Annotated in this window: 65 protein-coding genes (1 of these 65 only partly in view); 5 read left to right on the forward strand and 60 right to left on the reverse strand. The window is 72.3% G+C overall.

The features are described from left to right. Positions 1–139: 139 nt before the first annotated feature. From ACIRBX_RS24985 to ACIRBX_RS25030, 10 genes are all read right to left on the reverse strand, one after another. The gene (locus ACIRBX_RS24985; protein WP_402299602.1) at positions 140–553 is read right to left on the reverse strand and encodes a single-stranded DNA-binding protein; all 414 of its coding nucleotides are present in this window, start codon (positions 551–553) and stop codon (positions 140–142) included. Further along, positions 550–1110, reverse strand: a complete 561-nt coding sequence (locus ACIRBX_RS24990) for a hypothetical protein (RefSeq protein WP_402299604.1) — start codon at positions 1108–1110, stop codon at positions 550–552. The genes ACIRBX_RS24985 and ACIRBX_RS24990 overlap by 4 nt, the downstream gene beginning before the upstream one ends. Positions 1111–1223: 113 nt before the next feature. Continuing rightward, on the reverse strand, positions 1224–1583 hold the full coding sequence (locus ACIRBX_RS24995) for a hypothetical protein (protein ID WP_402299605.1): 360 nt from the start codon (positions 1581–1583) through the stop codon (positions 1224–1226). Positions 1584–1666: 83 nt separating this feature from the next. Then, positions 1667–2128: a hypothetical protein gene (locus tag ACIRBX_RS25000; RefSeq protein WP_402299607.1), complete on the reverse strand. Its 462-nt coding sequence runs from the start codon at positions 2126–2128 to the stop codon at positions 1667–1669. Beyond that, on the reverse strand, positions 2125–2490 hold the full coding sequence (locus tag ACIRBX_RS25005; protein ID WP_402299608.1) for an HU family DNA-binding protein: 366 nt from the start codon (positions 2488–2490) through the stop codon (positions 2125–2127). The genes ACIRBX_RS25000 and ACIRBX_RS25005 overlap by 4 nt, the downstream gene beginning before the upstream one ends. Before the next feature lie 83 nt (positions 2491–2573). After that, positions 2574–2801: a hypothetical protein gene (locus ACIRBX_RS25010; protein WP_402299609.1), complete on the reverse strand. Its 228-nt coding sequence runs from the start codon at positions 2799–2801 to the stop codon at positions 2574–2576. A gap of 64 nt (positions 2802–2865) precedes the next feature. Continuing rightward, positions 2866–3453 (reverse strand): hypothetical protein, encoded by a 588-nt coding sequence (locus ACIRBX_RS25015; protein WP_402299610.1) that lies wholly within the window; start codon positions 3451–3453, stop codon positions 2866–2868. A 399-nt stretch (positions 3454–3852) separates the two neighbouring features. Beyond that, positions 3853–4401 carry a hypothetical protein gene (locus tag ACIRBX_RS25020; protein WP_402299612.1) on the reverse strand — a complete coding sequence of 183 codons (549 nt, stop codon included), beginning with the start codon at positions 4399–4401 and terminating at the stop codon, positions 3853–3855. Between the two features lie 201 nt (positions 4402–4602). Continuing rightward, complete coding sequence (locus tag ACIRBX_RS25025; RefSeq protein ID WP_402299613.1) at positions 4603–5691, reverse strand: hypothetical protein; 1089 nt, start codon at positions 5689–5691, stop codon at positions 4603–4605. Positions 5692–5796: 105 nt separating this feature from the next. After that, positions 5797–6423, reverse strand: coding sequence for a hypothetical protein (locus ACIRBX_RS25030; protein WP_402299615.1), 627 nt, complete (start codon positions 6421–6423; stop codon positions 5797–5799). A 369-nt stretch (positions 6424–6792) separates the two neighbouring features. Between ACIRBX_RS25030 and ACIRBX_RS25035 the strand changes: the two genes are divergently transcribed. Both ACIRBX_RS25035 and ACIRBX_RS25040 read left to right on the forward strand, forming a co-directional pair. Continuing rightward, on the forward strand, positions 6793–7275 hold the full coding sequence (locus ACIRBX_RS25035) for a hypothetical protein (protein WP_402299616.1): 483 nt from the start codon (positions 6793–6795) through the stop codon (positions 7273–7275). Between the two features lie 77 nt (positions 7276–7352). Then, positions 7353–7751, forward strand: coding sequence for a hypothetical protein (locus ACIRBX_RS25040; protein WP_402299618.1), 399 nt, complete (start codon positions 7353–7355; stop codon positions 7749–7751). Between the two features lie 356 nt (positions 7752–8107). Here ACIRBX_RS25040 and ACIRBX_RS25045 read toward each other — a convergent pair whose 3' ends face one another. The 26 genes from ACIRBX_RS25045 to ACIRBX_RS25170 all read right to left on the reverse strand — a co-directional run bounded on the left by ACIRBX_RS25045 (position 8108) and on the right by ACIRBX_RS25170 (position 31291). After that, positions 8108–8578, reverse strand: a complete 471-nt coding sequence (locus tag ACIRBX_RS25045; RefSeq protein WP_402299620.1) for a hypothetical protein — start codon at positions 8576–8578, stop codon at positions 8108–8110. A 97-nt stretch (positions 8579–8675) separates the two neighbouring features. Beyond that, complete coding sequence (gene folE / locus ACIRBX_RS25050; RefSeq protein ID WP_402299622.1) at positions 8676–9281, reverse strand: GTP cyclohydrolase I; 606 nt, start codon at positions 9279–9281, stop codon at positions 8676–8678. Next, complete coding sequence (locus tag ACIRBX_RS25055; RefSeq protein WP_402299624.1) at positions 9278–10018, reverse strand: 7-carboxy-7-deazaguanine synthase QueE; 741 nt, start codon at positions 10016–10018, stop codon at positions 9278–9280. Before ACIRBX_RS25055 ends, folE (ACIRBX_RS25050) begins: the two co-directional genes overlap by 4 nt. Further along, on the reverse strand, positions 10015–10494 hold the full coding sequence (locus ACIRBX_RS25060; RefSeq protein ID WP_402299626.1) for a 6-pyruvoyl trahydropterin synthase family protein: 480 nt from the start codon (positions 10492–10494) through the stop codon (positions 10015–10017). Before ACIRBX_RS25060 ends, ACIRBX_RS25055 begins: the two co-directional genes overlap by 4 nt. Beyond that, positions 10491–10856: a hypothetical protein gene (locus ACIRBX_RS25065; RefSeq protein WP_402299628.1), complete on the reverse strand. Its 366-nt coding sequence runs from the start codon at positions 10854–10856 to the stop codon at positions 10491–10493. The genes ACIRBX_RS25060 and ACIRBX_RS25065 overlap by 4 nt, the downstream gene beginning before the upstream one ends. Beyond that, positions 10853–11776, reverse strand: coding sequence for a hypothetical protein (locus tag ACIRBX_RS25070; RefSeq protein WP_402299630.1), 924 nt, complete (start codon positions 11774–11776; stop codon positions 10853–10855). Before ACIRBX_RS25070 ends, ACIRBX_RS25065 begins: the two co-directional genes overlap by 4 nt. Continuing rightward, positions 11773–12675, reverse strand: coding sequence for a hypothetical protein (locus tag ACIRBX_RS25075; protein ID WP_402299632.1), 903 nt, complete (start codon positions 12673–12675; stop codon positions 11773–11775). Before ACIRBX_RS25075 ends, ACIRBX_RS25070 begins: the two co-directional genes overlap by 4 nt. Next, a complete protein-coding gene (locus ACIRBX_RS25080; protein ID WP_402299633.1) occupies positions 12672–13514 on the reverse strand; it encodes a hypothetical protein in 843 nt (280 codons plus the stop codon). Before ACIRBX_RS25080 ends, ACIRBX_RS25075 begins: the two co-directional genes overlap by 4 nt. A 96-nt stretch (positions 13515–13610) precedes the next feature. Continuing rightward, the gene (locus ACIRBX_RS25085) at positions 13611–13826 is read right to left on the reverse strand and encodes a hypothetical protein (RefSeq protein ID WP_402299635.1); all 216 of its coding nucleotides are present in this window, start codon (positions 13824–13826) and stop codon (positions 13611–13613) included. A 150-nt stretch (positions 13827–13976) separates the two neighbouring features. Further along, positions 13977–15245: a hypothetical protein gene (locus ACIRBX_RS25090; protein ID WP_402299638.1), complete on the reverse strand. Its 1269-nt coding sequence runs from the start codon at positions 15243–15245 to the stop codon at positions 13977–13979. Between the two features lie 70 nt (positions 15246–15315). After that, positions 15316–16479 (reverse strand): recombinase RecT, encoded by a 1164-nt coding sequence (locus ACIRBX_RS25095; protein ID WP_402299640.1) that lies wholly within the window; start codon positions 16477–16479, stop codon positions 15316–15318. A gap of 400 nt (positions 16480–16879) precedes the next feature. Continuing rightward, a complete protein-coding gene (locus tag ACIRBX_RS25100; RefSeq protein WP_402299642.1) occupies positions 16880–17188 on the reverse strand; it encodes a hypothetical protein in 309 nt (102 codons plus the stop codon). A 138-nt stretch (positions 17189–17326) separates the two neighbouring features. Next, on the reverse strand, positions 17327–17569 hold the full coding sequence (locus ACIRBX_RS25105; RefSeq protein WP_402299644.1) for a hypothetical protein: 243 nt from the start codon (positions 17567–17569) through the stop codon (positions 17327–17329). Between the two features lie 28 nt (positions 17570–17597). Further along, on the reverse strand, positions 17598–17819 hold the full coding sequence (locus ACIRBX_RS25110) for a hypothetical protein (RefSeq protein WP_402299645.1): 222 nt from the start codon (positions 17817–17819) through the stop codon (positions 17598–17600). Between the two features lie 9 nt (positions 17820–17828). Continuing rightward, complete coding sequence (locus tag ACIRBX_RS25115) at positions 17829–18074, reverse strand: hypothetical protein (protein WP_402299648.1); 246 nt, start codon at positions 18072–18074, stop codon at positions 17829–17831. After that, complete coding sequence (locus tag ACIRBX_RS25120) at positions 18071–18745, reverse strand: hypothetical protein (protein ID WP_402299650.1); 675 nt, start codon at positions 18743–18745, stop codon at positions 18071–18073. Before ACIRBX_RS25120 ends, ACIRBX_RS25115 begins: the two co-directional genes overlap by 4 nt. 17 nt (positions 18746–18762) lie before the next feature. Then, on the reverse strand, positions 18763–22173 hold the full coding sequence (locus tag ACIRBX_RS25125) for a hypothetical protein (RefSeq protein WP_402299652.1): 3411 nt from the start codon (positions 22171–22173) through the stop codon (positions 18763–18765). A 16-nt stretch (positions 22174–22189) separates the two neighbouring features. After that, complete coding sequence (locus ACIRBX_RS25130; RefSeq protein WP_402299653.1) at positions 22190–23017, reverse strand: hypothetical protein; 828 nt, start codon at positions 23015–23017, stop codon at positions 22190–22192. Beyond that, the gene (locus tag ACIRBX_RS25135; protein WP_402299655.1) at positions 23017–26715 is read right to left on the reverse strand and encodes a hypothetical protein; all 3699 of its coding nucleotides are present in this window, start codon (positions 26713–26715) and stop codon (positions 23017–23019) included. Before ACIRBX_RS25135 ends, ACIRBX_RS25130 begins: the two co-directional genes overlap by 1 nt. Next, the gene (locus ACIRBX_RS25140; protein WP_402299657.1) at positions 26705–26971 is read right to left on the reverse strand and encodes a hypothetical protein; all 267 of its coding nucleotides are present in this window, start codon (positions 26969–26971) and stop codon (positions 26705–26707) included. The genes ACIRBX_RS25135 and ACIRBX_RS25140 overlap by 11 nt, the downstream gene beginning before the upstream one ends. Positions 26972–26976: 5 nt before the next feature. Beyond that, the gene (locus ACIRBX_RS25145) at positions 26977–27570 is read right to left on the reverse strand and encodes a hypothetical protein (protein ID WP_402299658.1); all 594 of its coding nucleotides are present in this window, start codon (positions 27568–27570) and stop codon (positions 26977–26979) included. A 787-nt stretch (positions 27571–28357) separates the two neighbouring features. Next, positions 28358–28924, reverse strand: coding sequence for a hypothetical protein (locus ACIRBX_RS25150; RefSeq protein ID WP_402299660.1), 567 nt, complete (start codon positions 28922–28924; stop codon positions 28358–28360). 147 nt (positions 28925–29071) lie between these two features. Then, positions 29072–29500: a hypothetical protein gene (locus ACIRBX_RS25155; protein ID WP_402299661.1), complete on the reverse strand. Its 429-nt coding sequence runs from the start codon at positions 29498–29500 to the stop codon at positions 29072–29074. Continuing rightward, positions 29493–29738, reverse strand: a complete 246-nt coding sequence (locus ACIRBX_RS25160; protein WP_402299662.1) for a hypothetical protein — start codon at positions 29736–29738, stop codon at positions 29493–29495. The genes ACIRBX_RS25155 and ACIRBX_RS25160 overlap by 8 nt, the downstream gene beginning before the upstream one ends. 100 nt (positions 29739–29838) lie before the next feature. Continuing rightward, a complete protein-coding gene (locus ACIRBX_RS25165) occupies positions 29839–30306 on the reverse strand; it encodes a hypothetical protein (RefSeq protein WP_402299663.1) in 468 nt (155 codons plus the stop codon). A gap of 340 nt (positions 30307–30646) precedes the next feature. After that, the gene (locus tag ACIRBX_RS25170; protein WP_402299664.1) at positions 30647–31291 is read right to left on the reverse strand and encodes a hypothetical protein; all 645 of its coding nucleotides are present in this window, start codon (positions 31289–31291) and stop codon (positions 30647–30649) included. Between the two features lie 415 nt (positions 31292–31706). Here ACIRBX_RS25170 and ACIRBX_RS25175 point away from each other — a divergent pair, with 415 nt between their 5' ends. The 3 genes from ACIRBX_RS25175 (at position 31707) to ACIRBX_RS25185 (ending at position 33521) form a co-directional block, all read left to right on the forward strand. Further along, on the forward strand, positions 31707–31880 hold the full coding sequence (locus ACIRBX_RS25175) for a hypothetical protein (RefSeq protein ID WP_402299665.1): 174 nt from the start codon (positions 31707–31709) through the stop codon (positions 31878–31880). A gap of 178 nt (positions 31881–32058) precedes the next feature. Then, positions 32059–32505 carry a hypothetical protein gene (locus ACIRBX_RS25180; RefSeq protein WP_402299667.1) on the forward strand — a complete coding sequence of 149 codons (447 nt, stop codon included), beginning with the start codon at positions 32059–32061 and terminating at the stop codon, positions 32503–32505. Positions 32506–32708: 203 nt separating this feature from the next. Then, on the forward strand, positions 32709–33521 hold the full coding sequence (locus ACIRBX_RS25185) for an SAM-dependent methyltransferase (protein ID WP_402299669.1): 813 nt from the start codon (positions 32709–32711) through the stop codon (positions 33519–33521). Positions 33522–33546: 25 nt separating this feature from the next. Here ACIRBX_RS25185 and ACIRBX_RS25190 read toward each other — a convergent pair whose 3' ends face one another. The 24 genes from ACIRBX_RS25190 to ACIRBX_RS25305 all read right to left on the reverse strand — a co-directional run. After that, entirely contained in the window at positions 33547–34473 is a 927-nt protein-coding gene (locus tag ACIRBX_RS25190) for a helix-turn-helix transcriptional regulator (RefSeq protein WP_402299670.1), read from the reverse strand. 101 nt (positions 34474–34574) lie between these two features. Next, entirely contained in the window at positions 34575–34805 is a 231-nt protein-coding gene (locus ACIRBX_RS25195) for a DUF397 domain-containing protein (protein WP_402299891.1), read from the reverse strand. Between the two features lie 407 nt (positions 34806–35212). After that, on the reverse strand, positions 35213–35986 hold the full coding sequence (locus tag ACIRBX_RS25200) for an HAD family hydrolase (protein ID WP_402299671.1): 774 nt from the start codon (positions 35984–35986) through the stop codon (positions 35213–35215). 44 nt (positions 35987–36030) lie between these two features. Beyond that, positions 36031–37062: a serine hydrolase domain-containing protein gene (locus tag ACIRBX_RS25205; RefSeq protein ID WP_402299673.1), complete on the reverse strand. Its 1032-nt coding sequence runs from the start codon at positions 37060–37062 to the stop codon at positions 36031–36033. Next, positions 37059–37727, reverse strand: coding sequence for a hypothetical protein (locus ACIRBX_RS25210; protein ID WP_402299674.1), 669 nt, complete (start codon positions 37725–37727; stop codon positions 37059–37061). The genes ACIRBX_RS25205 and ACIRBX_RS25210 overlap by 4 nt, the downstream gene beginning before the upstream one ends. A gap of 50 nt (positions 37728–37777) precedes the next feature. Further along, positions 37778–38809, reverse strand: coding sequence for a phosphotransferase enzyme family protein (locus tag ACIRBX_RS25215; protein WP_402299676.1), 1032 nt, complete (start codon positions 38807–38809; stop codon positions 37778–37780). Next, entirely contained in the window at positions 38806–40284 is a 1479-nt protein-coding gene (locus ACIRBX_RS25220; RefSeq protein ID WP_402299677.1) for a Scr1 family TA system antitoxin-like transcriptional regulator, read from the reverse strand. Before ACIRBX_RS25220 ends, ACIRBX_RS25215 begins: the two co-directional genes overlap by 4 nt. Positions 40285–40327: 43 nt before the next feature. Then, the gene (locus tag ACIRBX_RS25225; protein WP_402299680.1) at positions 40328–41362 is read right to left on the reverse strand and encodes a phosphotransferase; all 1035 of its coding nucleotides are present in this window, start codon (positions 41360–41362) and stop codon (positions 40328–40330) included. Between the two features lie 87 nt (positions 41363–41449). Continuing rightward, positions 41450–42712 (reverse strand): tetratricopeptide repeat protein, encoded by a 1263-nt coding sequence (locus ACIRBX_RS25230; protein ID WP_402299681.1) that lies wholly within the window; start codon positions 42710–42712, stop codon positions 41450–41452. A gap of 41 nt (positions 42713–42753) precedes the next feature. Further along, positions 42754–43656 carry a hypothetical protein gene (locus ACIRBX_RS25235; protein WP_402299683.1) on the reverse strand — a complete coding sequence of 301 codons (903 nt, stop codon included), beginning with the start codon at positions 43654–43656 and terminating at the stop codon, positions 42754–42756. Between the two features lie 228 nt (positions 43657–43884). Further along, entirely contained in the window at positions 43885–44457 is a 573-nt protein-coding gene (gene folE / locus ACIRBX_RS25240) for a GTP cyclohydrolase I (RefSeq protein ID WP_402299686.1), read from the reverse strand. Positions 44458–44550: 93 nt separating this feature from the next. Further along, positions 44551–45165: a PIG-L deacetylase family protein gene (locus tag ACIRBX_RS25245; protein ID WP_402299687.1), complete on the reverse strand. Its 615-nt coding sequence runs from the start codon at positions 45163–45165 to the stop codon at positions 44551–44553. Next, a complete protein-coding gene (locus ACIRBX_RS25250; RefSeq protein ID WP_402299690.1) occupies positions 45162–46019 on the reverse strand; it encodes a 5'-3' exonuclease H3TH domain-containing protein in 858 nt (285 codons plus the stop codon). The genes ACIRBX_RS25245 and ACIRBX_RS25250 overlap by 4 nt, the downstream gene beginning before the upstream one ends. Continuing rightward, positions 46019–47176, reverse strand: a complete 1158-nt coding sequence (locus tag ACIRBX_RS25255; RefSeq protein WP_402299691.1) for a glycosyltransferase family 4 protein — start codon at positions 47174–47176, stop codon at positions 46019–46021. The genes ACIRBX_RS25250 and ACIRBX_RS25255 overlap by 1 nt, the downstream gene beginning before the upstream one ends. After that, complete coding sequence (locus tag ACIRBX_RS25260) at positions 47173–47730, reverse strand: phosphoribosyltransferase (RefSeq protein WP_402299692.1); 558 nt, start codon at positions 47728–47730, stop codon at positions 47173–47175. The genes ACIRBX_RS25255 and ACIRBX_RS25260 overlap by 4 nt, the downstream gene beginning before the upstream one ends. After that, entirely contained in the window at positions 47727–48674 is a 948-nt protein-coding gene (locus tag ACIRBX_RS25265) for a radical SAM protein (protein WP_402299695.1), read from the reverse strand. The genes ACIRBX_RS25260 and ACIRBX_RS25265 overlap by 4 nt, the downstream gene beginning before the upstream one ends. Further along, the gene (locus ACIRBX_RS25270; protein WP_402299697.1) at positions 48671–49705 is read right to left on the reverse strand and encodes a glycosyltransferase family 2 protein; all 1035 of its coding nucleotides are present in this window, start codon (positions 49703–49705) and stop codon (positions 48671–48673) included. The genes ACIRBX_RS25265 and ACIRBX_RS25270 overlap by 4 nt, the downstream gene beginning before the upstream one ends. Then, the gene (locus ACIRBX_RS25275) at positions 49702–50145 is read right to left on the reverse strand and encodes a hypothetical protein (protein ID WP_402299700.1); all 444 of its coding nucleotides are present in this window, start codon (positions 50143–50145) and stop codon (positions 49702–49704) included. The genes ACIRBX_RS25270 and ACIRBX_RS25275 overlap by 4 nt, the downstream gene beginning before the upstream one ends. Next, on the reverse strand, positions 50142–50720 hold the full coding sequence (locus ACIRBX_RS25280) for a formylglycine-generating enzyme family protein (protein WP_402299702.1): 579 nt from the start codon (positions 50718–50720) through the stop codon (positions 50142–50144). The genes ACIRBX_RS25275 and ACIRBX_RS25280 overlap by 4 nt, the downstream gene beginning before the upstream one ends. Beyond that, the gene (locus ACIRBX_RS25285; protein WP_402299704.1) at positions 50717–51499 is read right to left on the reverse strand and encodes a reverse transcriptase domain-containing protein; all 783 of its coding nucleotides are present in this window, start codon (positions 51497–51499) and stop codon (positions 50717–50719) included. Before ACIRBX_RS25285 ends, ACIRBX_RS25280 begins: the two co-directional genes overlap by 4 nt. Before the next feature lie 157 nt (positions 51500–51656). Beyond that, positions 51657–52367, reverse strand: a complete 711-nt coding sequence (locus tag ACIRBX_RS25290; RefSeq protein WP_402299706.1) for a 7-carboxy-7-deazaguanine synthase QueE — start codon at positions 52365–52367, stop codon at positions 51657–51659. Continuing rightward, positions 52364–52759, reverse strand: a complete 396-nt coding sequence (locus ACIRBX_RS25295; protein ID WP_402299708.1) for a 6-pyruvoyl trahydropterin synthase family protein — start codon at positions 52757–52759, stop codon at positions 52364–52366. Before ACIRBX_RS25295 ends, ACIRBX_RS25290 begins: the two co-directional genes overlap by 4 nt. Beyond that, on the reverse strand, positions 52756–53463 hold the full coding sequence (gene queC / locus ACIRBX_RS25300; protein ID WP_402299711.1) for a 7-cyano-7-deazaguanine synthase QueC: 708 nt from the start codon (positions 53461–53463) through the stop codon (positions 52756–52758). Before queC ends, ACIRBX_RS25295 begins: the two co-directional genes overlap by 4 nt. An 82-nt stretch (positions 53464–53545) precedes the next feature. Then, positions 53546–53836, reverse strand: the end of a protein-coding gene (locus ACIRBX_RS25305; protein WP_402299713.1) for a response regulator transcription factor. 375 nt of this gene lie beyond the right edge of the window; the window shows 291 of its 666 coding nt (coding positions 376–666); the start codon falls outside the window, past its right edge; the stop codon is at positions 53546–53548.

Here is a 53836-nt window from a genome sequence, read left to right on the forward strand (position 1 = left end):
CTGGGCCCTGCTGGGTGCCGCCCCGGCCCCCCACCCCCCCCGGGGGGGGGGGGGGCGGGGGGGGGGCGGGGGGGGGGGCCCGGGGGGGGGGTCGGGGGGGGGGGGGGGGGGGCCCCCCCCCCCCACGCCCACCCGGGCGTCAGGTGCCCTCGCCCTCGTCCCCTTCCCCACCGTCGGCCCGACCCCGGCCGCGCAGGGCGACGCCACTGTCGTCCGGGTCGAGCAGCACCCCGATGGACTCGACCTCCAGCTCGACGATGATCCGGGAGCTCTCGTTCCTCGGCGTGTAACGGCGCTGAGTGAGGACGCCGACGACGATGACCCGGCTGCCGGCGGTGAGGCTGGAGACAATCGTGCGGGCAAGCCCGCGCCAGGCGACACAGCGAAGGGCGATGCCGGACTGGGTCTGCCCGCGGGGGCGGCCCGCCTTCTGGATCGGCGGCTGCTGCTGAAGGGTGAAGGTCGCCTTCGCCATGGTGGTGCCCTCGGGCACGTACAGCTTCGGGGCCTGGAGCAACCGGCCGATGAGCATGGTGTGGCTGGTGGCGTTCACCGGACACCGCCTTCCACCCGGACGGCCTCCGGCACGCCGGCGACAGCGGCGATGTCCACGCGGTCGGCGAGGAGCCGGTAGTACTCGGCATCGTCCAGGGCGTGGTGCGGGCGTCCGCCGTGCGCGGGCCGGTCCTGTGCACCGAGGCCGAGGCGGAGCACCTCCTGCCGCAGGCTGGTGGTCCACTCCGGGAGGCCGGCGGGCCAGGCGTCGAACCGGCCCAGGAGGTGGTCGAGCAGCAGGTGCGGGCGGGCGGCGTCCCAGGACCACAGCTCGGGGTCGGGGGCGGCGGACAGGAACGCGGAGACCTCGGCGGCGATGCGACGCGGGTCCTTGACGTCCGCGTGCTGGTGATTGAGCCGGTCCGGGTGGGTCGGGCGCCACGGCAGGTGCGGGGCGACGGTGTCCCGCAGGCGGCGGTCCGCCCGCACGTTGGCGGCGGACAGGGCCTTGTTGACGGCGTAGTACATCTGGCCGTCGTCGCGGACGAGGCCGAGACTCACCAGGGACAGGCGGTCGCCGAAGTCCACGCAGGTGGCGCTGTAGAAGATCCTCACGGGGGATGCTCCAGGTCGACTTCAGGGTGCGGGCCGGGGCGGGCAGGCTGCCGGCCCCGTGGGCGGGCAGGGGAGGCGCGGCCGCCCGCCGGGGGACGGCCGCGCGGGGAGGACTACTCGAACGCCAGGACGTACGCGCCGATCGCGTTGCGCAGGGCGCTGGCGTGGACGGCGCGGGGCATCTCGAGGGCCCCCAGCCCGTACGGCAGTTGGATGCGGCCGCCGAACTCCTCGCCCAGGACGTCGTACTGGGCGAAGTCGAAGACGTTGCTGTCGAGTTCACCGCCCTCGTGGGTGACGATCTGAACTCGCACGCCGGTGACGGCGTCGGTGGTGCCGCCCTCCCACAGGGAGGCGATGACGACGGTCCGGCCGACGCGGGCGACCTGCTTCATCCCCGTGACGGTGCCCCCGAGGATCGGCTCGATGACGGTCAGGATGGTGGCGTGCAGGGAGCGGTTGTTCCAGGACATGGTCGGGCTCCTTGTGTCAGGGCCGGGGGTTCGCGGTCCCCGGCTGGCGGTACCAGCCTCCCACAAACCGTACCTCTGTACAGTTATTTGACCGGTGTTCTTTCAGTGGGCCGGGCGTCCTCCGCCGCCTCGCCGCTCCCCTCGGGACTCAGCGCCCCCTCGATCAACTTCCCCACCGCGAGCAGCGCTTGATTCCAGCCCGTGGACCACTGGTCGAAACCGGGCTGCTCGCCGAGCGAGGCGATGGCGAGCAGGGCGGCGGCCATGGCCGGCAGCGGGATGACCTTCACGCGGGTCGAGCCGCCGTGGCCGTGGATCTCCTCAACGAACCTGGCGTGGTCCCAGGCCGTCGTGGAGCCCTTCGCCCCCCGCCAGCGGGTGACGGCGGTGGAGCCGGCGGCGACCGAGAAGTAGGCACCCTCCGCCACCTCGCCGGTCCCGGAGACCCCGGAGACGTCGGCGTCACGCATCAGCACGAACGGCGTGGGCCCGGTGAGCGCCAGGTCGAGGAGTTCGGCCAGGCGGTCGGGCAGGTTGGCGCTCACGCGGCGGCTCCGTCCGCGGGCTGGGTGTAGGTGCCCTTGGGGTCCTTGCGGATGCAGATGGCGTCGGCGGGGAGCTCCCGGTCGCCGGCGGCGTAGTCCCGGAACCGCTGGTGCGGGCGGAACCGGGGGACGATGCGGGCGGGGACGATGACCGTGCCGTTGGTCTGCGGGTTGCGGGCGTGGCGTGCGGCGGCGTGGACGGGCTCGAAGGTCCCGAATCCGGTGACGGCGACGGTGTCGCCGGTGGCGACGGCACGCACGATCACGTCGAGGACGGCGTCCAGGGCCTGGCCGGCCTGGGCGATGCCGCCGAGGGTCGGAGCCAGGCGTTCGATGAGGGCGCGCTTGTTGATCGAGGTCATGGGGTTCCTGTTCGAGTGGAGGTGGTACCGGGTCGGGCGTCGGTGCTGTGGTCACGACGCCCGACCCGGGGCTTGAGGGCCCGTCAGGCGGCGGGAAGCGCCGGGGCGGGGGCCGGACTCGGGGCGGGCACGACGGCGGCCGTGACGGGCCGGGCAGGCGGCGGGGTGGCGCAGCCCGGCTGGACGGTCTGCACGACCGGGGCGGGCGGCGGGGGCGGGGTGTCGGTGGTCTGGGCCACGGCGGCGGCACTGAGGGTTCCGAGCACCAGTCCGGCCAGGAGGGAGCCGACGAACAGAGCAGAGCCGCGCATGGTGGTCCTTTCGGGAGGGGTGGGCCTGACCGGCCCCGCCGGAGCGGGGCCGGTCAGGGTCGGGTCAGCGGGGGCTCGGGCGACCGGGGACCAGGGTCGGCAGGTCGGTCGGCATGGGCGGGACGGACTCGCTCGCCGAGGGGCTCGGGGAGGGCGAGGGGCTGGCGGTGATGGAGGCGGAGGGAGCGGGCAGGCACATGGTCGGGGTGCTGCTCGGGCTCGGGGCCCCGGGGCTCGGGGCCGCCTGCACGTGGGTGACGGTGACGGTGACCGTCGGGACGGGGGCGGGCTGGTCGGCCGGGACGGTGATGGTCGCGGCGGGCGGGGTGGGGCCGGTGGTCAGGACGACCGGGGCCACCGGGGCGACGGGTGCGGTGGTCAGCTGCGGGAGGGGGGCCTGCGTGGGCAGGGCCGGGGCGCTCGGGGCCACGGTCGGCAGCTGGACGGGGTTGCTGGTGAGGCTGGGGGTGATGCCGGTGGGGATCGTCTGGGTGCTGGTGGGCTGGGTGGGGGCCGGGCGGCCCGCGATGAAGGTCCCGGCGACGAACCCGGCGGCGGCGAGTCCGAGGGCGACCACGGTCCGCTTGTCGAGGCGGGAGGCCGGGCGGGTGCCCGTTCCGGTGGCCTCGGTGGCGGGGGTGGTGTCGGTCATGGGGCTGAACTCCTTTTGTTGGGCCGGGGGTTCGCGGTCCCCGGCTGGCAGGACCAGCCTCGCACAAAACTGACCGGCGTACAGTATCCGAACCCCAGTAACTTTGTGCTCCGGGTGGACACTCAACGCGCCCTCCATACAGCCGAGTTGACGAACCTCCGGCGAGCCGATGACCCTCCGGCCCCGCCGCCGGCCGACCGGTCCGCACCCCGCAGGACGCCGGCCACCACACCCCCGCCCGCCACGCAAGCCACCGGGCACGCGAAGGGAGGCGAGCCGAACCGGCCCGCCTCCCCCGCACACCGAGTGGCCCGGCTTCCAGCTGATCGGCACGTCGCCCTCCAGGGGTGGTGGATGTGCCGGGGAAACTAGGCCGGGCCCGCCGTTAACGTCGCGCCGTCACCCGTCGGCCCGCTCGACCAACACGCCACCCTCGTAGCCGAATCGGCGCTTCCGCACCTCGCCGAGCGCCCGGAACAGCGGCACCAGCCCCCCGTCCGCGGCAGCCGTCACCCCGGCCCCGTAGAGCGGTGCCAGCACCATCACCCACTCCTGCGGCTTCTCCTCGGAGAAGCCGGCCGGGATCGTCGACCCCTCCGGCACCCGCCGCTCCGAGGCCCGCCGGGCGTGCTGCCGGGCCATGTGCGGGCACAGCCGGAGCGCGGCCTCCGCGCACGCCTCGTGCATCGGCGGGTCGGTGAACAGGCCGGACTCCGCCGAGGCCGGGCCGCCGATGAAGGCGGCCGAGCCTCCGCCCATCAGCTGCCCACAGAGCGCACACCGGCCCTGCGTGGCCAGGCGCAGCGCCGTGTCGCCCTGGATGACGACGAAGTCGCCGGTGCCGTCCTCCAGCACCTCGTTCACGGCGGGGATCGGCAGCTTGCGGCGGGGGTCCATCGGGCGAGCGGCCAGCGCGGCCGGCATCGGCGGCAAGGTGGTCTTCGACATGGTCTTCTCCTTCGAGGGGCCCCGTCGCAGGGGGCCGGCAACCTGGGTGCCCGCCCCGCGCCGACCTGCCGCCGGTGGCCGGCTCTGCAATCCGGCCTCCGGCGGCCCGGCCCGGTCTGTATACCCGGCCGGGCCTGTGGCAGGTCCCGCGTGGGCGGGCCCTGCCAGCCTCCCCATCAACTCCCTTGCAGGACAACAGGATCAGCGCACCGGCCGGATGATCCCCTCCGGCGCGGCACCGTCGGCGTCCAGCAGGTCCAGGGACACCCAGTACGGGGCCACCAGCCGGGAGTCCGGGACAGCCCGCCCCGGACCCGTCCACACCGTTTTCTGGTGCCCGCCGCGCCGGTGCGGGTACTGCCGCTTGCCCGTCCCCTCCCCAGCACCCGCCAGGGTGCGCCGCACCCCCTCAGCGCGCTGGCGGGCCGCCTTCAAGGCCGGGCCCAGCCGCCACCCCACGCGCAGCAGGCTCCCGGGGCCCTGCTTCTGCTCCTTCGCCTGCTTCTTCTGCTTGCCGCGTTTGGCGCTCTTGCCCTCACCCCGGGGCGAGGGAGCCACGATCTCGGCCTCCGTGCTGCACAGGTACACCGCGATCTTCAGCACCCGCTGCGCCAGGTCCACCAGTTGGTCGCTCGGGGAGCTCTGCTTCGCCTTGTCGGAGATGCGCTTCGCCAGGTCGAACGCCGTGAAGCGGGCCTCCGCCGCGAGGGGGATCGACATGTGCGTGAAGTCCAGCAGCGGCTTGCTCATGCCCGCCTCGACGACCGGCGATCCGTCGTCGTTCAGCGGCTCGGCGATCGCCACCGCCGCGAGCTGGTCGATCTGCTCGTCGTCAGTCGGGCGAAGGCGCATGCTGGGCTCGCTGTGGCGACCGCAGAAAACGATGGCGAGCAGCCGGCCACGACCACCGTGCGGCAGGCCGATCGTCTCCGGCTCGGCGAACACCGCGACCGGGTTCGGGTGCTCCAGCTTGCGGAACAAGGCCCCCGGCAGGGTGCCGAGGTTGTACGACCACAGCTCCGAGGCCATGTCCGGGTGAACGGCATACACGTTCTTGCCCTTCGCCCACAGCCGCCACATCGCGCCCAGGGTGGTGTTCACCCGGATCTCCGTGGTGCTCATCAGCGCGGCAGGCACGGCGCTGACCGCGACGCCGCCGTTGATGGCGTGGTCCGGCAGCATGCCGAGCCCGATGGCGCGCAGCTGGCTGTCGGCGGACCGCAGCTCCCCGGTGATCCGCTCGGCGATCTCGGCGGACCGACGCCCCAACTCGGCTTCCGTGCTGACCATTTAGAGCTGCTCCAATACCCCCGGGGCCCTGCTTGGCCCGACTCCGGCCACACTCACCGGAGCCCGGCCAGGCGGACAACACCCATGTAAAGGAAGGGAGTTGTCCTAATCGTCGGCCCCTTCCACCACCTCTGCGTCCACCACCCGAGCGTCCTCCTCCAGCTCCGCGACGAACTCCGCCCGGATCTCCGCGAGCCGCGCCGCCAACCGGTCGATGCCCTCCCCCGACACCTCCACGGCCGGCAGCTCACCGCCACCCGCCGGCGCCACCTCGATCCGCGCCTGCGCCGCCCGCCCGAACGTCTCAGGCGCCAGACACGCCAGCAGGAACTGCGCGGCCCGCCAGTCCGGCTGCGCGAAGTCCCGCTCGGTCTGCACCACCCGCTCGCCCGTCTCCGGGTCCCGCACCACCCGCGTCCGCTCCCGGACCACCTGCCCGCCCTGCGCGGCCTTCCGCACCAGCAACACCAACTGCGCCTTGCCCTCGCTGCGCGCGCGCATGAACCTGTCGCGGAACTCGCGGAACGGCTTCTCCCCGGCCCGAGCCCGCTCCCCCGACTCAATCCGCCGCTGCTCCTGCTCCGCCCGCTCCAGCCAGCGGTATACGGTGCTGGCGTGCACGCCGGCCATCGGGGCCGCGTCGCTCATCGGCACGCCGGCCCGGATCGCGTCCAGCAGCCGCCGCTCGACCTCCGGTTCGAGGGCAGGACGACGGCCAGGACGGGTGCTCACCCCGGGACGGTACGACAAGCAGCAGGTCAACGGCGCTTCGACCTATCCAGCCGCGCCCACCCACGTTCCGCAACGCTGGAGCGTCAAGTCCTCCTTGCCGCAACGGAACTGGCTGCCCGTGTCGGCTACGATGATGCCGTGGAGAACGGGCGGCAGGCTGACGAAGGACTGGTACACCAGTGCCCGACTCGCCATGCGCGCGCGGTTGACCTGCTTCTTGAGGTGCGGTCACAGTTCCTCGCACCGCAGTCTCCCAGCAACCGCCCTAACAGCGGCCCGCGGAACCCTGCCACCGCCCTCGGATCGACAGGGGGAGCGGCTGCACAACGGTTCGCGGCCTGGCCAGAGAGCTCGTCCAAGTATCGCTCGGTGCCTCTGTACGTCGGTCATCGACCGACGCCGTTCCAACGTGCGATCCGCAATGCGATTCGCACGCAGGACTTCCTCGTTGCGCTCGACGGACAGTACCGGATTGGGGCCCTGCTACAGCGCATCGGCAGAGGCCTTCGCGCGGAGGATCTGACAGCTGCACACGTATTCGAGCACCTGAACGGCGAGGGCTGGTCGGCTGGCTCCACGAGGCTCGACTCCGAGGTGCTGGACTGGGGCTACGACCTCACTCGACGCCTCGCCGCGCTCGACTCCGCGATCGCGTTCGTCGCCACGATGGCGAAGGACACCAAAGCCCTTGCGGCGGAGCAGCCCCGGCTGGTCAGGCCGGAGGTCCCGGAGCCGCTGGCCGTCGCCTGCGGACTGACTCGTCTCGCTGTGCCGATGGTCCCTCGCGCGCCTGAATTCGGGGCCAGCGCTCCCGTGGTCGATGCCCACGGTCGCGTTTCCCTAGCCGCCTGATCTGCATCGACGAACCCTTCCGGTGGGGCTTGCCTCCGCCGATGAGCATCAGATCACTTGCGAACCAAGGCAGTTCTGTGATTGACGACGAGCACAAGTCCTTCCTCGACAGGGTCCTCGACCGGATCTTCGGCCAGTCGGACGGAGCCGACCCGGAGCCGATCTTCGACCCGTTCTCCCTCCCGCCCCTGGAGCCGCGCCGGCTGGCCTGGTGGCTGTTCCGCAAGGCGTTCTTCTACGTGCTGGCGCGGAACGTCCCCGGACTGTGGGTGCGCTACCGGCACCGGGCGTATCTCCGGCGGCGGGTCGCCCCGGGCGGGGCGTCCGTGAGGCGACGTGAGCCGCAGCGGACCGGACCGGGGGTGACGGCGGTGAAGGGCAAGCGCGTCTCGAAGAAGGGCCGTTCGGCGAAGCAGTCTCGCCGCGGCCCCCGCGACAACCGGCCGCGCGGCCAGAAGCGCGGCCGGCGTCGCTGATCGCGCTGCGTGTGCCCGGCCCCAAGGGGTCGGGCACACGCACGTCCGGGCCTAGTCGGCGGCCGGGCAGACCTACTGCGGTTGACCCGGCTGCGGGCCGCTAGAGCGGCTGGAGCGGTCCTCTCGCTGCCGCTGGAGCCGGGCCCGGAGCTGCTCCGGGGTCGGCCGGGTCCAGGGGTGCCAGCCGGGTCCGTCGGTCCACTGGCGGGCGTGGGCCCGCTCGGGGATGCCGCAGTGTCGGCACCCGCCGGGCGGGGGCAGGGTGGTGGCGTTCATGGGCTTCGCCTCGGTGGCTGGTGGGGTCTGGGTACAGCTGCGCCCGGCGCCCTCTCGGGCACCGGGCGCAGGTTCGGGGCTTACTCCCAGCCGAGGCTGTAGACCAGCTCGTCGTAGGCGTAGCCGGTCGCGCCGGTGACGACCTGCGGCAGGCCAACGCCGCGCAGGGTGACGCCGGAGCTCTCGTCCACGACGGTGGTCTCCACCGGTGCGCCGACGGTGGTCTGCCGGGGTCCGTCCGTGGCCTCCCAGACGACCACGACCATGGCCTCGTCGGGGAGGTTGAGGAGGCGGCTGCGCATCAGCGAGACGTGCAGGGCGTACGGCTCGGTCGGCTGCACCTGCGGCAGGCCGACGACCGGTACGCGGCGGCCGGACTCATTGCGCACCGAGGCCTTGACGGGCCAGCCGAGCTGAACCCTGCCCTGGGCGACGCCGAGGTTGAACCCGACCATCAGGTCGTCGTCGGCCATCTGCTCCAGCTGGGCACGGAGGTCCTTCACCCGCAGCACGTCGTTCGGCAGCTCGTCAGGCACGGTGAGCAGCATCATGGTGGTCTCCTTGACCTGTAGGAGGTCGGGATTCGCGGTCCCGACCTGGCTCTGCCATCCTCCCCTCCGGGGGTGCCTGTTGGGCACAACTCCCGTGTCAGGAAAGGGTGGTGGGCATCAGGGCCAGGACTTCGGCGCGCTGCGCCGCGTCGCTGCCCATGGAGCCGGCCAGGTGGGTGGTGACCATCGCGGCGTCGTGCGCTCGGGCTCCGCGAAGGGTCATGCAGGCGTGCTGGGAGCGGATCAGGCAGGCTGCGCCGTCGACTTGGAGGTGGTCGACGAGGGCTTCGACGACCTGCCGGCCGAGACGCTCCTGCACCTGGGGGCGGGCGGCGTACTCCTGGACGATGCGGGCGAGCTTGGACAGGCCGACGATGCGGGCCCCGGGCTTGGGCAGGTAGGCGACGGTCGCTCGGCCGGGGAACGGGAGCACGTGGTGCTCGCAGAGGGCCACGAAGGGCACGTTGACGGCGGCGATGACGCCGGGGCGCTCGCCCTCGGGCGGGAAGGTCACCGCGAGGTGGCGGGCCGGGTCGAGGTGCACTCCAGCGGTCAGCTCGGCGAGGGCCTTGGCCATGCGGCGGGGGGTCTCGGCGGTGGACTCGCTGTCGCACGGGATGCCGAGCGCCTCCAGCAGGCCGGCTGCGTGCCGGGCGGCCAGGTCGAGGTCGAAGCCGTTCGGCAGGAAGGTCGGGTGGGTCATCGGGTGCGCTCTCCAGGCCACAGCAGCACGTGCTGCCGCAGCGTCAGGTTCCAGGCGCGGCCGATCACGTGCTCGGCCAGGTCGCGGGCGACCTCGGTGGTGGCCTCGGGGGTGGTTCCCTCGGGCATGACCCAGACGGCGTGCGGGGGGATGACGTAGCGGCTGACGATCTCCTCGATCTCCTCGAGGTCGGCCGGGCCGGTGGCGACGAACTTGAACCGCGCCCGGTGGCCGGCGGCGAAGGCCAGCTCGGCGAACTTCTCCATGGCCTCCGGCACGATCCGCCTGCTCGCCCGCACCCCGGAGTTGGCGAGCTTCGGGGAGACGTTGAAGACCAGGCGGGGAACGGCGAGGGTCACCGGCGCGGGCACCAGGGTGCCGTTGGTCTCGATCTCGACGCTGCGGGTGGTGTGCCGCAGCACGGCCATCAGCGCCCTCCACCCGTCGGTCTTCTGGTGCAGCAGCGGTTCGCCGCCGGTGAGGACGACCAGGGCGTGCGGCTGGGCGGCGAGCCACTCCACCAGCTCGGCCACGGGGGTGCGGGTGATCTCCTTGCGCAGGTCGAAGCGCCGGCCGTCCCAGGTGTACGGGGTGTCGCACCAGCGGCAGTTGAGGTTGCAGGCACCGAGGCGCAGGAACAGCGCGAGCCGTCCGGCGGACGGTCCTTCGCCTTGGAGGGTGGGGCCGAACTTCTCCGCGACGGGGAGGGCGGCGGTGGGCAGGACGAGTGCGCTCACGTCGCGCTCCAGCTGGCCCGGTTGACCGCGGTCTCGGAGACTGCGACGTGCGAGACGTACGCGCCGGCGGCGCGCGGCAGGGTGGCCAGGGCCTCGGCGGCGACGCGGCCGAGCAGTTGGGCGACGGCTTCGACGCTGGGCCAGCCGAGGTCGGCGGCGTGCTGCTCCTGCTCGGTGGGGTCGGCCGCGCCGAACCGGTAGAGCTTGCTGCCCTGGCCGGAGAGGACCGGGGCCAGGGGGTCGGTGGCGCCGAGCATCGTGCCGTGGTCGAGGAAGGTGTCGATCCAGCCGCGGAGGGCCTTCTTGAAGCTGCCGAACTCCACGACGGTGCCGGCCGACAGGTGCGGGGCAGCGACGGTGACCTCCACCACCCAGGAGTGCCCGTGGAGGTTCTCGCACTTGCCGGACAGGTGCGGGAGCCTGTGCGCGGTCTCGAAGTTGTGGCGGACGCTGACGGTGTGCGCGGCGGTGCTCATCGCTGCGCCTCCTCGGCGGGCAGGCGGACGATCGCGCCGGCCTCCCCGTCCTCGCTGACCGCGATCTCCTCCACCCGCAGGCCGATGCCGACCAGGTGCTCGGCGAGGGAGCGGGCCAGGGCCTCGCAGGACGCCGCGCCGCACTCCCGGTCGCCCGGGCCCCACCAGGCGCGCATCAAGTCGGCGAGGTCGTGGAACTCGGTGTCGCGGTCGTCGTGGACGGCCCGCACGGAGGCCTTGATGTGGAACAGGTGGCGGTGGCGGGCACGCAGGTAGGAGCGGTGCTCGGGTGCGGCCGGCCAGTGGTGGAAGCCGGGCAGGCGGACCTCCGCCCACACGGTGGCCTCGGGGACAGTGGTCATGAGGAGCCCTCCTGGGGAGTGATCGGCGGGTAGGAGACCTCGCCGAGGAGCTGGTTGCGGGAGGTGCGGGCGAGGGTCCACACCGTCGTGGTGGCCTCCACCGTCTGAGCGCACATCAGGCAGCAGGCGGTGCGTCCGCGTTCGGGGTGCGCGGGCTGGTCGAGGTCGTAGGCGAAGCCGCGGTTCACCACGCCGACCTTGCGCAGCATCGCGGAGTCGATCCGCACGTCCGGCCAGCGCAGCGGCCCGAGCCAGGTGGAGGAGTCGCAGGAGTCCGGCGGGACGGCCAGGCACCATTCGTTGACGGTCAGGCCCAGGACGTGCACCCACAGGTCGGGGTAGCGGCGGTGCCGCTCCCACAGGGTGTGCAGCAGGCGCAGCCTCACCGGGGCCGGGGCCTGGACGACGTTGCCGAAGCAGATCCGGTCGTACTGCTGCGCGAGCTCGTCGAAGTAGTCCCAGCCGTCCACCAGCGGGTGGTAGACGGGGATCGGGGCGAGCCCTTCGGCCTCCAGCCGGGCGCGGGTGCGGATCTTGTTGTCCCGGCCGCCCTGGTCGAGCTCGATGTAGCCCCACAGCCGGTCCCCGTGGCGCTTCACCAGCTCGACGTAGCGGCTGTAGAGGGCCTCGAAGCCGTCCAGGGCCTCCGGGGGCAGGCGCAGCGCTTCGTCCATGGAGATGCCGGGGTGGTCGCGCTTGTACTGGTTGGTCAGCCAGAAGACCCCGGAGTCCAGCAGCACCTTGTGGCCGGCGTCGAGCAGCGCGACGAGGCGGCGTTCGTGGCCGGCGGTGAGCAGATCGTTGGTGGCGAGCAGCACGTTCGGCGGGTAGTGCTCGGAGTCGCCGGCGGTGAAGTAGATGTGCCGGTTGCCGGGGTCGAATGCGCCGCCACCGGTGCGCTTCATGTCGGGGGTCGTCACCGAAGTGCCCCTTCCTGCGGGAGGCGGGCGGGGGCCGGGCTGCCGGTGAGGTCCTGCGCGCGGTGCGCGGCGTGCCGCCAGGTGCGCGCGAGGGCGGACGCAGCGTCGGCGCACATCCGGGCGGCGGCCGTGTAGGAGGCGGGGTCACCGGTGGCGTACCGGAAGGTGGCGGGCAGCGAGCCGGTGCGGCGCATCATCGCCGTCTCGATGCGCTGGTGGTTCCAGCGCAGCGGCGCGAGCCAGGACGAGGAGTCGCAGGAGTCCGGCGGGACGGCCAGGCACCACTCGTTGGCGGTCAGGCCGAGGACGTGTATCCACAGGTGTGGATACTCCCGGCGCCGCTCCCAGAGCGTGTGGAGGATGCGCAGCCGCACCGTTGACGGGGCCTGCACGATGTTGCCGACGCAGATCCGATCGTAGCCGCGGGCGAGCTCGTCAAAGTAGTCCCAGCCGTCCACCAGCGGGTGGTAGACGGGGATCGGGGACAGTCCGAGGTCGTGGAGCGCGGCTCGCTGGCGGCGCTTGTGCAGCTGGCCGCCCTGGTCGAGCTCGATGTAGCCCCACAGCCGGTCCCCGTGGGTGCGGGTGAGGTGGACGTACCGCTCGCGCAGCTCGGTGAATCCGTCGATGGCCTCGGGCGGCAGCGCCAACGCCTCGTCCATCGTCACCGCGTGGGCGCGGGCGTGACGGTTGGTCAGCCAGAAGATCCCGGAGTCGAGCAGGACGCGGTTCCCGCCGTCCAGCAGGCCGCGCAGGTGCCCTTCCTCGGCGTCGCTCATCAGCTCGTTGACGGCGGTCAGCACGAACGGGCCCGCGTTGAACTCCCCGCCGCCGGCCGTGAAGTAGATGGGGCGCTCGGCGCGGTCGTAGGCCCCGCCGGTCACCCGGATGCTGCTCACTCCTCCTCGCCGACGAGGGTGGGCTGATGGCCGCTGATCCGGGCCCACTTGTCGAGCAGGTGCCCGGCGAGGTACCGCTCGGGCTGCACCATCACGAGCCGGCGGCCGTCCGCCCGGTCGGCGAAGGGTGCCAGCGGCGTCGGGTACGGCAGGAACAGCGCGCCGTCGGTCAGCAGCGGTGCCCACAGCGGCCAGCCCTCGAAGACGTCGCCGACGACGAGGTGGTGGTGTTCGCCGAGCTTCCACACCTGGCCGTTGGCGACCTCGTGTTCGGGGACTCCGACGGTGACGCCGGCCAGGGCGAGCAGGTCACCGCGCCGCAGTTCCTCGGCGTCCGGCTGGCCGGGCTCCTCGCCGTCGGGGTTGTCCGCGCCGGGCGACAGTTCGGCGATCATCGTGTCCAGGTCGGTGCGGTCGAACCCGGTGGCGGCCCGCAGGTCGGAGTCGATCGCCTCAAGGCCGGACAGCATCTCCAGCAGGCCCGCGCCGTCCCAGCCGCCCTTGGCGGTGAGCTGGTTGGAGGCGATCAGGTAGGCGTCGGCGTGCGCATCGTCCCGGGAGGCCCAGCCGCGTACGACCGGCACGGTCCAGGAGCCGTCGTCGGTGACTACGACGCCGTCCGGGGCGGGCTTTCCGGCGTCGCGGCGGCGGGTGAGGGTGTCGTACCGGCCGTGGCCGGCCACCAGGCGGCCGGTGCGCTCGTCCAGCAGTCCGGGCTCGGTGAAGTCGAACTTGTCGACGGAGGAGTCCAGCCCGTCGTCGTCGTGCCCCTTCGGGTTGCGGGCGGCGGGCTGGATCTCGTCCAACGGCAGGTAGTCGATGTAGCGGGGGGCGGCCATGGTCGGGCACCGTAGGCGGCCGGTTGGGTTAGGTCGCGTCGAGGCAACTGCCGCTTCCGCCGCTGGGGTTCGCGGTACAGCGGCGGAAGCTGGCGGCTAGCTGCCCGTCTCGCCGAGGTGGCGCAGGCGGGCCCGGGTGGGTCCGAGGCGGCTGTGGGGGTCGCCGTACTCCGCCACCAGCTGGTCGTAGATCGGGGTCGCGGTCTGCGACGTGGTGATGGCCGCGTTGGCCGGCACCGCGCGCGGCACGGTCGGGCGGGCGATGAACAGCGGGGGGAGCGGGGCCGTGGGCCGGGGCTCATTGCGGGTCATTTTCTGTGGTTTTCCTTCAACTCTGTTGAGAGCAGCGAACGTTAAGGTTCGGCGCGGCTTGGGTCGCGGCGGCGAGGGTGGGGCGGTTCGGAGGACGCCGGGCCTGCCCGTCTGAGGCGGGGCCGACATCGCGTGCCGTGGTTGGCGTCCTTACCGGCGGCCGGTTCGGGACTGACCGCGCTTGGCGGCCCGGACGCGGCGCACCTCCTCCCGGAAGGGGGTGACCGTCGTCTTCGTCGGGTAGGTCAGCTCCGCGAGGGGCGGGCGCTCCTCCGACGGCAGGTCCCAGAGCCCTTCCAACTGCGCGGCGCGGCCGGGCACGTCGGGGCCAGGGTCCCTGGCCCGTCCTCCGGTGCGCACCCACTCGTACTCGCCGTAGGTGCCGTACGGCACTCCCTCCAGCAAGGTCTTGGCGAGGACCTGCTGCTTGTCGGCGGCGGACTTCGCCTGCCGGTGCCGGTCGTACTCCCCAAGGGCCCACTCGATGTCGTCCCGGTCCTCGATGAGCGTGAAGGACTCGGGCGAGCGGCCGGCGGCCTTGGCCTCGGTCATCTTCCAGCAGTCGATGCGGGCCGGGCAGAAGCGGCGGCAGATCGGGTCGTTGGTCGGCCCGGAGCGGTCTCGGGGCAGTGGGGTGCCGAGGTCGAGGGCGGTGGCGATGGCGGTCAGTCGGGCCAGCGCCCGCCGGGCTGCCGCCTCGTCGTAGGGCCTGGTGAACTCCTCGTCCTGGCCGCTCTTGCGTTCGAAGTAGATGATCCTCACCTGCGCGACGGGGTTGCCGTCGAGAGTGAGGGCGAGGGCGTAGAGCTGTGCCTGGTCCCAGACGGGTTCGGCCGGGCCGTGCTGCCCGACCTGCTCCCACTGCCAGTCCCCGGCGGTCTTGAAGTCGTAGAGCACGCCGGTGACCGGGTCGTACTCGTCGTAGCGCGAGGGCCGGTCCAGGCCCGGCAGGGTGACCTTCTGCTCGTACAGCCGCCACGGGTAGAGGGCCTTGCGGCGGGCTGCGACGGAGTCGTGGATCAGTGTTCCGGCGCGGGCCGCGCGGCGGTCGGTCGGTGCCGGGGTGTAGCCGGGTGGGGGGTTCTCCCGGTACCAGATCGCGCGGCGGCACGAGGTGGTGTCGGATGCTCCGATCGACCACTGCCGCGCTGGCCGGGCGGGGCGTCGCCTTCGCCGACCGCGGTCGTGCTCGGCGAGGTCGTCGCCGAGGCTGCGGGCGGCGCCGGCCTGGGCGCGTTCCAGGAGGACGTCCGCCGGGTCGCGGCGGTAGCGGGAGCAGGCTGTCTCCGGGTGGCCGCCGGAGCGCTTGCGGCCTCGGTGTTCGTGGCGGGGGGCTCCGCAGCGGCAGGGCAGCGGGCAGGGCCCGGTGGTGGCGTCGGCGGCCAGTTCGCGGGCACGCCGGATGAGGGAGGGGTCCAAGGGGTGCTTCCCGAAGGTGGGCAGGCCGACCGGGCGCGCGGCGCGGTCGGCCTGCGGTTGGGGCGGGCGGTCAGCTGTGCGGGGCGTCGCTGGTGGGCCGGGACCAGGTTCGGTAGTCCGGGTCCCGGCGGACCAGCAGTCCGCCGGCCGCGACGTGATCAGCGGCTTCGGCGTTCCACGAGCGCAGTATGTTGATCACGTGATCCCTTAGCCCGTCGAGGAGTTGGTGAAGTTCCTCGGTGGTGGCTTCGGTGACGGACTTACCGGCGATCCTGCGCCAGCGCTGGCTGACCTGGGTGACGCCGGTTCCCATGACGGCGGCGTACGCCCGTACCTCGGTGCGGAGTTCATCCAGCCTCGGCGGCTGGTTGCTGGTCTCGTCGTCGGTGGGCTGCGTGGTGTCCTGCGGCTGCGGGGGTGTGCCATCGGTGGTGCTGTCCACCACGGTGCCCTTGATGACCACAGGGCCCTCGCCCTGTGCTTCCTGCCGGACGGCCCGGCGTCGCTCGGCTGCTTCCTCGCGGGCGAGGTCGCGCTGCTCGGCGTCAGCCCTGCCCATCTCGTCGTGCTCGTAGATGCCGGTCAGCTCGCGGGGGAAGGCGATGCGCCACGCCTGGGCCTCGGCTACCTTGCCGATCATGTGGACGCCCATCCTCGGCCACAGCCCCGTGAGCTTCAACTTGCCGGTCTTGTATCCCTCGCCGGTGTTCGGGTCGTTGGCCCACTCGTCCTTACCGACGGCGAACTCCGCGAACAGGGCGACGGCTTGGCTGACGGTCCTGACACCCGCGATGCTGACGTGCTCGATGCGGCACATCGCAGCGGCCGGGAGGCCTGGGCCGAGCCACACGTCCACCCAGCGGCGGTGGTTGATGCCGTCCTCGCCTACTGTCCACCACTTCGGGTCGTCGTCCGGGCCGGTCCAGAACGGGCCGACGCGGCGGATGAACCGGCTGGTGCGCTGTCCGATGTGCCGGAAGCCGTCGATGCCGGTCTGCGCGGTGTAGTAGAGCTCGTCCTGCCGTCCGGCGACCTTCCGCTTGCGCTGGATGTAGTAGATCTCGCGGCGGAAGGGGTCCAGGCCGGTGCTCTTGCAGATGTGGAAGAACGCGACCTGCTCGGCGGTGGTGGCGTTGGCGAGTCCGATGGACCCGAGTGCGACCCGCTGGGCCTTGGTCCAGAATCGCTGCTTCGCCGTGATCTCCAGGACCTGGTCGGCCGTTTCGATCATCATCTCGGCACGGTTGTCGGTGAGCGGCGTAGGCGGCTCGGGCGCGGCCGGCGCATCCTGCTGAGCGTCAGCAGGGGGCTGCTGCTGGGTAGTTGTCACCGTGGGGTGCCTTCCTTGTCTCCATGGCGGCACCGGGGTTCGCAGGCCCCGGTGTGGCTGCCTGCCTCTACCCTCCCGCTGCCCGCGGGCCCGTGGGAACACCCACCACGTGGCCAATTCGGTTGCGGTTCATGGAGATTGGAAGTGTGGCCGCCGAGCCTGCGGGGTGCGAATCCCGCCCGGATTCTCGTGCTCCCCTGGTTAAAGGAGACAGCCCCGAAGGACCGGTTGCCGGAGCACGAGGCCGGTCGGCCCGGCGGCCACATCATCACTCTAAGGGACGGCTGGCGGAATCCGGGGGTGGTTACGGGCCGAGGGTGGGGCTGGTCGAGGTGGCGCGCTCCAGTGCGCCGGCTCCGGTGTGCTGCCACAGGCCGTCGTAGAACGCCTTGGAGGCGACGACGGTCAGGGCGACGGTGGTCAGGGCGGTCTGGGCATGGGCGATGTCGCCGCGGGCGAGGACGGTGATGATGCCGACGGCGGCCGAGGTCAGGGCGCCGACGACGGCCCGGGTCGGCTTCGACCAGGTGGGCTGCTGGATGAGGGCGGTGGCCCAGGGGGTGGCGGCGCCGAGCAGCAGGCCCCACGCCTCGGTGTCGTTCAGGACGTTCATGGTGTGCTCTCCCAGTTCACGGTGTGCGGGTCGGAGTTGGCGGTCATAGCGGCCAGGTGGCGACCAGGGCGAGCACAGCGCCCGCCAGGTAGCGGGTGGTGCACGGGTAGCGGGCCAGCGCGCTGGTCCGGGGTGCGGCTACTGCCGGGGTCCCCGTTCGTCCCTTGACAGCGCTGCGGGCAGGCCGGCCAGGGTGAGCCCGGTGACGATCACGCTGGGATCGACCGGGGGTGTCCAGACCTCCCGGACGATCACCGCCATCCCGAGCAGGAACAGCAGCCCGTCCCGCAGGGTCTGCATGCCGGTGAACTCGCGCCATCGGGTCCTCCGTCGGTGGCCTCGGGCAGCGGGCGGCTGCTGGTCGTCCGGGAGCTGGTCCACAGCCGGGGACGGTAGGCCGACGGGGTGCTTAGGGTCGCGTCGAGGCGCTCTGCAGTTCGGCGAGGGCTGCCTCGAGCTCGGCGATCCGGTGGTCCTTCTCGGCCTCCCGGCCGGCCCGCACCTGGATCTCCGTCCGGGCGAGGGCGAGTTCCGCCTGCGCCTGCCCCCACGCCTCGGTGAGCTGGGAGCGCAGCTGGGCGATGTACGCCTCCGCGTCCACCTCGATGGGCGTCGCGGTGGGGTGGGTCATCGGGGGCTCCTACAGACTCGGCAGCGTGTTGGCCGGGCAGTCTGGGGCACAGCGGCAGAGCGGGTCGAGCCGAGGGGTACGGGGCTGGGTGCTCTGGTGGTGCCAGTGGCGGGCCCACGCCTGCGCGGCGGCGGCCTGCTCGCGCAGGTGGAGGACGCCGGTGCGCAGCCGGATCGCCTCGGCGGCGGTCAGGCGTCGGGTGTCGGCGTGCCCGAGGAGGTGGTCCAGCTGGTCGGGGGTCGGCCGGTCGTTCATGCCGGGGATTCTCCGTCGGGGGACTGACTGATCGCCTCCGGCGCGGCCGTGAACGCCGCCAGCAGGTCGGCCGGGGTGCTGGCGGGAGGGGCGGTCTCGCTGCGGGCAGCGGCCAGGTGCTGGCGGGCCTGCTCGACCAGGGCGGTCTTGGCGGTGACGCCGGCGGCGGTGATGCCGTGGCCGGCGCGGATCAGGTCCAGCGGGTCCGGGGCGGCGGCCCGGGCCAGGCCTCCCGGGCGGGTCGGCGGGGTGGGGCTGACGACGTTGATGCCGGTGCGCTTCAGGTGCGCGATGCGCTCCAGGTGCGCGGCGCGGGCGGTCGCCCGGTCGGGTGCGTTGTGCAGGGTGACCGGTGCCTGGTCGCCGACGGCCAGGCCGTGGAGGGCCTGGGTGGAGGGGGCGGTGAGGCCCTTGGCCGCGGCCGGGTCCTGGTCGCGGTCCTGGAGCGGGTCGGGCAGGAACGGCTCGTGCAGAACGATGTCGAGGATCTGGTCGAGGCCGGCCTTGGTGGTGTGGTCGATGTCGTACTCGGCGGCCCGCCACTCCAGGGTGGCCGCCGGGAAGACGGCGATGTGGTGTTCGCCGTCCGGGCGCAGCTGCCGCACCTGCCAGCACTCGGTGAGCCCGATGCGGGTCCGGGTGACTTCGGTGATCTCGTACTTCTCAAGCATGTCGAGTCCTTGGTCGGTCAGACGCGGAAGCACCAGAAGCCGAGCCGGCCTCCGGGGCTGGCGCTGTCGAGGCTCATGGTGAAGCCGCTGCGGCTGGACTGGGTGAACTGCCAGCGGTGCCACGCCTGGCCGTCGATCAGGGTGGCGATCGGCACCATGTCGGAGATCATCGTCGGGCCGTAACTGAGGCCCATGCTGGACCAGTTGTTCATCTGGTAGGTCCCGGTGATGAGGCCGTAGTCGTTGTCCGGCTCCCAGTAGTTCGGGAAGGTGCCGCGGTACTGGAGCGCGTTGTTGTCGAGCCACAGCTCGGAGCGGGAGCCGTCGTCGTTACGTCGGCCGAACCAGCTGCCGGACGACGAGGCGAAGATGTAGCCGTGCAGCTGGTCGGTCTGGTGGAGCATCGCCGCCCCGCCCGGCGTCATCCGCAGCGAGCCGCCCCACTGCGCCTCGGTGTCCAGGCGGATCGTCTCCAGCGCGGACACCTGGTCGGTCAGGTACAGCCGGAAGCTGGTCTCTTGGCCGTTGGCCTGGAAGGCGCCGGAGTTGAGGCCGAGGTAGGCGCTGGAGCCCTCGCCGACGGAGTTGATGAAGGCGTAGTTGTTGCCGCTGGTGGGGAAGAACCGGATCTCCGGGAGACCGGTGCTGTCGGGGTTGATCTCGATGCGGCGGCCCGTGACCCCGCTGGAGAGCTCACCGACGATCCGCACGCTGCCGTCACCGGCGGCGATCGCCACCGTCTGGACGCCGGCCGCGTTCCACGCCCCGATGCCACCCGAGTTCAGCTCGACCCGCGAGCCGCTCTCGGCGGTCTTGATACGGGCGGACACGGTGACGTCGGCCTTGAGCTGGCCGACCGTCAGCTTGCTCGCGGAGACGGTGCCGATGTGGGCGTCCTGGATCGTGGCCAGTGCGATCTTCGCCCCGACGATCGTGGCGTCCGCGATCTGCACGGCCCCGATGATGTTCGGCGGGAACTCCAGCGACTCCAGGGTGAGCATGTTGATCTCGGTGACGGCGGTCGGGCCGCCGCCGGTGTTGAGGAGCAGCACCGGGCGGACGAACCGCACGTCGGGGTGCAGGGTCACCGGGCGCTGGGGGTCGGGCTGCGCCGTCCAGAACGGGCCGCCGGCTGGGCCGTAGCCCTTGAGGAACCCGGACAGGGTCACCCAGGCGGAGCCGACGGCGAGCTGGGCGGCGTTGGCGCTGATGGGGAAGGGCTGGCCGATGCGGGTTGTGCCGTCGGCGGCTATGCCGGTGAGGCCGATGGTGATGCTGCTCGGGGTGCCGGTGGTCTGCCGGACGCGCACGGCCATGCGGTAGAGCACGGCGGGGTCGAGCAGCAGGTTCTCCGACCACTCCAGGCGGGCGGTGCGGGTGACGACCAGGGCGCGGCCGCCGGTCGGCGCGTCGGCCCGGGTCGCGGTCGTCCAGGTGGCGTCGGTGTCGCCTGCGGTCTTCGCCCAGCGGGGGTCGTCGGTGGCGAAGCCGGTGAAGAACGAGGTCTGGAGGGAAGCCCGTTCGACGTCCGCCCACTTTCCGGCAGTGAGGATCTTGTCGGCGAGGTCGGAGCCGATCACCATGTCCGGGATGGCGGAGGCCTCGGCGGACGGGCCGGAGGCGTTCCCGGCCCGGTCCACGGCGACGAACTTGAGGTAGTAGGTGGTGCCGTAGGCGAGGCCGGTGATCGGTGCCGGTCCGGCTCCGGTGAGGCGGTCCACGACCGTGGCGGCGGTGGGGGTGAAGCCCGCGGCGGTGGAGGCGTGCACCTCGAGGGCCGCGAAGTCGGCGGGCATCGGCTCGCCCTGCGCCCCCAGCCCGTCCCAGGTGGCGCGGATGCCGCCGATCAGGCGGGCCAGTACCGGGCGGGAGGGCACCGGCGGCGGGGTGGTGTCGCTGGCCAGGAGCACCTCCTCCGACACGGTCCAGGGGGAGGAGTTGCCGGAGGCGTCCACCGTGCGGACCCGGGCTCGGACGCGCGCTGCGGCCGGCAGTTGGTCGTAGTGGGCGATGGTGCCGTTGACGGCCTGCTCGGGCGACCACTGCGGGTCCTGGCCGCCGACCGGCAGGGCGGGCAGCAGGTAGGAGACGTAGTAGTTGCCGGCGTCGTCGTACACCGTGCCGTCGGCGTTCTGGGTGACTGCGGGCCAGGACACCGCGAGGGCGGCGTGCTGCTGCCCGTCGGTGTCCAGGTAGGCCCAGGACCCGACGAGCACGGCGGACGGCGGCTTGGGGGCGGTGGTGTCGTTGCGGTCGCCGAGCGGCGGAAGCGGGGTGCGGCTGGCGGTGGCGGAGCCGTTGGTGAGGGCGTCGAGCTGGCGCTGCACCCGGATGCGCTGCTCCACGAAGACGTCGGCCAGCTCCAGGGAGCTGGTGGGCTGGCCGGCGTCGTCGTAGCTGGTGGCGATGGTCCGCACCCTTAGCGGCTCCAGCGCGGTGGGGCTGGTGCGCCGCTGGTCGTAGCGGATGTAGTCGCCGGGCCGGTAGGCGATGCCGGGCCGGTGCTGGGTGGCGGCCGGGTCGAGCTCGATGGTGAAGCCCTCGGAGGCCGTCACCATGCCGCCGAGGGTGACCCGGGCCAGTTCGGCGAGGGTTGCCGCGTCGGTGATCCCGCCCCGGCCGTCGAACGCCTCCCGACGGCCGTAGCGGGCGGCCGCCGTCGGATCGACGACCTCGGCGAGGGCGCCGCTGTCCCCAGCGGCCAGCAGGTGGGAGCGCACGGGGCGGCGGGAGCGCTGACGGGGGCCCTTGAGGACGTCCCGGCCCAGGTACAGCACGATGCCGGGGTGGTCGGTGGCGCAGGCGGTGTCGGGCACGTAGGCGCGCAGCTGGTAGCCGTTCATCCGCACGTCGGCCCACCCGGCGGAGGTGATGGTGTTCACCGTCTTCAGCAGGTCGGTGCCGGCGTCGTACTGGGCGGTGTAGGCGGTCGGCCAAGGGCGGCCCGCGCTGTCGGTGGCGGCGGTGAAGTCCCAGGTGATCTCGGGCAGCGCGCCACGGGCCTGGGCCCGGGCCAGCAGGGTGGCCAGGATCGCGCCAGGGCTGACGTTGACGAACGGGAAGTGCGGGTCGAGGCCGGTGACGGGCTGGCCGGCGGTGTGACCGGCCGGGTAGATCACGGCGCGCTCCAGCAGGGCGAGGGCGCCACGGCAGCCGACCTGCACGGGCCGGGCCTCGCCCGCCTGGTCGGCCGGGTCGTCGCCGTCGTCCTCCAGCAGGTACCGCTCGGGCTGCTCCACCCCGTCGAGGACCAAGCCGATGCGCGGGTCATCCCCTGCCAGCAGCTGCGCGCCGGGGGCGGAGCGGGGGTAGGTGAAGCCGAGCGCTCCGGGCCCGTTGTGCTCGGCCTGGAGCTTGAGGTCGGCCGGGTAGGGCAGGAGCCCGAGCAGGGGCCCGCTCGGGCTGTAGACGCGCAGGTGGACGGCCACGGTGGGTCTCCGTTGTTCAGGTGAGGTAGGCAGGGCGGCCGGTGACGGTCAGCGCGGTGCCGGGCCCGCCGTTGGTGCCGCTGAGGCGGACGCTGGGCGGGCTGGAGGGCCGGCCGGGGGCAAGGCGCAGGACGGCCGGGCCCGTCAGGCTCAGACGGGCGGGATCGGGCTGGAGGCCGCCGGTGCCGCTGAGCTGCCAGGTGGCGGAGTCCACCGTCAGGGACTGGCCGGCGGTGATCTGCCCGGTGTAGGTGAAGGAGTCGCCGCCGGGCCCGTCGGTGGTGTCGGTGACGGTCGGCGCGGTGATCGGTCCGTCGATCCGGTAGGCCAGGTTCTCCATCGGGGCGGTGGCGTCGGCGAAGGCGGCCAGGGCCAGAGCGTGCGGCAGCGCCGTCCCGGCCGGGCTGGAGTTGGTGACCGTCGCGGTGCCTTCCCAGTAGCCGGAGGGGATGGTTACCTCCACGCCGAGCCGCATGCCGCTCTGCCCGAGGGGGGTCGGTGCGAGGGAGGACAGCACCTCGCCCTGGCAGCGGCGGATCTGCCCGGCCGCGGTGTGCCGCTCGAAGGTGAGCAGCCGGTGCGGCCGGGCGAGGACGCGCAGCAGGTCCTCCCAGGCGGCTTCGACCTGCTGCCAGCCGCCGGTGCGCGGGGCGAGCCACAGGGCGAGGGTGAACTTGCCGGGGCCGTGGTGCTTGGGCCGCCACAGCTCGCCCACCCGGTTGGGCACGGTGGCGTTCGCGCCGATGACGGGCGGGGTGGCAATCAGGCCGGCGCGGTACTCCACGTCCCGCACCAGACCCTCCGTCAGTTCGTAGCCGTCCACCAGCCACCGTTCGCGGGCCATCAGGCGCTCTCCTTGTCGAACAGGCCGAAGGAGGCCAGGGCCCGCAGCCGGTTGTTGACGGTCTCCCCAGGCGTCTCGGGCAGCGGGTTGGTGATGTACTGCACGATCGCGCCGGGCGAGATCACCGTGCCGATGCGGTCGCCCTGGCCGCCGTCGGCGGCGAGCTGGCCGCGTGCGGCGTTGATGGCGCTGATCGCCGGACTGCCGCCGAGCCCCCGGACGGCCTGCGGGGTCAGGACGCCTTCGCCCGGGGACAGGCGGGCGAGCGCGGAGTCCCGGCCGGGGGCGTAGCCGGGGACGACGCCGCCGGTGGAGTAGCCGCGTACGAAGCCGAGGACGCCGTCCACGGCCCGGTTGACCATGCCGCGCATCATGTCGCCGACCGCGTTATCGGGCATCCAGTTGAACCAGCCCCGGATCGGGGTGAGGGCCCGGGTCAGGGCGGAGGTGGCCCACTCGCGCAGCTGGTCCTCGACCGCGCCGACGATGCCGCCGAAGGCGAAGCCGGGCACGGGTGCGCCGGCCTGCTGGAGGGTGCCGGCGCGGGCGGCGTCGTTGATCGCTCCGATCGCGTTGCTGCCGCCGAGCTGGCGGACGGCCTGCGGCACGAGGATGCCCTCGCCCGGCGAGAGCATCGCGGGCACGGTGTCCCGGCCGGGGGCGTAGCCGGGCACGACACCGCCTCGGGCGAATCCGACGGTGAAGGCGGGCAGCTTGCCGAGGCCGAAGGAGTCGGCGATCCAGTTCCACACACGGCGAATCCCGCCGTCGTACACGGTGTTGATCATGAAGCGGATGGGCGCGCCGAAGATCGCGGTCAGCGTCGGCCAGATGCGCTTGACGAAGTCGACCAGCCCGCCGATCGCGTAGGAGACGAAGTCGACCATCCCGCCGATCGCGGCGTTCACGACGCCCCGGAACCACTCCGACTTCTGGTAGGCGGTGACGAACGCGAGGATCAGGGCGGCGATCCCGGCGACGATCAGCATCACGGGGTTCGCCGACAGGGCGAGCATGGCCACCCGGACGGCCGCGATGGCGTTCGAGACGGCCATCAGCCCGCCCGCGATCCCGGCGATCGTCAGCAGCGCCTGGACGACGGGTCCGAGTCCGGGAATCGACAGCAGCAGGCTGATCGCGGCGGCCACCGAGTTGATCACGAACAGGAAGCCGGACAGGGTGCTGCCCAGGCCGCCGAGCTGGGCGGCGATGTTCGCCACCGACGTGAGGAGCAGCAGCAGTTGGTTCCACAGCTGCCCGTTGCCCAGGGCCCCGGCCAGCACCATCAGGGCCGGCAGGAACTCGGTGCGCACCCGGGCGATCAGCGGCGCCAGGGACGGGTTGTTCGTGAAGGTGAACCAGGCGACCGCCACCGCCGCCACCAGACGGCCGAGCTCCTGGACGACCGGGACAGTGTTGGCGAAGTACCCGGCGAGCTTGGCCTGCGTCTCCCCTTCGCCGGTCAGCGTGCGGAAGGAACTCGCAGCACTGGCAAGGGAGTCGAGGAGAGCCTGCCCGGCCGGGGCGGCGGCCCGACCGATGTTGAAGACCCCGAGGGCGATGTCCCGCAGGATCGCCCACAGCTGCGCGCCGGTGTCCCCCGCCTGCTGGAAGAACGCCCCGAGCCGGCCACTCTCCCGGGCCGTCTGCAAGAACGCGGCGGCAGCCGCCAGCCCGCGGTCGGCACCGCCCGCCAAGCGCTCCAGCAGCGGGCCGGCCGCCACGGTCAGGGTGCGCAGCGCATCGGCGGCGCTCAGACCGGAGTTGCCGAGCGAGCCGAGGACCCTGCTGTTGCTGGCCGCGATCTGGGCCAGGTCCGCCCGCCAAGGGCCGGACGTGACCATGGCCGCGCCCCGCTCGGCGACGTCACCGAGCACCTGCCCGGTCTGGGAGAGAGCGCGGTTGAAGATCGGCAGGAGCTGCAAGCCCCGGCCGATCGCGTTCTCCAACGGCGGCAGCAGCGCCTCCTGCGCGGAGGACCGCAGCTCCCGCAGGGCGGGCTGAACGGTGCCCTGGAGGAACCGGGCGAAGCGCTGCCCGGCCGGACTGAGCCGGTCGAGGGCGGCGGCTGCCGCGTTCGCGGCGGCACCGCTGCCGCCGAGAGCCTGTTCCTGGTCCCGCAGGGCCCGAGCGACGTCCCGCTGGGCGTCCGCGACCTGCTCGGCGGAACGTTCCTGCTGGCGCTGCCCGTCGCGGACCGTGCGGTCCAGGTCGGTGTGGGCGTCCCGGATCTCCTGGACGGCTTCCACCCGCGCGCGGGCGGCCTGCTGCTCGGCGTCCTGCGAGGCCCGCACCGAGTCCTGCTCGGCCTCCTGCGCCCGGGCCAGCTGCTCCTTCGCGGAGGTGACCTGCTCGCTGCCTTCGACGCCGGCGGCGTTCGCCCGCCGGACGTCCTCCGCCAACCGCTGGTTGCGGACCCGGACGTCCTCGAGCTGGTTGACCGCCTCCTGGTAGGCGATCTGCGCTTCCCGCCGGTCGGCCTCCGACGCGAACGGCGAGGTGTTGGTCTCGTTGAGCTGACTGCGGGCCTGCTCCAGGTCAAGGAGCGCCTTCTGCTCCTCCAGCGGGCCCCGGGCGGCATCCCGGTTGAGGTCCTCGATCGTGCGCTGCGCATCACGCCGCGCATCGTTGAGAGCCTCCTGCGCCCGGCTGGCCGCCTGGTGGGCGCGGGCGACCGCCAGCTCCGCCGCGACCAGCTGCCGGTCGGCGGCGGCCACCGACGCGGCGGCGCGCTCCTGGACGTCCGCCAGCCGACGGCGGGACTGCGCGACCTGCTCGGCGCCGCGCAGGGCCTGCTCGTCACTGTCGCGCTGCGCAGCGCCGAGACGCCGCTGTGCGTCGGCCACCCGGTCGGCGGCGGCCTGGCGGGCCTGGGCGGCCGCGCCGGAGGCCGCCGCTGACTGGGTGTCGGCCTGCCCGAGGGCCTTGACGGCGTCCCCGATGCCGGAGAACGCGGCCAGCAGGGTGCCGCCGCCCTGCGCGGCGGCGGCCATCGCACCGGGCAGAGCGCCGAGCAGGCCGACCGCGGGCGCGGCGGCCGAGCCCATGGCGAAAAGCCCACCGGCAGCCTGGGTGAGTGCCTGGCCGAGTGCCAGGGCCCCGGAGGCCATCGCGGGCAGCCGCAGCAGGCCCGCCATGGCGGAGCCGATCCCGTCGGCGGCCTGCGCCAGGCCACCGCCCCCACCGGCGCTGACCGGGACGTCCACCGGGCGGCCCGCTGCGGTGCGGAAGGCAGCCAGGCGGGTGGTGGCGGCGGCCGTGTCCAGATCGACGCGGACGTTGACGACCAGCCCGGCCAGGGCGGCCCGCACCCGGGAGCGCAGGCCGGCGGTGTCAACGTCCAGGCCGACCTTGACGGTCCCGGCGGCGGCCTCGGCGGCGATCCGCACCCGCTCACGCAGGTTACCGGTGTCGAAGGCGACCCCGACCCGGACCCAGGTGCCCCGGGAGGTCGCGGCCCGAATCCGCTCGGCCAGACCGGACGTGTCGGCGTCCACCGCCACCCGCACCCGGGCCCGGACGGACTGGGCTGCGGCCTGGACGCGCTGGCGCAGCCCGGTGGTGTCCGGCTGCACCTGAACGCGCAGGCGCAGGTTACGAGTTGCCGACTCGACGCGGGCCCGGGTCTCCTGCGCGAACCCGCTGAGGTCCGCGACGACCTGGAGCCGCAGGCGGCCGGTGTCGATCTCATCCGCCACCGCGCACCGCCCTCCTGCTGGAGGAGCGCAGCACGGAGACCGCGCGGGCCATCTCGCCGTCGCCGCTGGGCGACTGGGCAGCGCACAGGTACCCCGGGCGGGGCAGTTCGATGGGCTTGCGCAGACGGCGCTCGGACGCCATCACCGAAACCAGCTCGACCACCTGGGCGAGCAGCTCCTGCGTCAGCCCCCAGCGGTCGGAGCCGACCTCGGCCTCGTCGCGGCGCAGCAGCGCCTCGGCCGGCAGACCCCTCATCAGGGTCAGGAGCCGGCGGGTGCCGAGGAATCCAGCGTCACCGGGCCGCCGCCAGACACCCCGGGCGTCGAGGTGGTAGTACCGCTGAAGGTCGGCTTCGAGGTCGTCCCAGCGGTCGTAGACGGCTCGGACGGCCCGATGAGTTCCCCCAGGCCCGCACCCCCCGACAGGTACTTCGACCAGGCGTACCGGGCCAGCTCCAGCACATCGGAGTGGCTCGGCTTCTGCGCCATCAGCCGGTCGTAGCCCTCCTGCCCGAGCAGCCGCCGGCCCATCTCGGCGAACGCGCCGACCAGGTCGGCCGGGAGGCTCGGCTCCGAGCCGAGCACGTCCACGATCAGGCCCGCGGCTTCGGCCTGCTGCTCACCCTGCGACTGGGCGGCCTCCACCAGCTTGCGCAGCAGCAGCGGCAGGTACGGGATGCCGACGAGCGGCTGCCACACCTCCAGCGGCAGTTCGGCCGGCAGCACCGCCACCTCGGTGCCGCCAAGGACGACCGGCTCCTCCCCGACGGTGTACTCGGCCTGCGCGGTGCGCGCCTTGTCGGCGGCCGCGGCCAGGCGGCGCGTTCGTGCGGCGTCCAGGTCGATCCCGGGCATCACGGGCTCCTCGGTCTGTCAGGCGAGTGATCGCCCAGACGCTAGGAGGAGCCCGGCTTAGCGTCGCCCCGAGCAGGCGAGGAGGTTGGCGCATCTGACCGGCCGATCTACCCGGAATGCCTGACGGGCCGTCAGATGTGGGGGTAAGTTCGCGGTGTCACCAGCGCGGCGCTCGCCGCCCTCTTGCTGTGCCGGCCCGGATCGTCCGGCCCGGCACTCCGAGAGGGAGGAAGCCCACGTGAACGACAACCGACCGACCCTGCTTCATCGGCTGGCCCGGTGGCTGCGGCACAACGCCAACGTCATCGCGGCCCTGTCCGCAGTAGTTGGGCTGGTCATCACGGCAGTGAAGTAACTGCCACTGGGGGCTGGCCTGAGTACAGGACACCGCACCATCTCGACACTCGGGCAGGTGCGGGGGCGGATACCAGCCCCTGACAGATAGCCCCCGGTCACGGCTAATGACCGGGGGCTATCCGCCTTCAGTGCGCACCTCTGAGGAGGTACGCGCGAACTACTAATTTACACACCCAGTACCGGCCAGTTAAGAAAACGTATAATTCCAACTTGCCTACTGGAATGGGCCGTTAGGCGAGAAGGTGATTCTCCTGCGCTCCCAGCGGACGCAGCGAAGCCCCGGCCGGGGGGTGGGCCGGGGCTTCGCGCGGCGCAGCCAGGTCTCCCCGGGGGGAGAGGGAGGACCGGGCTGGCATGAACCACAGTATGCGAACCGGCTGCCGTTGGGCACAGCATCCAGACCGCCAACTCACCTGCGGTATAGGCGAGATCAAGCAACCGGAGCGAACCCCGGGTCGTCGGTGAGGTCGTACCAGGGGTCGCCGACGGACCCGGCGACGACCTTGAGCTCCAGCGGCAGCGTGCTCTCGGCGTCGTTGGGGTACTTCTGATTGACGGAGGCGACCTGCTCGCACAGAGGGACAACCCGGCGGTAGTGCTTGGCGCCGTCGATCAGCTCCATCACCGCCGCGAACTGCACCCGCCCGCCGACCGTAGGCGGGGTGTACCGGTAGAACGTCTTGCCGCCGCTGGTGGTGCTGGTGACCGCACCACCGCCGTACACCGCGACGATGTTGGTCGCGTTCCACTCCTGGAGCTCGACCTTGGTGGTGGCGGCGTCCTCGGTCTGGATCGTGCGGGCGGTGTACCTCAGCTGGTGGGACTTGATGTCCTCGAACTTCGGGTCGGTGTTCCACTCCAGCGAGCCGGGCTTGAACAGACCGACGTCCTTCCAGGCCGGCGCAAGCGCGACGACCGGATCGACCGGCGCGACGGTACCCGGCACCGCCAGGTACAGCCGCGCCATCTGGGCAACGAACATGCTCTCAGCGGGCATGGGACGAGCTCCTCGGGGCGGACCGGTAGGACTGCACCGGACCGTAGGCCCGCTCCCCCGTAGCGTCGCGCCGGCCACCCGCCGCTGCCCGGCCGCCCGGTTCCCCTCGCGCCCGTAGGGCTGTCGCAGAACTCGCAGAACTGCGGCTCACTCCGGCGCGGGGTGCGCCGTCACCGCCGCCACCACCACATAGCGGCCCTGCCCGGTCGGCTCCGGCAGCCAGCCCCCGGCCGACAGTGCCTGCACCGCAGTCACCACCGGCTGACCCGGTGCCGCCGGGCGGCTCGTCAGCTCGTGGAGCGCCTTGACCGCCGTCACGAAGGCCCGGCGCAGCACCGGCCGACTGACCGACCGGTCGAGGTCCCCGAGTGCCTCGACTTGGAGGTGGATGGTGGCGAGCCACTCCCAGCGCGGGGCCGACCCTCCGGGTACCTGGCTGATCCGGATGCGCGGGTAGGGCGGGGAGTTGCGCGCCCCGACCCTGCCCGCGCCGCCCAAGGCCGCCGTCAGCTCGGCATGGTCGGACAGCCACTGCGCCGCGAGCAGCTCGGGGTCCAGGGTGGTGAACTCACTCACCCGGGCTGCTCGTCGCCTTGGTGGCGGGTGCCTTGGGGGTGAGCTGCTTGCTGGTGGTGGCCGGGGCGAGCGCCTTGGCCACGGCCTCGGCGTCACCGGGATCGACGCCGGCGACGTACGCTGCGGCGATCAGCTCGCGGGCCTCGTGGGGCGGCACCTCGATCTCGGTCCCGGGCAGCAGGTCCTCGCCGCCGCGGGTCAGGTGGTGGGCGAGGGTGATGCGGACGGTGTCGGCCATGAAGGCTCTCCTTGGAACGGCAACGGGTGACCGGCCGAAGGAAAGCAACAACCGCGCTCTACCGTCGAGGGCTGCCGAACTGCGCACCGCGAAGAGCAGTTCAGCGGTAGCGGTCGGCGACCTGCGCTGCGGCACCGCTCATGAAGTGCGATCCCTCGCCCTGCCCGAACTCCGCCTCGGCCGCGTGCGGGAAGTCGCAGATCACCTCCGCCTGAGCACGCGTACCGAGAATGGCGGCCTTGGTCACGGTGATGGCCGCCCCGACCGCGTTGGGGTCCACCGTGACGGAGCAGCGGCAGCCTGCCGTCTCCTCCACCGGGCCATCCGGGTCACGCGGTCCGGAGAGCAGGGCACCGCCGACGCGGAAGGGCACCGGGCCAGGCACGGTCTGGCCGTCGGCCTCTCGGTGGCTCGGCCGAGCCCCGCCGTCCTCGATGTGCCAGGTCTTCGCGGCCGGCGCCCGGCGGCGGGCATCAGCGGCTACCTCCTCCGCCAGGCGTTCGACGTGCCGGGCCACCAGCGGGGCGAGCCTGACCGCAAGGTCCGGCGGGAGTTCCAGCTCAGCCATCAGGGATGTCCTTCCGGCCGGGTACCACCAGCGCCTCGGGGGCGGGCGGTCACTCGGACGTACCCCACGTCGGGGTGGACCGCGTGCTGCTGGGGATCGGCGGCCAGGACGGTCCACTCCGCGCCGGTGGCCGGCTCCACGACCAGGTCGCCGACCATGAGCGTCCCGGCCTGCGGGTCCAGGGAGAGCAGCCAGGTGCCGTCCTCACGCGGGAGGGCACGGCCGGGCCACGGTCCAGCAAGTGGGCCGGGCGGGCCCGTCATTTCGGCCCCGTACGCGTCCAGGACGGGCGTTCCGCGGGTCCGGACCCCCAGCTGGCGGTCAGGCAGCAGGACGGCCATCACGGCCTGCCCGTGCCCGGGATGCCGTGCACCGTGAGACCGGGCGGTGTCGGCCGCACCGGGGGCTGGTAGACGCGTCGGCCCCTCAGCCGCCACCGGTCGGTGGTGGCGAGCTCCGGTGGGGCGAGGACGGCCGGTGGTTCGGTACTGGTCTCGTAGGTGACGGACTGGCCGTCCACGGACGCCGAGGACACACGGCGGTCGCGGCCCGGGGCGTCAGCGAGCAGCGGGTGCAGGCACGCCGTTGCCCGCAGCCACAGCCGCAGGGGCGCGGTCTGCGGGTCCGAGCGGGCGTCGATGCCGGCCACGTACGTCACGGTGTAGGTCGGCGATCCCCCGCTGCCCGGGGTGGTGGTGTCGGCCGTGGCCGACACCACCGTGATGACGGGGGCGTGGCGAAGGACCCAGCCGTCCGGTCCGGCGTGGACGCCGGACTCGGTGTACTGCACAGGCAGCAGGGGCCGGCCGAGGTGCCCGGTGAGGGCATCCTGCGCGTCCTCGATCGCGGCCTCGATCCGTTTCCGAACCTCGTCGGGGAGCGGCATCGGGTAGCCCAGCCGCATGGCTACGCTCTCTGCCGTCACGATCAGCTCCATCAGGTCCTCCACCTCTGCCGAGTCGATCAGCTCGCAGAGAGTAGGCATCGGGGAGGCAGCTGTCGTCCTGGCTTCTTCGGCGTCGGCGCACCCATAGGTGGCAGCATGGATTCCGGTTGATCGATTCAGTGGGTTGGCGCGGCGAACTTGTGCGACCTGTTTCGAAGTTGACCGCTGAATGTCGCAGATTGCCAGAGTCCAAGTTGGTGTTGCAGGGACCCCCCGTACGGCTCAAGGCGACCCTTGACACCGCTACGGTTTACTCAAGGCCGCTTCCCCACAAGGGGGTTGACTGCCCCGCACCGGCGCCTGAGAAACAACGATGCGGGACAGGTGGGCCGATCAACTGCGAGGTGTTGCTTTGTCTGACCGACCCGCTCTTGCGCGAGGCTTCCTGCCCTCGGTGATCCACCACGCTAGCAGCGAGATGCCCCTCAGCGGCCGATTGGTGGGATTGCACGCCGTGCGTTCCTTCGCCACGGCGGCGCGGCTGAGCGCCCTGTTGACGCCCGCGCTCCTGCTGTGGGCCATGAGCGACGGCGGCCCGGACGGCTGGGAGCGCATCGCGCTGATCGCCGCGCTGCTGCGCGCCGGCCGCGATGCCACCGTGCACTGGTCGCGCCTCACCCTGCGCTGACCCCCGGGGTCGCAGCGCCCATCGCTGCGCTGCGACCCCTCCCAGGACCGTGTCCTGCTGTGCGCCTCGGCTGGGGCCGGGCGCGCAGCATCCGCCAGCTCGGCACTGCGTAGCCATCCACCCGGGCCCGCCGGCCCGTCACCGGAACCGGCACGGCCGAGCCGTCGAGGGAAACCGGGTGCCTGCCATGCAGCCGAGCGCCATAGGCGCGGGGTTCGCCGCCTTCGTCCAACTTCACCAGCCCGTCTACGAGAAGTACGCCCGCGCACGCCTAGGGGATCAGGATCTTGGCCATCGGGCTGTCGCACTCGCGTTCCGCCGCACCGAGTTGGGGTGGAACGCCTTGCTGAGCGACCCCCGCCCCCTGGCGTGCGCCTGGCGCATCCTGCGTGACAGCGTCACCTTCGTGCGCCCCGAGGACACCGCCCTGGATGTGGACGCCCTCCACCGGGAGCTGCCGGCTCCCGCCGCGGACGCCTCCGTGCTGCGCCTGGACCTCGGCTTGCAGCCGGCGCGGGTGGCGGAGGTCATGGGCGTGCCGGAGCCGGAACTGCACGTCGCAGTGATGGCCGCGCGGCGCCAGCTGGAAGGCGGAGAGGAGGTGATCATCCCGCCAAGGCCCTGAACTTGGGGTGCCCATGAGGGCGCCACCACCCGGACACCGACGCGAATCTGCCGCGCTGGGGGCACCACGCCACCCCGCGCGCGCCAGGGTCGCGCCAGGATCACTCGTCCGGGTGGTGGTGCCCCATGTCCACATCCGCATACCATGACGGATCATCAAGTCTTGTATCCGGCAAGGCAGTCCGGACACTCCAGGGGGTTGGCGTGGGCGAGCAAGCTTGGCATGGGCACACCATCGACGTGACGACACCGAGCGCCGCACGCATGTACGACTGGCTACTCGGCGGCTCGAACAACTACGTCGCCGACCGCCTCGCGGGCGAGGAACTGCTGAAGATCGCACCCAGCACCCGCGAACTCGCCCTCCAGAACCGCGAGTTCCTGATGCGCGTGGTGGAGCACATCGTCCGCGAACATAGGATCACCCAGTTCATCGACCACGGCTCAGGTCTGCCCACTCAGGACAACGTCCACCAGGTCGCCCAGCGCGTGAACCCGGAGAGCAGGGTCGTCTACGTCGACAACGACCCGATCGTCCTCTCTCACGGACGCACGCTACTGCGCCAAGACGAGCGGGTGGAGATCCTCCAGACCGACATGAGCGACACCGACGCCATCTTCGGCAACGAGAGGGTGACGAACCTGCTCGACCTCAGCAAGCCGACCGCGGCCTTGTTCGTCTCCGTCCTGCACTGCCTCCCAGACGAGGACGACCCTGCCGGCCTGCTGCGCCGCACCGCCGAGCGTCTGACGCCCGGCAGCGTGATGGTGATCTGCCAGCTCGTCAGCGAGGACCAAGCGGTCCGCGACGGCGTGACCAACCTGATGAAGGCCACTGCCCGTTGGGGCCGGGTGCGCACCGAGCAGGAGGTCAACGCGTACTTCGACGGGCTGGAGGTCAAGGAACCCGGCCTGATGGACGTCACCTTCTGGCGGCCGGACGGCAAGCTGCTGCCACGCCAGCGCACTCGCGAGTGGATCGAGTACGGGGGCCTGGCCGTCATCCCGGAACGCTGAACCGCCGCTGGGGCCGCCGGGACGGCTAGTCCCGGTACTCCTCCAACTTAGCCCGGAGCGCGTCGAGGCTCGCGTCGAACTCCATCGCTACCGACCACACGAGCTCCATCATCGCGCGGCGGTTCTCGAACAGAGAGCGGGTGCGGGCCCGGGGCATGTAGTACTGGCCGACGTCGCCGTGGTCCTCGTAGATCAGCTCATTGGACTTCGAACCGGTCTTGTACTCCAGCAGGGTGATCGCGGTGACGGTCAGGCCGACCGGGAGCCGGGGCGGGATAATCCGCACCATCACTCCGGGCGTCTCGGCGAGGCCGATGACGTGCTCGATCTGGGCGGCGATCATACGACGGGGGCCGATCTCAGGGTCGAAGACGCTGAGCGGGAAGAAGAAGGCCGCCTCGGCGCGCTCGCCAGCGAAGAACCGGCGCTGGCGCTCCATCCGCAATTCCACGATTCGGCCGGACATGCCGACCCCATCAGCAGGCAGAGTGTGCGAGCTGATCGCCCGCGCGTACTCGGGGGTTTGGAGCAGCCCGGGCACCACCCTTGTCTCCAGAGTGCGCAGCAGGTAGGCCCGACTCTCCATCGAGTAGTAGCGCCGGATGAACCCAGGCGCCGCGTCGTGGAAGGAGGTTAGCCAGCCCTTGCCGGCCGCCTCCTTCACAAGTTCCATGAAGACCTGCCGGTCCGGGCCGTGCTTGAAGCCGAGCACGTCGAGCACCCGGGCAACGGTCTTGGGGTGCACCCTGCCCCTGCCGGTCTCGATCCGGCTGTAGGTGGATGGCGAGGTCTCGGCGGCGGTGGCCACCTGCTTGGCTTCGAGCTTGAGCTCAAGCCTTCTGTCTAGCACCCACTCGGCGACGATCGCGGCGGCGCCCGCACTGTCTTCGTCGGGCGGTTCGAGGGGGAAGACGTTGTCATCGCCCTCGAACCCCAGGCTGTGCGCGGCCATGCGGCCCCCCTTACGGATGAATGCCCGTTTCCGCGCGCATTCTACCAAGGGAGGCCGCTATCACCTGCCTTTCGATCAAATGAACGAAAGGCGGCGCTCGACTAGGCGATGCGCCCGAGCAGGTCGAACTCCCCTGCCTTGGCGCCAGCAACGAACGCGGTGAACTCCGCAGCGGTAAAGATGAGCGCGGGGCCCGTGGGGTCAGTACTCTGACGCAGCGCAATCTTCTGCCCGCGCAGGTCCTTCACCTCCGCGCAGGCCCCCTGCGACGCGCTCGCGCTCGCCTTGAACCAGGACCCCTCACCCTCATTGTCGATGGTGCCAGCCGGCATGCCGTTTTGGTAGTTGACCACAGTCGCATCCCATCTGTTCGTGCGAATATTCGCGCCCCCAGCGATCATCACACTTACTGGGATAATCGCAGGTGGTAAGCCCGTGAAATCCCACATGAAATCCCATGGGTGGCGCGACATGAATACTAGCCCCCCCAAATTCGAACAGCGCTACGCCCAAGCGGGTGACCCTGCGCGACCATCTCGAATACCCGTCCTAGGGGCCTCCTGTACGGACCACCGCAGTGCGGGTGCACTGATCGACGGCCCCGTGCCCGGGCTGGCGCGACTGTCGGCACTAGGGCTTCCTGAACACCGCCGCACAGTCCCTCGCCGAAGTCAGCGGAGTCGGCTCGATCTCGGGAGGCAGAAGCTACGGAGCGCAGGGACTGGTGCTTCCTCGAGGCTCACGCGTGGGTCGAGGCGATCAAGGTCATCAGCTCGGGCAGGTCGGTGAGTTGGGTTATGGCGGGCACGTGGGGCCGCTCACGACAGCCTTGCGGGTCGTAGTGGACAGCTCGACATCCGGCCGCCAGCGCCCCGTCCACGTCGGTCAGGACGTCGTCGCCGATGTGGACGGTCCGCTCCGTCATGGAGGGCGACCCGGCGGCGAGTTCGAAGACGTCGGGGCTCGGCTTGGCGGTGTCCAGGTCGCCGGAGAGAAGCACGAAGTCGAAGTGCTGAAGCAGGTCGAGGTCGGCCAGCAGGAGGAGGTGGGTCGCGGGCGTGCTGGCAAGGGTGTTGGAGGTGAGGACGACCCGGGCGCCGAGCCGGCGGACTGCGGACAGGACGGCCGGGGCTCCGTCGATCGGCCGGGGGTTGGCATGGAGCATCGTGTGGTCCCAGACGGTGGAGAGCTGCTCGACCAGGCTCTCGTCGTAGGCGACGCCGAGACTGACCAGGAGCGCCTGCGCGAGGTGCTCGACGGCGAACTGGGCTCCCTTGAGGCGCTGTTGGGTGATGTGCTCGTGGCGCACGTGCTGGACGGCGACCGCGATCGCCTCGGGCGGGGTCCGGTGGCCGTAGGAGCGGAGGATGCGGCCAAAGCGCTCCAGCTGCCAGGTGCGGGAGGCCTCCAGTGCCGTCTGCCTGATCAAGGTGTTCCACAGGTCGAAGCTGATGGTCAGACCGGCGAGCGGCTGCCCGCAGGCCGGCGTCGCTCGGGTGGGCTGTCGGGTCATGTAGGGGGCTGTCCTCTCGGTGGTCGCTTCTCGGCACGCACGGGCTAGTTGGCGATCTCCTTGAACACGAGCGCCCGGAGCTGGGCGAGGGCCGCGCGGTTGTCCTGGTGGTAGTAGACGGCGTTGGTGCACAGGGCCAGGTAGCGGCCGGTGGCCGGGGCGAGGTACAGGCTCGTGCCGGTGAACCCGTGGTGGCAGAGAACGCCATCGCCGGAGACGATCCACGCCAGGCCCCGCTCCAGGCCGGGCTCGATCCGGGTCCGGGGGCGGGCGCTGAACCCCAGCCAGATGCCGAGCTCACTACCGGGATCAAGGAGATGGCTGGCGAAGGCGGCAAGATCGGCGGCGGTGCCGAAGACGCCGGCGTGCCCGGCCACTCCGCCGAGCATGGCCGCCGCGTCATCATGGGCGATGCCGTGCAGGCGCGGTGCACCGGCAAGGCGCTGCCCGGTCGGGGCGACCGTCGCGGACCGGGTGAGCGGCCCGTAGGAGGTGCCGGTCATCCCGAGGTCCGCCCAGAGGTCGGCGGCCAGGGCCTCCAGCGGGCGGCCGTGGAGTTGCGCGAGGGCGAGCCCGAGGAGGATGAATCCCCGGTTGATGTACTGGTGGGCCGCCCCGGGCTTGCCCGCCAGGGGCTCCGAGCAGATGAGCTGGGCGAGCGGTTCGGGCCGGCCGCGGTAGAGATCCAGGCGGGTTTCGGTGCGCAGGCCGGAGGTGTGGGTGAGGATCTGACCGATCGTCACCCCTCCGCCCGGGGCGTCGTGCGGCACGTCCGGCAGCAGCGAGTGGATCGGGGCGCTGAGGGTGATGCGCCGGGCGGCCCACGCCTTCCCGACCAGTGCCCAGGTCGCCACGATCTTCGTCAACGAGGCGAGGTCGTAGCGGGTGTCGGGGCCGGGAGGGGCGGCACCGTACTCGGGGGCGACGACTCCGGAGGTCAGGATGGTGGGCTCGGCTCCGGCGGTTCCGCAGGCGATCACTCCGCCGGGGACGGTGCCGGCTGCGGTGAGCAGGTCCAGGTGCTCGCGCAGGGCGGCGAGCTGGTCCGCGCGCCAGGGTCGGGTGAGGGGGCTCAACAGTGCTCCAGATCGGCTAGGTGCTGCTCGGGGGCCTGGCGGTAGTCGACTTGCTGGGTGAAGACCAGCGGCATCGCTCCGGGCCCGTCGTCCGGGTCCGTGGGTGTGCTCGTGCTGCCCCAGGCTGTGGGCAGGCGGCGTAGAACGACGATGCAGCTGCGGGCCCTCCCGGGGGTGGTGGCCAGCGTCGCGGCGAGGGTGCACGGATCGTCGGCGAGATCGCGTACCTGCTCGGCGCGCAAGGTGGGTCCGGGGTGGCGGCCGGCGCTGAGGATCACCAGGTCGTCGCAGCAGGCTCCGTGGTCGGTGGTCAGCGGACGAAGGCCCTCAGCCGGGGTCCAGCCGTACGCCCGGCAGCCGGTGCCGAGAACATGAACGTCTCCGTTCACCAGCGCGACTGCGCACCTCCACACGGCCCCGTTCAGGATGGGCGGGGCTGCGTTGTCGCGTCCCTCATCGGGTGTCCGGGCGGAGGCTGCGGCACGTGCCGCGAAGTCGGCAACCGTCGTGGCCACTTCGAACGCGGAGTCGCCGCAGGCGTCAGGGTCGGCGAGTCCGTCGATGACGGAGACGGCGAGCAGGCCGGCGGGCAGGTAGGCGTAGCTGATGGCGGCAGACCGGGCGGTGCTGCCGCCGGGGTGCCGGATGGCGATGGCGGCCTCCACCGTCGCGGTGACGGTCCGGCTCAGCAGGAGGTCGGGGAAGGGGCCGGTCGTCATCGTCGGCCGCTCGTTGCAGCACCCACCGGGGTGGAGGCGGTGGTGGGGCTGATGCTCCAGCGCCAGGGGTACGCGAAGGCGGGATCGTCGCCGCCTTGGTGGCGGAAGCAGCTCAGCCTGTACGTGGCCTCGATCCTCCAGGCGGGGTCTCGGGTGGTCTCCTCCAGTGCGATGACCACCCCGACGGCGGCGGTCATCCGGGTCAGCACCCGGTAGAGGTGGCCGCCGTCCGTGGTGGTGACGTCAGCCCCGTACGCCTCGCAGAAGTCGCGGTAGCTGCTCGAGTTGTAGCCGAAGGCGTCCACCGGCCATGCAGGGAAGACGAGATCGGCTGCGGCCGGGCCGAGCGCGGCGGTCTCCCAGTCCAGTAGGTACGGGCTGCCGTCCCGGGCCACGATCGTGTTCGGCAGGTGCACATCGCCGTGGACGAGGCCGGGCCGCCCGCGCCACCCGACCGCATCGAACTGTGTCCCGGCGGCGGCTATCTGCTCACGCAGCCAGGCGCGTTCGTCCGGCGGAAGGACCGCATCGGGCAGCCGGGTGACGCGGGAGAGCAGGGAGGCGGCCGGGTCGGACAGCGGCAGACCGAGGTGTGTTGGCGCGGGAAGTGCGTGCAACTTACGGATGAGCATTCCCAGTTGGGTGTGCGTGGCGGGCTCGCCGGGGCCGAGGTCGCGTACGGCGCTGGCCCACCGGTCGCCGGCTGCAACAACCAAGTGCCGTCCGGCAGGCGCGGCGGTCGGGAAGCCCCGGTCGGTGAGCCAGCGGGCGAGGTCGGCTTGCCGGGCGACGTCGGCGCGGGCGGTGCCCAGGTCGTGGATCTTGACGACGGCGGGTCCGGGCAAGCCGGTGGCGGGGAGTCGGGCGACGAGGTTGCGGCGCCTGCACAGGATCTCGGCCCCGTCCGGCCGCAGGCCCAAGCCGGCGCAGGCAGCGGCGAGCAGCACGGTCTCAGGGCCGCTCGGCCGGGAGGCCGGCTGCGGGTTCGTTGGCGGCCGCTGGTCGCTGGTGGCGTGGGCTGCGCTCACAGGCTGTACCTGCCTTCGGCGGCGCGGTGCAGCATCACCAGGCTCTCGGCCGCGGCTTCGCCGTCGGCCGTGATCTGGTCGAAGCGCGCCTGCTCCGCGTCGAGTTGGTAGGTGCTGTAGGTGGTGGAGGCGGCGCGGCTGGCGACGGCGAGCCGATCGCCTCCGGGGAGATCGAGCAGGGCCCGGTAGGGGCCGAGAGTGTGCCACCCGCCCTCGGGGCGCACCACGAGCAGTCGGGTGCCGGGCTGTTCGGCGAGGGCAGCCAGGCCCTGCATCACCTCGCGGTGGATGTCGGGTCGGCCGTGGTCCAGGGCGAGGGCAGATTCGTGGACCAGCAGGGTGAGTGCCGGGGAGCCGTCGGCGGCCGGGGCGGCGGCAAGGGCCGCCATCGTCTCCCGCCGCTGGCCGGCCAGGTGGAGCCGGTAGTCGGTGTGCTGGACGGCGTCGCCGATCTGCCCGAAGTGGACCATCCGGCACGCCGCGCACTGGGTCTCGATCACCGTGGCCGGGCCGGGAGCCCCGGGACCGGGCAGATCGTAGGCGACCTCCCGCTCGAAGGCGTCGCACGTGAGCGAGGGGGCGAGCGGCGTGGTGACGAAGATCGTGGCCTTCACTGCGGCGGCCTCCACCAGGGCGTGCCGGTGGGCCCAGCCGGGGCCGGCGTCAGCGAGGGTGCGATCCCAGTCCACGTCCCTGAGCATCCGCTCGACCACCACGTCCGACACGTCATCGCGCAGCGGGCCCCGCGCGAGGCCGTACGCCTCCAGGAGCACCGGCAAGTTCCCGGCCCTCGCGTTGTAGATCACCTGGCCCGCCTCCAGACGCGCGAACCGGTCCGGGCGCTCCAGCTCGAAGGCCGGCTCGGGCCGGGCGGCCACTCGGGCGGGCATCTGATCCAGGGTCAGGCCGAGGCTTTCACGCAGGTGCCGCAGGTACAGGCCCATCACCAACTCGCCGGGCCCGCGCGTGCTGTAGCGCCAGTCCTGCTCGGGCACCTCCTCAGGCGGTGTGGTGCCCGGCGGCCAGTACGGGTCGGGGCCCACCCACTCCTGCCAGGCCGCCACGTCCTCGATCCCGGTGCCCTGCGGGAAGTGGTGGGTGCCCTTGCCGGGGAGGTGGGCGGCGCGGACCCATCCCGTCTCCTCCGTGAGCAGCATGGCCGGGGCCGCCGGGTCAGCCGCAAGCCGCTCGAACAGCGCCTTCGCGGCCGGCTGCTGGTCGTGGCGGCTGGCAAGCGCCCACGGCTGCACCATGACGCCGGAGGGGTTGAAGGCGGTGCGCTCGTCCCCGTCCCGGAGGTAGTTGGTGCCCACGGCGAAGCCGATCTCGAACTCGCCGACGCGGCCGAAGCCCTGTGGCTCGGCGGGGTTGGAGCCGAGGTCCGGGTCGGGTGTGCCGAGGACGGCGGCGATCCAGCGGGCAATCTCCGCCAGGGTCCGGGGGTCGTTGAGGAACAGGTAGTCGCGGGTGGACACGAGGTAGCTCCGGTCGAGTGGCTGTGGAGGGGTGAGGTGCGGGTCAGGCGGACAGCGGGGCTGGCTGGTCCGCGAGTTGGGCGAGCACCTGCGCGGAAGCGTCGGCGGGCGGGCGGTGCTGGGGCTCGGGCGCGACGAGCTGGCTGCCTCCCTGCCAGGTCCAGGGGTAGGGGCAGCCCGGGTCGCCGAGTGCGGACAGGCAGGCCAGCCGCAGCAGGTACTGCGGCCTCCACTCGGGGCGGCTCGCGGCGAGCTCGGCCGCGACGATCACCCCGGAGCAGGCCGCGCGGGTGGCCAGCACCTGGTAGGTGCAGTCGTCGTCGGTGATGTCGGTGCCGTACCCGGCGCAGATCCGCTGGTAGTCGCGCGGGTTGGCGTTGTAGTGGTCACGGCGGGTGGCGCAGGCCCCGAGGTCGAGTGCGGGCGGTCCGGCGGCCGCGGTCTCCCAGTCGATCAGGTGGGGAACGCCCCGCCGGTCCACGAGGGTGTTGGCAGGCCCGACGTCGCCGTGGATCAGGTGGCGGCGGGTCAGCGGCTCCGCCGTCCACCAGCGCCGCTCCACCTCTTCCAGCCGCAGCCGCACCTCACTCCGTGCGGCCGGTGTCATCACGCTGGCCGGCACCGCTGCCAGGCGGCGCAGCAGGCGGGCGGTGGGCGCGTAAGCGGGCATGCCGTCGGGGAGAGGCAGGTCGTGCAAGAGGTGGAGAAGCACGGCCAGTTCGTCCGGGTCGGCCTGCCTGCCCGGCCCGAGGTCCTCGGTGAAGGACACCATCAGCCCGCGTACGGCGGTCGGGCGGCCCAGCGGCCGGGCCGTGGGCACCCGATGCTCCAGCACCCACGAGGCGACCGCCGCCTGGCGCTCGGCCGCCTCCCGCCGCGTGCCGGGCCGGTGGAGTTTGGCTATCACCCCTCGGCCGCCGGCGGCGTGCGGCAGCCGGAGCACCTGGTTGAAGCCGTTCTGGAGAACGACGGCGCCAGCCGTGTCGTGTCCCCGGCGGGCACAGGCGACCTCCAGGGCGTGCAGGGCTGCCGGGGTGAGGGCGTCCAAGGACTGCGTAGCTGATGAGGTGGTGATCAACGTCGGGGTCCTATCGGAGTCAGCCGGCCGCTGCGATGTGACCGGAGAAGGCGTGGGGTGGGGCCAAGACCCCACCCCACGGCACGGTCACGGTCGGCGGCGCTTGGCGTGGGCAGCAAGGGCGGCGAGGGCAGCGGTCTGATCGACGTGGTAGTTGTCGCCGAACGCTTGCACCGCTTCGGTGAGTAGGTGCCAGGCCCGCTCGTGGACGGCGTCTGGGTGGCTGGTGGCCAGCCAGGTGACGCAGCGTGCCCACCACGGGTCGGCGCGGACCCCGGCGAAGAGGGTGGCCGCCTTCTTGAGGTCAGCCACCGCCTCCACAGGCGCGCCCAAGTCGGCCCGAACGCGGGCGGTGTACGCGAGCGCCCGTGCCTGGTCGAACTGGTCACCCACCCGCGCCAGAAGCCCTCGCGCGACGTCCAGCTCGGCGAGAGCCCTCCGTGGGTCGCCTGCCTCTCGGTGGCACAGTCCGATCAGCAGCCGGGTGAGTGCCACCGCCCGCTCGTCGCCTACCTCCTCCCGCACCGCCAGCGCCTCGGTGAACCGCTCGCGGGCAGGCTCAGCCCGCCCGGCAGCCAGCAGCGCGCTGCCCATGGCGTGCCGGGCATCCCCCCGGTGGCGCTTGTCCCCGTCCTCCTCGGCGAAGTAGAGGACAGCGTCCGCGTCGTCGCAGGCGTCCGAGTACTGGCCAACCTGCCGAGCGGCGCCGGACCGGGCGAGCAACACCGCTCGAATCTCCTGCCTGCTTCCGCCGTCCTTCACTGCGCCCACCGCCCAGTTCGAGCAGAGCAGTTGGACCCCGGGGTCAGGACGCACCCTCCACAGCGTCCTCGATGCCGCCAGGGTGGCCCGCCAGGCGATGTGGTCCCACCTGAGCGCGGCACCCGCGATCACCGCGATCACGTTGCCGGCCTGTGCGACCACCCAAGCCCGCGCGTGCTCGGAGCTGTCGAACGTCAATGGCTGCGCCGGACCGTGACCCCACCGCGGTGCGATGGCAACCGGCCGGTGCCAGGGAGCGAGCTGGCGTTCTGCGGCGACCAGCGAGGCGAGCCACCACGCCACCGCCCGCTGGAGCCGGTCCAACTGCGCGCCGGGGTCCGGGGGGCGGGCCGGCAGCGGGGACACCCGGCGTTCGTTCGGGAACTCCCACAGGCCGGTGGTCGGGTGCGCTTGGAGCAGGCCAAGGTCCGCGAGCCGGGGCAGGGTGTCCGCGACCGCGTCCGGGCTGCTGTCGAGAGCGGCAGCGACCAGCCCCGGCTCCAGGACGGCGAACGGCAGCTCCACCAGCACCGAGAGAACGTCGGCGAGGTCGTCGGGGAGGCCCGGGGGCGCGGAGAAGTGGGACATGGCGCGGTCCAGGAGGTTCGGGTCGGGCGGGGGCGGCTGGGTCACGCGGCCCTGCCGAAGTCGTTCAGCAGCTCGGTCAGCTCGCGGCGGTCGAAGCGCATGATCAGCAGCGAGTGGTCGGACAGGTCCAGGTTGGTGTGGACCTCGAACGAGCGCAGAGCCGGGACGAGTTGGGCGCTCAGGTAGGCGCGGTCGATGCGCTGGCCGCCGCCCTGCTCGGGCCTGCGCATCGACCCGGTCGGCGCGAGCGCCTCCGGCTGGGCGAGGTGCTCGGCCGCGTAGTGGGCCAGGTCCACCAGCCCGGCCCGGCGCAGGATCTTGTCGGGCTCGGTGTGAGGGGTGCGGCCGTCCACCGTCCGGTGCGCGACGAACGGCAGGTCGGTGACCTTGCTGAAGTCGGGCAAGCCTTCGTCCAAGGCCGAGTAGGAGTTCATGTCGCCGCTGACCAGCACCGCCCGCCGGCCCTCCGCCCAGCCGGAAGCGAGGTCGGCCTCGTCCTCCCGGATGCGGGCGGAGCGGGAGCACAGGTGCACCGAGCCCAACACCAGGGTCCCGGCGTCCTGCGCGGCACCGGTCAGCCGGACCTCCACCGCGGTCGGACCGTGCCACCAACCCTTGTCCTCCGGCCACTCCCCCACCGGCCAGAACACCTTGGTGTCGAGCAGCAGACCCGTCGGGTTGCGACTGGCCGGCACCGGGTTCGACTGGACGAACGGGATCAGGCGGCCGAGCGCGTCTCCTGCCTGCCAGGCCATCCGGCCCCGCCAGTTCAGGGAGTGCGTCATCTCCTGCCGGGCCACCGCCGCGAACGGCCCCAGTCCGGCGAGGAACTCGTGGGCGGCGTACCAACGGTCGAGGCTGCCGCCGCCCTTGCCGTCGCTCTGCCACCCGTCGTGCTCGATGTTCCAACTACCGATCGTGATCGTGTCGTTGTCGGGGTTCATGATCGCTCCTTCGCTTCAGGACAGCCGTGGTCGGGTGGGTCTACGTGAACGGGATGGGGCGCAGTCGGGAAGGCCGGTCGGGCGGTGGCCGGCTGCTCGGCCCGGAGCAGGCTGGGTGACGCGTGCTCCGGCCCGGGTGGGGCCGGCGGAGGAGGCCGCCGGGGAGGGCGGGACGCCGTGAAGGCGACCGCCCGCCACCGTGCGGCGGCGCAGGCGGCCGGCTCTACGTCAGCGGGGCGAGGGCAGCGCGAGCCTGCCGAACAGCGTGGTAACCGTCGGATCGTCGGCGGTCCGGCCGAGCCGGCAGCTGGTGAGGGTGCGTACTTCCGGTGCCTTGACGCCCCGCATGCTCATGCACAGGTGCTCGCCCTCGGCGAGTACGGCGACGTCGTCGGTGCCGGCGGCCTTGGCCAGGGCGTGGGCGAGGTCGGTGGTGATCCGCTCTTGCACCTGCAACGCGTGCGTGTGGGCGTGGAGTTGGCGCACCAGCTTGGACAGACCGAGGACCCGGGTCCCGGGGATGTAGGCGATGGTGACGGTGAGGCGGAACGGGAGTAGGTGGTGTTCGCACAGGCTCCAGGCGTCGATTCCGCGCAGCACGACCAGGCCGTCGTGGGAGTTGTCGTTGGCGAAGGTCGTGTCGAGGGTGCCGGGGTCGTGGTTGAGGAACTCGGTCCACCAGGCGGCGGCGCGGCGCGGGGTGTCGGCCAGGCCCTCGCGGTCGGGGTTCTCGCCGAGGGCGATCAGGAGCTCGCGGTACAGCTGCTGGACGCGCTCGGTGTCAACCGGCTTGCGTACCATGGTGGTTATTGCTTCCACGGCATTCCCCTTTCAGGGCATGACGGTCCAGGCCGCCTGCCTGCGTAGGGCTGGCCAGCGGCGTGGAGAGGTGGGTCAGAGGCAGGTGGCGGCGGGGAGCCGGCCCAGGATGGGGACGGCGGTGAACGCCTCGGCGTAGGTGGTGCCGATCCGCGCGCCCCACAGCCTGCCGAGGTTCTGGGCCATCGGGCCGAAGTGGTCGGCGATGGGCTGCGATTGGTGTGCGTGCAGGGCCTGCATCTTGACGGAGAAGGTGGCGGTGGCGTCGATGATGGTGTCGGCGCGCACCGGGCCGTCCAGGGTGAGCGAGTTGTAGGTGTCGCTGGTGAACACCCGGTGGGGGAAGCCGGTGGCGATCACGGCGTCTGGGAGGGCCGCGAGTACGGCTGCCGCGATGGCGCGGTGCTCGGGGTGGACGTCGTTGACCGGGTGGGTGATGACGATCTCGGGGTGGAGCTCCATGATCAGGTCGGTGATCAGGGATGCCTGTGCCGAGGCGAGTTGGTGCAGCTCGGTGCCGAGGATGGCTGCGCCGGCGGCGGCTTCCGCGTCGCGCTCCGGGTCGCGGTGGGGCACGGCGACGGTGACCCGGGCGTGGGCGGCGTGGAGGGCGAGGGTGGCGCCGCACCACAGTTCGGCGTCGTCGGGGTGGGCGAACACGGCCAGGACCGAGCCCGGGTCGCCGGTCACCACAGCCCCAGCTTCTCGACCACGTCGGCGGGCCTCGGCAGTTGGGAGCTGACCAGTCCGGTGGGGGCGAGCGGCACCTCGAGGTCGTGCTTCATCGTGATCATCCCGTGCCAGCGCTGGACGTCCGCCCAGGCTTCGGTGATCGCCTTGCCCTTGGCCCCGGTGAGCCGACCGGAGCCGGGCAGGTCCTCCAACGGCAGGTTGTCGCGCAGCAGTTGGGCCGCGACCTTGGGGCCCACGCCGTGGACGCCGGGGATGTTGTCGGACTTGTCGCCGGTCAGAGCCCGGAAGGCCGGCCACTGGTCCGGGGTGACTCCGTAGCGGTCGATCACCTCCTCGGAGGTGATCAGGCGGTTGGTCGCCTTGCGCGACCGGTTGATGATCTTCACCTGGTCGGTGAGGAGCTGGTAGTAGTCGGCGTCGCGGGACATGATCCGCACCGGCCGGCTCGGGGCGGCCTGGATGGCGAGGGTGGCGATGACGTCGTCGGCCTCCTGGTTGGGGAGTTCGACCCAGCGGATGCTGTGCTGGTCGAGGCCGGTCTTGACGTCGGCGAGGAACTGGAGGGGCTTGAGGGCCTCGGGGGTGCTCTCGCGGTTGGCCTTGTAGTCGCTGTCCTCGGCAGCCCGGTCGGCGTTGCCGTGCTCGCCGTCGAAGACGACGACGACCTCCGGGGGGTCCACGTCAAGGTCGTCGCGGATGCTGGCGCGCAGCAGGGCGAAGAAGGCGAACAGGCCGGTGAGTTCACGGGCCTTGTCGCGGGAGCGGATCTCGGCGGGGAAGCCGAAGGTGCCGGCCCACAGCACGTTGAAGCCGTCCACCAAGAGGAGCGGTGCCGGGGTGGGTGCGGACATCACGAGATCGCCTCCAGGAGAAGGTGAGCGATCCGGGTGGGGTCGAAGTCCTTGGCCCGCCGGTACACGGTCTGTGTAGTCGCGGCGTACAGTATGTCATCTTCCAGGAGGGTTCGTGCCGTCTTGTGGAGGGCTTCGGGGCCGGCGTCGTGGGGGACGAGAAGGTGGTCTCCATGGCCGGTCGGCTCGATCAGGGCGGGGAGGTTCCCGACCCGGTAGGCGATGACGGGAGTGCCGACGCTCATGGCCTCCAGTGCGACGAGTCCGAAGGTCTCGCGGTGGCTGGGGACGATGACGGCGGCGGCCTCTGCCAGCCAGGGTAGGACCTCGTTCCAGGGCAGCGCGCCTCGCAGCCGCACGGTCGGGTGCCGGGAGGCCAGGTCCCGGCAGCGCTCCAGCAGGGCGGCTTGGGAGCCTCCGGTGTCCTCGAAGCCAGCTGAGGCGAGGGCGACTTCGACGGGGCGCTCCCACCCGGCGGCGGCTTCGAGCAGTTCGGCGACGCCCTTCTCCGCGCCGAGCCGGGCCAGGACCCGCACCGGTCCGGACCGGCGGAGCTGCTCGCGGCACTCGGGGCTGGGCGCGGGGGTCGGCGGCTGGGCGAGCAGGGCATTGGGGATGACGGTGACGTTCTGCGGCTGCCAGGCGGCGAGTTCGTCCACGACGACGTCGGAGGGCACGATGACGTGGTGAGCCCGGCTCAGGGCCGGGCGCGCGTCGAGGGTGGCCGGGCGGACGTGCGCGGCCAGGACCCGGCGGACGTGCTGCGGGAGGTGACCGCGTAGCCGGCCCAGGCCCCAGAGGGCATCGGTGAACACGATGGTGTCGATGCGGTGCGTGGTGACCAGCTCGGCGATCTGCTGGGCGAGCGCGCCGTCCTGCCAGCTGACGGCGTGGCGAAGCTGGGTGTCGTCGCAGGGGAAGGTCACCCGGGCGAGGTGCAGGCGCGCGATGGTGACGCCCGGCAGCGAGTCGGGCCCCGCGGGCTGCGGCGCGGCCGTGGCGATGACGGACCGGTGGCCGTTCTGGGCGAGGCCGGAGGCGAGTGCGGCGGTGGCGCGCTCGATCCCGGCGGGGGCGTCGGGGGTCCAGGACAGCAGGACCAGCAGCACGCCCCGGCTGGCGGTCGCCGCCGGCTTCGGGTTGGGGTTCCCGGTCATGGGGTGAGCACCCCCCGCGGTGCGGGCATGAGCCGGGTGTCGCCGTCGTGCGGGTCCTCCCAGGGGAAGACAACCCAGTCGTCCACGTTCCAGACCCACCGGTCGGGGCCGTTGCTGCACCCGGCGTTGCGGCACAGCGCGAGCCTCAGCACGGAACTGCCGGGCTGGAGCCGGGGGGTGAGGGCGGTGGTGACGGCATCGAAGGTCGCTCCGGACCCGGCGATGTCGTCCACCAGCAGGACGGTTCCCTCCAGGGTGGCGGGCAGGCCGGCGGGCAGGGAGACGGTGACCTGGCCGGTGGCCTGCTGCCACGGCTCGTCGCTGGTGTTGTGCCGGGCGATCGCGGTGAGCAGCGGGATGCCGAGGTAGTCGGCGACGACCGTGGCGGGCTTGATGCCGCCGTTGGCGATGCCGATCACGGCGCTGACGGTGGGCGCGAAGCCGACCATGGACTCGGCGAGGAGCCGGGCGGCGTCGTAGCACTGGTAGAGCGTCGGCGCGTACGGGGCGGTCCTGGTGAAGGTGCGCTGCGACGGTGGGGTGCTGGTGCTCACGCGGCGCTCCCGGGGACGGGCAGGTGCAGGTCCTGCGGGCTGGTGACCGTCGCGCGGATGGTGATGCTGGTGGCGCCGCCGGTGTTGCGCCAGGCGTTGCTGTCGGCGCGCAGCACGGTGAAGCCGTCCGCCTTGGCGCGGGTGCGCAGCCGAAGCCGCAGGCCTTCGGGGACGGTGAGGGCGTCGATGGTCGCGGTGGCTTCGTCGTCGGTGAGCATCTGCTGCTCGGCGATGTTCCTGCCGTCCCCGATCGGGAGCATCTGGAGGAAGGTGACTCCGCCGACGCCGAGCTGGGCGGCGCGGTCGAGCAGCTGCTGCGCCTCGCGGTGGTTGTCGCGCATCAGCACCATCTGGAACTGGACGGGCAGGCCCTCGTCGATCGCCGCGCGGGTGCCGCCGATGGCGCGGCTGTAGCTGCCGTCGCCGCGCCAGCGGTCGTGGGTGGCCTCGGTCGCGCCGTCCAGGGAGACGCGCAGGCCGTCGAGGACGGGCGCGAGTTCGGCGGCGCGGCGGGCGAGGTGCCAGCCGTTGGTGGTGCAGCTGACGACGGTCCGGCCGCCGGCCCGGATCGCCTTGGCGACGTCGGGCAGGTCCCGCAGCAGCAGCGGCTCGCCGCCGGACAGGTCCACGCCGAGGACGCCGGAGGCGGCGATGTGCCCGGCCATCGTCTGGCGTTCCTCGGCGGTGGACTCGCGGACCGTCTTGTCGTCCAGGCACTGGGGGCAGGCGAGGTTGCAGCGGACGATCAGCGAGTAGCACATGCTGAGCGGGGCCTGCGGGTTGAGCTGGCCGGGCTGGGCCTCCGGCCAGGCGGCGACGTGCGCCTGGTCGAGGTGGATGCGGCCGGCGGGCAGGGTGGTGGGGCTGAGGTGGTTGGTGCCCACGACGGGGTCGTGGACGACCGTGAGGCCGTCGATGGCGGCGGCGGCGAAGGTGCGGATCATCGGGTGGTCACCTCTGCGTCGAGGAGCAGCTTGTCGGTGGTGGTGGTGAAGTCGCTGCCGCGCCCGGTCGGGGCGGGCTGGGCGAGCAGCCGCCGGTAGTGGGCGAGGGTCGAGGGCCAGGTGGCGAGCTTGCTCTGCCACTGGGCGGCGGCGTTCGGCGGGTCGAGGTGGTAGCCGACGGCTTGGCGCAGCGGGACGACCAGGCAGCGGGCGGCGATCAGCGCGGCCCCGAGGTGGGTGTCCTCCATGCCCCAGCCGAGCCGGCCGAACTCGGGGTCGAAGCCGCCGACGTCCACCAGGCGCTCCCGGGGGACGCCGAGCAGCGCGGTGACGGCCATCCTGGGCAGGTCCCAGTCGTAGTAGGAGCGGCCGTATCCGAGGCTCTGGAAGTCGTGGGTGGCGTCCAGCGGCCGGCCGTCCAGCTTCTCGGTGAGGGTCAGGCCGGAGTACGGCAGCGGGGTGCCGACGGGCGGGGTCCAGGTGACGCGGTGGTCGGCGGCCAGCTGCGGTGGTTCGGCGGGCAGTACGGGGCCGCACGGGGAGCTGCGGTGGGGCAGGTTGTGGCGGAAGCCGGTCAGCACCGTCTCGGGCTTCGCCCGGGCGGCGAAGTCCGCGAGGACGTGCGGGGGCAGGACCATGTCGGCGTCCAGGAACAGCAGGTTGTCGGCTCCGGCGAGGCGGGCTCCGACGTTGCGGGCCCCGACGGAGCCGGTGCGTGCACCGAGGCGGACGGCGGTGGTGACCGCCGGGTGCCGGCGGGCGAGGTCGAACGTGGCGTCGGTGGAGGCGTCGTCCACGACGATCACCTCCACCTGGCCGTCCGTCTGCTGCGCGGCGAGCGCGTCCAGGACCGCGGGCAGGGCGTAGCCGGTATTGCGGGCCGGGATGACGACCGACAGGGAGCGGCCGGCGGCCACCGGCGCGGGGGTGGGCTGGTGCCAGCCGATCCGGGCGCTCGTGGAGAAGGCGCCGGTCAGTGAACTGTGATCGTTGGTGCGGGTCTTGAGGACGGCGTTGAGGGTGGAGGTCATGGCCAGCTCCATTCGTCGAGGACGGCAGTCGCCTTCGCCCAGCCCCGGGGGTCGTAGACCCAGTGCAGGGCGGGCCGGGCGGGGTGAGCCATCAGGTCGGTCAGCAGGACCAGGTAGGTCGGCTCCAGCACGAGCAGCACCCGCTCGGGCACCCCGAAGGTCTGGAACTCGTGCTCCAGCTGCTCGGCGACCGTGGGCCGCAGCACCTCGGCGCGCGAGGGGGTCAGGCGGCGCTCGTACGGGGCCAGCGGGGCGTCGGCGTGCAGCAGGCCGTGTTCGGCGGAGAGGAAGCGGATGCGGTCCCGGGCGGGCTGCTGGTGGCCGAAGCGCGCCAGCAGGTGCGGGGCGATGCCGCCGGTGTACCGCTCCAGGGCGGGCAGTTCGGCTCGCTGCGCCGCCTTGCGGCGGGAGCAGCCGGCGATCAGCAGGTCCCCCTTCATGCCGCCCTCACCACCCGCACGCCGATGCCGCAGGAGGCCAGCTCCGCCGGGGCCGCGTTGAGGAACGTGGATCCGGCGTACAGCGCCAGGGAGTTGAAGGAGGCCCCGCGGATCACGAAGCCGCCGCCGAGGGTCGCGCTGGACGTCCACTCCCAGCAGTTGCCGGCCATGTCGAACAGGCCGTTGGGGGTGGCTCCGGCGGGGTGGTCGGTGACCGGGGTCGTCCGGCCGGGGCCGCCCCGCAGGTTCGCCATGTGCGGCTCCGGCTCGTCGGAGCCCCACGGGTAAGGCCTGCGCTCGGCTCCGGCTGCGGCCCACTCCCACTCCGAGGACTTGGGCAGCCGGCCACCGACCTCGGCGGCCAGGTGCGCCGCCTGGGCCTGGACCACGCGGGTGAGCGGAAAGTCCCCTCCCGGCATTCCCAGTTGACCGCAGGTGAGCGGTGTTGCCGTCCATTCGAGATCCGGGATCACCAGCGGGCGCTGCCGGTCGCCGAACAGGCAGGTGCCGCCCGGGATGGGGACCCACACCACCGGCTGGGTGAGTTCGAGGCTCATGGTCTTGTCCGCCTTCATCCGGCGATCAGGAACAGGTCTTCGGCGTTGACGCCGTCGCGGATCTGGCTCTTGCCCGGGTGCGGCTCAAGTCCGCACTCGGCGAGGGCCCGGCTGACGGCGGCCATCGCCTGGCGGGCCTCCGTCTCGGTCGAGCAGAAGAAGCAGTAGTTGTCCGCGAACCGCACCACCCGGTGGCCGGTGAGCAGGGCGTCCACGCGGGAGAGCCGCAGGTTGATCAGCAGCGGCGCCAGGGCGGTGCCGGGCACGATCGGGTACGGCAGCGGCTCCAGCACGCTGCGGAAGCACCGCAGGAAGGGGCCGTCGGCGACGTGCTCGGCGAGCCAGCCGGTCACCTCCTCGGCGCTGGAGCCGGCGGAGGTCTGGCGTACGTCCACGTCCGCCACCCACTGGCGGCCGGTGCCGAGGTGCCGCTGCGCGTCCCGCAGCGCGGTGATCCGGTTGCGGCCGGCCCGGTAGCCGGACACCCAGTTGGCGAGGGCCCGCCTCTCCAGCACCGGTTCGATGGCGTTGCGCATCGCCCGCTGCACCACCCGGTCGGCCGTCGTCGGGATCACGGCCGGGAACACTTTCCCGGTGTAGGCGGTGATCTCGACCTCCCTCACGGGCGACGGGCTCCAGGTGCCGGCGCGCAGTTGCTGCGCGAGTGCCTCGAGGCGGCCGGGCATCCCGACCCGGAACTGGGCCCAGCTGACGCCGTCGGCCCCGGCGGACCCGCCCCGGCGCATACAGACGTTCGCAGCGCGCCGCAGGTGCCGGGGGTCAACGAGGAAGGACATCAGTGAATGGGCGCGCGGCGAAACAGAGTTGGGTATGCTGGCGGCAGCCCGAGTGGCAGGCAGGTTCCCGCTCTCCTCTTCACACGCTTGGCCGCTACCCAACACGCGCGGCCTGGGAGAGCTGGAAGGACCGCCCCACTCGGGCGTCGTGCTGTTCTCAGCGGCCACGTTCGTCCTCCCACAGCAGCACGTGCAGTCGGCTCCCGAGATTCCAGCCGCGGGCCAGCACCGGATCGGCGAGGGCGCGCAGCCGCTCGATGATCACGCCGCTGCGTGTCCCCTCCGGCATCACCCACACCTCACCGAGCCCGAACTGCTCGACCAGGGTGGCGACTTCGCCGAGTTCGGAGGGGTCACTGACGACGAACTTGAAGCGGGCCTTCCCCGACTTCTGCAACGCGCGTAAGGCGTCGCCTCGGATCGGGTGGTCGTTCGACGAGGCGAACCCGGACAGCTTCGGGGAGACGTTGAACGCCTCGACCAGGTCCGTGAGTTCGGGCAGCGGGGCGATCGTCCCGTTGGTCTCGATCTCCACCTTCCGACCCGGCAGCAGCCGCAGCAGGCGCACCAGCTCGGCCTGCTGGATCAGCGGCTCTCCCCCGGTGATCACCACCCGGGTGGCCAGTCGGGCCGACACCCACTCCGCCAGGTCCTCCACCCCGTGACGGGTCGAGACCTCGGACGGGTCGAAGCGGCTCCAGTCCCAGGTGTACGGGGTGTCGCAGCCGGGGCAGCTCAAGTTGCACCGCGACAAGCGGACGAAGACCGCTTCCTGACCGGCGGTCGGCCCCTCCCCCTGGAAGGTCGGGCCGAAGCACTCGGCGACCAGCAGCCCTCGGCCAGCGGGCGCGGCCAAGGCCGCCTTCACCGCTGCACCTCGAACTCGGCCCAGCTGCTGGCGGTCTCCGACACCCGCACGGCGTGCAGCCGTCCGGGAAGGCCGGGCTCGACGTGCTCCACGAACCAGGCAGCGAGCCAGGCGGCGACGTTCTCCGACGTCGGGACGAGATCGGGCAGCACCTCGTTCAGGACCTGGTGGTCGAGGACGGCGTCGATCATCTTCTTCACCGGCGCGAGGTCGCCGAAGTCGGTCACGAACCCGGGCTCCACCAACCGGTCGCTGGTCAGGATGAACTCGGCCGCGTAGGAGTGGCCGTGCAGCCGGGCGCACTGGTGGCCCTCGGGCAGGCCGCTGAGCTGGTGCGCCGCCTCGAACCGGAAGGTCTTGCCGATCCGGTGAGTACCCCTCAGCGGCTTCACCGGGCCACCGCCGCGACGCTCGTCACGTAGTCGGTGGGGTCGGTGACACCGGCCAGCGAGAACGCCGCGATCCGCTCGGTGCACGTGCCGCAGGTGCCGCAGTGCACCCGCCCGCCCTTATAGCAGGACCAGGTGTCCACGAACGGGACGCCGAGGCTCTGGCCGGTCTCCACGATGTCCGCCTTGGCGAGGCCGATGAACGGGGCCAGCAACTGGAAGCAGTCGGCGAGGAAGCCGTCGTTGCCCTCCCGGGTCATCGCGGTGAAGGCGTCGAAGAACGACGGGCGGCAGTCCGGGTAGATCGCGTGGTCCCCGCTGTGGGCCCCGAACGCGACGGCGTCCGCGTTGCGGGAGATCGCCGCCGCCACCGCGACGGACAGCATGATCGTGTTCCGGTTCGGCACAACGGTGCTGCGCATGGTCACGGCGGTGTAGTGGCCGTCCGGGACGGGGACGGTCGGGTCGGTGAGCGCGGAGCCGGTCAGCAGGCGGCTGAGCCCGCTCAAGTCGGCTATCACGTGCGGGGCCCCGAGGTGCTGGGCGATGCGGCCGGCGTACTCCAGCTCGGTGCGGTGGCGCTGGCCGTAGTCGAAGGACAGCAGGGTGACCTCGCTGCCCTGGTCGGCGAGCAAGTACGCAACGGTGGTGCTGTCGAGACCGCCGGAGGCGATCACGACGGTCTTGCGCGGGGTCGTCTGGGTCATCTCCATACTTTCGGTAGTCCTCCGCCCGGGAGGCAGGAGAGAGTCGGGCCCGCCAGGTGGCGAACCCGCATGGTCAGTTGAGCTACTTCGTGCCTGCCCGGGACCGTTGTCCCTGGGCGAACCGCCCGAGGCGGTCTCGTGGCGGGCTGACGCGGCGGCGGCCCCGCTGCCCAAGGCGATGCCCGGCGAGCAGGACGGCCGGATCGAACAGGCCGTCCACAGCGGCGTACGCGACCGCCTGGACACGGCTGTCCTCACGCATCGCGGCGATCACCCTCCGCACGTGGGTCTTGGTGGTGTGGAGCGCGATGTGGAGCTCTCTGGCGATCTCCCGGTACGTCAGACCGCGGGCCAGGCAGCCCAGCACTTCCCA

The organism is Kitasatospora sp. NPDC096147, from assembly GCF_044763225.1.
GTDB lineage: Bacteria > Actinomycetota > Actinomycetes > Streptomycetales > Streptomycetaceae > Kitasatospora.

Bases quoted from the DNA above. Each gene is read 5' to 3' on its own strand.
- ACIRBX_RS24995 (WP_402299605.1), bottom strand. From the start codon at position 1,583: ATGTCCTGGAACAACCGCTCCCTGCACGCCACCATCCTGACCGTCATC.
- ACIRBX_RS25005 (WP_402299608.1), bottom strand. From the start codon at position 2,490: ATGACCTCGATCAACAAGCGCGCCCTCATCGAACGCCTGGCTCCGACC.
- ACIRBX_RS25010 (WP_402299609.1), bottom strand. From the start codon at position 2,801: ATGCGCGGCTCTGCTCTGTTCGTCGGCTCCCTCCTGGCCGGACTGGTG.
- ACIRBX_RS25015 (WP_402299610.1), bottom strand. From the start codon at position 3,453: ATGACCGACACCACCCCCGCCACCGAGGCCACCGGAACGGGCACCCGC.
- ACIRBX_RS25020 (WP_402299612.1), bottom strand. From the start codon at position 4,401: ATGTCGAAGACCACCTTGCCGCCGATGCCGGCCGCGCTGGCCGCTCGC.
- ACIRBX_RS25025 (WP_402299613.1), bottom strand. From the start codon at position 5,691: ATGGTCAGCACGGAAGCCGAGTTGGGGCGTCGGTCCGCCGAGATCGCC.
- ACIRBX_RS25045 (WP_402299620.1), bottom strand. From the start codon at position 8,578: ATGATGCTGCTCACCGTGCCTGACGAGCTGCCGAACGACGTGCTGCGG.
- folE (WP_402299622.1), bottom strand. From the start codon at position 9,281: ATGACCCACCCGACCTTCCTGCCGAACGGCTTCGACCTCGACCTGGCC.
- ACIRBX_RS25060 (WP_402299626.1), bottom strand. From the start codon at position 10,494: ATGAGCACCGCCGCGCACACCGTCAGCGTCCGCCACAACTTCGAGACC.
- ACIRBX_RS25065 (WP_402299628.1), bottom strand. From the start codon at position 10,856: ATGACCACTGTCCCCGAGGCCACCGTGTGGGCGGAGGTCCGCCTGCCC.
- ACIRBX_RS25080 (WP_402299633.1), bottom strand. From the start codon at position 13,514: ATGGCCGCCCCCCGCTACATCGACTACCTGCCGTTGGACGAGATCCAG.
- ACIRBX_RS25085 (WP_402299635.1), bottom strand. From the start codon at position 13,826: ATGACCCGCAATGAGCCCCGGCCCACGGCCCCGCTCCCCCCGCTGTTC.
- ACIRBX_RS25095 (WP_402299640.1), bottom strand. From the start codon at position 16,479: ATGATGATCGAAACGGCCGACCAGGTCCTGGAGATCACGGCGAAGCAG.
- ACIRBX_RS25100 (WP_402299642.1), bottom strand. From the start codon at position 17,188: ATGAACGTCCTGAACGACACCGAGGCGTGGGGCCTGCTGCTCGGCGCC.
- ACIRBX_RS25110 (WP_402299645.1), bottom strand. From the start codon at position 17,819: ATGACCCACCCCACCGCGACGCCCATCGAGGTGGACGCGGAGGCGTAC.
- ACIRBX_RS25115 (WP_402299648.1), bottom strand. From the start codon at position 18,074: ATGAACGACCGGCCGACCCCCGACCAGCTGGACCACCTCCTCGGGCAC.
- ACIRBX_RS25120 (WP_402299650.1), bottom strand. From the start codon at position 18,745: ATGCTTGAGAAGTACGAGATCACCGAAGTCACCCGGACCCGCATCGGG.
- ACIRBX_RS25130 (WP_402299653.1), bottom strand. From the start codon at position 23,017: ATGGCCCGCGAACGGTGGCTGGTGGACGGCTACGAACTGACGGAGGGT.
- ACIRBX_RS25140 (WP_402299657.1), bottom strand. From the start codon at position 26,971: ATGAGGGGTCTGCCGGCCGAGGCGCTGCTGCGCCGCGACGAGGCCGAG.
- ACIRBX_RS25145 (WP_402299658.1), bottom strand. From the start codon at position 27,570: ATGCCCGGGATCGACCTGGACGCCGCACGAACGCGCCGCCTGGCCGCG.
- ACIRBX_RS25150 (WP_402299660.1), bottom strand. From the start codon at position 28,924: ATGCCCGCTGAGAGCATGTTCGTTGCCCAGATGGCGCGGCTGTACCTG.
- ACIRBX_RS25160 (WP_402299662.1), bottom strand. From the start codon at position 29,738: ATGGCCGACACCGTCCGCATCACCCTCGCCCACCACCTGACCCGCGGC.
- ACIRBX_RS25165 (WP_402299663.1), bottom strand. From the start codon at position 30,306: ATGGCTGAGCTGGAACTCCCGCCGGACCTTGCGGTCAGGCTCGCCCCG.
- ACIRBX_RS25170 (WP_402299664.1), bottom strand. From the start codon at position 31,291: ATGCCTACTCTCTGCGAGCTGATCGACTCGGCAGAGGTGGAGGACCTG.
- ACIRBX_RS25190 (WP_402299670.1), bottom strand. From the start codon at position 34,473: ATGGCCGCGCACAGCCTGGGGTTCGAGGGCGATGACAACGTCTTCCCC.
- ACIRBX_RS25195 (WP_402299891.1), bottom strand. From the start codon at position 34,805: ATGCCGGCTGGCACCATCGACAATGAGGGTGAGGGGTCCTGGTTCAAG.
- ACIRBX_RS25200 (WP_402299671.1), bottom strand. From the start codon at position 35,986: ATGACCCGACAGCCCACCCGAGCGACGCCGGCCTGCGGGCAGCCGCTC.
- ACIRBX_RS25230 (WP_402299681.1), bottom strand. From the start codon at position 42,712: ATGTCCCACTTCTCCGCGCCCCCGGGCCTCCCCGACGACCTCGCCGAC.
- ACIRBX_RS25235 (WP_402299683.1), bottom strand. From the start codon at position 43,656: ATGAACCCCGACAACGACACGATCACGATCGGTAGTTGGAACATCGAG.
- folE (WP_402299686.1), bottom strand. From the start codon at position 44,457: ATGGTACGCAAGCCGGTTGACACCGAGCGCGTCCAGCAGCTGTACCGC.
- ACIRBX_RS25250 (WP_402299690.1), bottom strand. From the start codon at position 46,019: ATGTCCGCACCCACCCCGGCACCGCTCCTCTTGGTGGACGGCTTCAAC.
- ACIRBX_RS25255 (WP_402299691.1), bottom strand. From the start codon at position 47,176: ATGACCGGGAACCCCAACCCGAAGCCGGCGGCGACCGCCAGCCGGGGC.
- ACIRBX_RS25265 (WP_402299695.1), bottom strand. From the start codon at position 48,674: ATGATCCGCACCTTCGCCGCCGCCGCCATCGACGGCCTCACGGTCGTC.
- ACIRBX_RS25270 (WP_402299697.1), bottom strand. From the start codon at position 49,705: ATGACCTCCACCCTCAACGCCGTCCTCAAGACCCGCACCAACGATCAC.
- ACIRBX_RS25275 (WP_402299700.1), bottom strand. From the start codon at position 50,145: ATGAAGGGGGACCTGCTGATCGCCGGCTGCTCCCGCCGCAAGGCGGCG.
- ACIRBX_RS25280 (WP_402299702.1), bottom strand. From the start codon at position 50,720: ATGAAGGCGGACAAGACCATGAGCCTCGAACTCACCCAGCCGGTGGTG.
- ACIRBX_RS25285 (WP_402299704.1), bottom strand. From the start codon at position 51,499: ATGTCCTTCCTCGTTGACCCCCGGCACCTGCGGCGCGCTGCGAACGTC.
- queC (WP_402299711.1), bottom strand. From the start codon at position 53,463: ATGACCCAGACGACCCCGCGCAAGACCGTCGTGATCGCCTCCGGCGGT.